The following is a 57,671-nucleotide window of genomic DNA, read 5'->3' as shown; positions in this document are numbered from 1 at the left end:
ATATCCATCGGTTAAGTCGGAAGGCGGTTCAGGTAGCAATGTGGCCGTTAAGGTAAATCTCAAAAACGGAAACTGCGATTTGATTTTGTCATCCGACGCTAATTCTTATCTTTGCAGTTCTGAGGACGCCGAAACAAAATCCACATACAGCATATGCCGTACAAAAGAGGGCAGTCCGGTGTTGGTATTTATGGGTAACGGTACATACTACAAGTGCGGAGCAATGGAAATCAGGGCATCTGTACCGGGTGATGTGCTTGTATATACCGAAAACGGAAAGTGGAAATGTACCTCATCGTCCGATGCCGTAATAACTGTAGGTGGTGTAAGCCATGAAGTCAAGGCCGGCGAAGGTGAAGTGATACTGAAATAAAAAATATTATATTATGATAAAGTCATACATAGCTATATTGTTCATGTTTTTGTGCTCCAATTTTATTGGAGCACAAAGTGTTTCAGAGTATACCTTCCGCCCGATAGGCGTATCTAAAGGTCTGCCCGACAATTATGTAAAAACAGTTTTCGGTCTGCCTGACGGAAGACTCGGCGTACGCACAACGATATTGCTCAGTCTGTATGACGGTAATAATTTCAAGAATTTTTCTCTTCTCGGCGGTGAAGTATATTCTCTTGAATACATCTGCCAGATACCTACACAATATATCGACAGGTCCGACAGGCTGTGGATAAAGGACCGCGACCATTTGCAGGTATTCGACCTCAATACCGAGAAATTCATTTCTCCTGCAGAAGTTTTCCGGTCATTGGGAGTCAATGATAAGGTATCCGATTTTTTTGTCGATTCTGAAGGAATAATCTGGATAGTTACCTCCGACAAGTCGCTTTATTGCCTGTATCCTGGAAATGAGTCAGTTACAAATATCTATAGTGAAGACACCTTTGTGGAAAACAACGGCCGGCTTTTCGTTCTTGACACATATTCCGGCTTTACGTGGATGGTACACGAAAACGGAGTACTGAGATGCTATGACAGTAATCTCAAGAAGTTCATCCGTCAGGAAAAGTTTCTCGAAGGAAGAATAGGCAACAAGGATAACGTAAGAATCAAACTCCTTGAAAACGGTGATTTCTGGCTGTTGTACAGTCACGGCCTGGCATATTATAACAGTTCCGTGAAAGAATGGACAGATATAAATTTAGGTGTACTTGGAAATTATCAGGAACTTGTAGCCATTGATACAGACAAGTCCGGAAATGCATGGGTAGGAAGTGTCCGTAAAGGATTGTTTATAGTAAACAGATTTACACATGATATTCAGCCATGCTCCGTTTTATCATATTCAGATACAAATACTTCTGACAATGTACACAGTGTTTATATAGATAAGACAACCAATATAATATGGATTGGGTTGTTCAACAGAGGATTGGCCTATCTGCATCCGTCAATGGGAAATTTTCGTGTGTATAATAGCAAGTCTGTGTCAGGAGGTTGGGTAAATTCCGACATTCATTGTATGGCTGAAATGGATAACTCGTCATTATTGCTTGGAACTGATAATGGTCTTTGTATATATAATCTTAAGTCTAACAATGTAAATTATCCATATCCGCAGACTTCTGGTATATTATGCAAGTCTATTGTCAGGGATAAAATGGATAATATATGGCTTGGAACTTATCAGAACGGCATTTTCCGAATAGATGGAAATTCTACTTCAAACATTAAGCATATTACTTTGCCTGAACATAAAGGATATGAAACAAACGGTATAAGATATCTGGCAGTAGATTCTGTTAATAATATATGGGCGAGTTTTTATGGGGGAGTAGGTAAACTTGCCGCGGATTTTTCCGATGTTGATATACTCTCGGAACGTTATCCTGAACTTAAAAAGTATCGTTTGGCTAATACTATGCTGGTAAGCCGTTCCGGTAAATTGGTTGTAGGTACAGATAACGGACTTTATTTCTATGACATAAAGAAAGATGAAATTATAATTCCCCAATATAAGGATATAAATTCTTCCGGGGTTACATTGGAAAATAACAAGTATAATTGTATGCTTGAAGACAGTCGCGAGATGTTGTGGCTTGGTACCCAATATGGCTTGATTATTCTTGACCGTGCAGGAAATATGCATTATCTTGGTGAAGACCATGGGTTGGAAAATGCCACTATTCAGAGTATTCAGGAGGACAATAATCATGATATATGGATTTCAACCATTAGTTCTATATATAAAATAGTAGTAAATAAGAAGGAAGATAGTTCTGTTGATTTCAGAATAGTATGTCTTGAATGGAGCAATAGGAAAGAGTATTCTGATTTATATGAGTTCTGTTCATTGAAGTTACATAGTGGGGAACTTATCTTTGGAAGAATAGATGGTTTCTGTCGTTTTGCCCCTGAAAATATCGTTCTTACTTCATGCAAGGCATTACCGTTTTTTACTTCTTTCAAATTATTCAACAAGATTATTTCAAGTGGAGAAATTTTTAATGACAGGATTCTTTTCAATGAGATTGTTAATAAAAACCGTAAAGTTACACTTGATTATGATGAGAACTTTGTAACTATAGAATTCTCCAGCCTGAATTTTCTCCATCCGTCTCAGACTCATTTCAGATATCGTTTGGATGGAGCTGACAAAGAATGGACGCAGATTGTTTCCGGAAACAGCAATGGTAGTGTAACTTATAACAACCTGCATCCCGGAAAGTATGTCTTCAGATTACAGTCTGCCGGTAATGATTATGTCTGGAGTCCTGAGTCTCTTTTTTATATTACGATACGTCCTCCACTTTGGGAAACATGGCCGGCGTTCATATTATACTTCATAGTCTTTGCCATGGCAGTTTGGGGCGTTTTAAAATATTTGCGTAAGAAGAATATTCGCCGTATAGCCCGTATGCAGGAAGAGGAAAGCATCCGCCAGAAAGAAGAACTTAATCAGATGAAGTTCCGTTTCTTTACAAATATAAGTCACGAACTTCGTACACCGCTGACATTGATTATGACTCCTTTGGAGGTATTGATGAAGAAAGATAATGATGAAAAGACTATGCGACAGCTTAGCGTCATACACAAGAATGCCACAGACCTCTATAATCTGGTAAATCAACTTCTGGATTTTAGAAAATCAGAAATGAGAATGGAGAAACTTCATCTTTCTTCAGGTAATATCCGCGATTTTATAGATTCCATATATACATGTTTCTTACCTTTTGCAGAAGAGAAACATCTTAAATTTACTATTGAGAATCTTCCAGCAGCAAAGCATATTTATTTTGACCATGACAAGATGCATAAGATTCTCAATAATTTACTTTCAAATGCTTTTAAATTTACTCACGAGAATGGAAGTGTTTTACTAAAAATAAATGAAATTCTTATAGGCGGTAGAAATATGTTATCAATATCTGTAGAGGATACAGGTGTTGGAATGAGTGAGGAGGATTTACAACATATATTCGAACGCTTCTATCAGGCTTCAAACAATGCCGAGGGTATTGTAGGTAGCGGTATAGGACTTCATCTTGTAAAAGAATATGTACGCATGCACCATGGAGAAATAGAAGTTGAAAGCAAACAGAACGAAGGAACGATATTCCGTCTGCTTATCCCGATGGATTTAAAACCGTCAGGTGAGAGTGCACATGAGAATAATGAAACCACCGGTGATGCACCTGAGGAACATACTCAGTTACAGGAAGATACCAAACAGAAAATTCTTGTGGTGGAAGACAATAACGATATGCGTGCTTTCCTTGCCGAACAGTTGGAAGAACAATATACGGTATTCACGGCAGCCGATGGTGAGGAAGGATATACACTTGCGCAGGAGCATAACCCGGACCTTATAGTCAGCGATATAATGATGCCTAAGGTAGACGGAATAGAACTTTGCCGCATGATTAAGACCAATGTACAGACATCGCATATACCTGTCATACTGCTGTCTGCACGTACTGCCGATAATGTAAAAATCAGCGGTTATGAGGTTGGCGCGGATTCTTATATCTCCAAACCTTTCAACTTTGATCTTTTGCTTGTCAGAATAAAGAAACTGATAGAACAGCAGGAAGACAGACGCAAGGAGTTCAAGAAGAATATATCTGTCAATCCGAGTGCGATAACCATAACCTCGCTCGACGAACAGTTGGTGAAGAAAGCCCTTGAACTGATAGAAAAGAATATGGACAATACGTCATACAGCGTCGAAAGTCTCAGCAGCGACATGGGTATGAGCAGAATGAATCTGTACAGAAAAATCCAGTCAATAACTGGTCAGACACCTACAGAATTTATACGTTCCATACGACTTAAACGTGCTGCACAGATACTATCTGCTGACAACAAACTGTCCATGGCCGAGGTGGCAGACATGGTAGGTTTCAGTTCTTCAAGTTACTTTACAAAGTGCTTTAAGGAGCAGTTCGGGGTTTTGCCTACGCAGTATGCGTCTGAGCATTAGAACTCTTGTTACATATGTTATAATAAAGAAAAGCCGTTCAAAATATGCCTTGAAGTATATTCTGAGCGGTTTTCTTTATTATGTTACCATATTTACATCATTTGTTACATAGTTAATGAATTGAAATAAAGGTAAACCATACCTTTGTAATCGAAAAACATATTTTATGGAAAATACAAATTTCATATCTAAAAACAAAATCAGCAAACTGGTTGCCGAAACATATGTACATGATAAGGATTTGATTCTTTATTATGTATTCAGGCGTATCAATAATTATGATGATGCATTGGATATTACGCAAGATGTTTTTCTAAGGATGATGGAATACGGCAAGACTTTGTGCGAAGAAACAGTTAGAAGTTTTATGTTTACCGTAACACGTAACTTGATTATAGATTATCTCAGACACTTTCAAAAAAAACAGGAAATTGATATTTATATGTTTGAAAATACAAGTGAATACGATGACAGTGCCGATGTTAAGGTTATACATGACGATTTGGAAAATCTTGAGAGAATGAAAGTCCTGTCGTTACCAGAGCAGAGAAAGGTTATCTACATGAAAAACCGATATGAAGAGAAAACCTCGGAAGAAATATCAAAGGAACTATGTCTGTCAAAAAGGACTGTTGAAGGTCATTTACTATTAGCCCGTAAACAAGTGAGAGAATATATAAAACAGTGTATATAATTAAAATTGAATCGCATGAAAAATGAATTTATGAACTTTTCATCTAAGAGGATGCTTATATCAATGGCTTTAGCTTCTGCTTTAGCTGCAGGGGTAAGTAATCCTTTGTTTGCAGATGTTGACGGTATTCAAGTTACAATGCAAACTGTAAAAGTAACTGGAACTGTATTGGGACCTGATGGCTTTCCTATTATCGGTGCTAGTGTTTTGGAAAAAGGTACTTCTAATGGAGTGATAACTGACATTGATGGTAATTATACTATCAATGTTTCTTCAAAAAATTCAGTAATCGTAATTTCGTATATTGGATATAAGGTTGTTGAACTTAAGGCTTCTGATAAGAATCTATCTATGATAACAATGGCAGAAGATAGTGAACTTCTGGATGAAGTCGTTGTTGTAGGTTATGGTACTCAAAAGAAAGCAACTTTGACAGGATCCATTGAACAAGTAAATGGAAAGGCTTTGGAAAGTAGAGCTGTTACTAATGTCGGATTGGCTTTGCAGGGACAAACTCCTGGTCTGACTGTAACACGTACGTCTCCACGCCCTGGAAATGAGGATCTTAGTTTTCAAATTCGTGGTGCTACATCAGTTAATGGTGGATCGCCTCTAATTGTGATTGATGGTGTTCCGGCTATCAATGGACAATCATTTCAAAATATGAACTCTGATGATATAGAAAGTATATCAGTGCTGAAAGATGGTGCCGCTTCTATTTATGGAGCAAAGGCCGCAAATGGTGTAATATTGGTTACTACCAAAAAAGGTAAAGGTAAACTTAAGGTCGATTATAACTTCAATATGCGTTTCAATACTTTGGGTATAACTGGTTATTCATCAACAATGGAAGAATATGCCCAAATGTGGCTGGCAGCAAATGATGAAGAAGAGGTTGAAAACTGGTGGGCTTGGGTATCAAGAGATAATATGGAAAAAATGGCTCAGGGTATTGAAGGTATTTATCCAACACAGTATTATGGTGACATCTTTATCGGTAATGCCAATCGTATAGATGAAATGTTTGCTACAAGATTTTCTTATCAGCATAATTTAAGTTTGGCAGGTTCTACAGAAAAATCTGACTACCGTATTTCTTTGGCCTATGCAGATAATCAAGGAAACTTAGCTACTGCTTATGATGGTCAGAAGCAATTGAATCTTAGAATGAACTATGGAAACCAATTGACCAAATGGTTGAAATTAGAAACTGCTGCAAGTTTGGTACAGACAAATACAGAGGGACCTTCAGTTGGCCTCGATGCTTCTCTTTATGCGCAGGAAATGCCTTTGTTTCCGGCAAAGAATCCATATGGCCAATGGTATGCCGATTATGGAACAATTGGTGACAGACAGCCTGTAGCTGCTACAGCAGATGGTGGTAGAGATAATAAAAAATCTTTAACAAGCCGTATTGACGTAAAAGCAATAGTAGATATATGGAGAGGAATAAGTTTTGAGGGTATGGCCTCATTCCAAAATGAGGAATTCAGAAGAGAAAGATATGTAACTCCTGTTCAGACATATGATTGGTTTGGTAATCCAGCTGAGCAAGTGGTATCTGTAACAAAACCTACTTTGAGTACTACTGATCCTTCTAATTTGGCTCATAATAATCCGGGATATTTGACTGTTGCGGAGAATTATTTTTATCAATATTACTCAGCTTTACTTAAATATAATAATAAGTTCGGAGAACACAACGTATCTGCCTTATTGGGTATTAATGCAGAGAAAAATCAGGTAAAAAAGGTAGCAGCAGGAAGACTGAATTTCACTGATGACGGTGTTTATGACTTGAATGTTGCTGATAGTGAACTGCTTGGTAATAGTGGAGGTAAATATCATAATGGAACGTATTCTTATATAGCCAAACTAAATTATGATTATAAAGAAAAATACCTTTTGGAGTTAATGGGAAGAAGAGATGGTAACTTGAAATTTGCCAAAGATTATCGGTTCCAAAATTATGGCTCTTTTTCTTTAGGATGGGTTTTTACACAAGAAAATTTTATAAAGCCTATATCTTCATTTATTGGTCTTGATTTTGGTAAAGTACGTTTAAGCTATGGTGCATCCGGAAATGATGTGGGTTTAGGAAATTATGACTATGTATCAACAATAAATCAAGGTACAGCAATTCTTGGATATCCAGCTGCTTCCGTAATATCTACATCTCTTAATAATTCAGGACTTATAAGTTTGACAAGAACATGGGAAAGAGTAGAACAAAAAAATATTGGAGTGGACTTGAATTTTCTGAATAATCGTTTAGTCTTTAATTGGGACTATTTTATTAAAGAAAATAAAGGAATGCTTTCTTCTGTATCATATCCATCAGTATTGGGTGGTTCAGCGCCAAAAACCAATAGCGGACATCTACGTGTAAGAGGATGGGAAGTTTCGTTAACCTGGAGAGATAGAGTAAAAGACTTTAATTACTTTATATCCGCGAACTTGAGTGATTCAAGAAGTAAACTTATGGATCTTGAAGGAGCAGATACATTCAAAGCCGGAAAAAACAATTTGAATGGTTATCCATTAAATTCTTGGTTCTTGTATAAAACAGATGGCTATTTTGCAAATCAGGAAGAAGTAGATGCTTATTATGCAAAATATGCCAATAAAGGTGGGGATATGGCAAAACTTGCTTATGGTAGTCAAACGGAACTCAGACCTGGTGATATTAAAAGAGTTGATATGAGTGGAGATAAATGTATCTCAGCAGAAGGTGGTGCTTCCAGTGACTTAATTTATATGGGTGATGCAAATGTTCATTATACTTTTGGTATAACACTTGGTGGTGATTGGAAAGGTATAGATTTCAATGCTTTGTTCCAGGGTGTTGGTAAGCAATTGATTATGCGTCAAGGATGGATGGCTTATCCATTTTCTGCTACTTATACTAACCAGAATCCAAGCTTTTTGGGTAAAACATGGACAGAGGATAATCCGAATGCAGAATATCCACGTTTGACGGTATATTCGGACAGAGCTGCATGGAACTATCTTAATAATGATTTTATGCTACAGAATAACAGATATATCCGTTTGAAATCTCTTGTAGTAGGATATACATTACCGCGTCAATGGACAATAAAAGCAAAACTTGAAAAAGTAAGATTGTATTTCTCTGGAAATGATTTGTGGGAAGCAACACAAATAAAAGATGGCTTTGATCCTGAAATGGGAGAGATGTCTCAGAACTCAGGTTATCCGTTCTCCAGAACTTGGTCATTTGGTATAAATGTAACTTTATAAACAATAAATAAGAATGTTATGAAAAATAAATATATTTCTTTAGCAATTGGATGTGTCATGGGATTGGGGTTGTCAGGATGTTCGGATTTATTTCTGGATCTTGATCCTCAGGATCAGCGCACTGATGTTATTTACTTTCAGAAAGCTTCAGACTTTAAAGATTACTCGGCTTCTTTTTATAGTCAACTTTTAGGATGGCGTACACCTTATGGAAGTTATTCCATATATAACTATATGGACTCATCTTCCGATTTATCTTCTAACTTTTTGGCTTCTTCTGATTTAGGTAGAGGAACAATTGTTGTACCTACCAATGATGATAGATGGGATAAGTGTTATAATTACATACGCACTGTAAATATTTTATTGAAAAAAGCAGAAACATATCCTGGAGAACAATCTGAAATAGCTCAATATGTCTCTGAGGCGTATTTTTTTAGAGCATATAATTATTTTATGCTTTTAAAAACGTTCGGTGGAATTCCTATTGTAAAAACTGTTCTTGATACAGACTCTCCAGAGTTAATGAACCCCAGGGCAAGTAGATATGATGTTATTGATTTAATATTGTCTGATCTGAGTGAGTCTATTAAGAATCTTCCCTTGGAACAGAATATACCGAGCTCGGATAAAGGAAGAGTAAGTGTTATGGCGGCAAAGGCATTTAAAGCGCGTGTATTGCTCTATGAAGCTACTTGGAGAAAATACAATGGAACTTCTACAGATTTTAAGGGGTCTGAAGGTCCCGAAAAAGATCAGATAAATGAATTTCTGGATGAGGCTATAACTTTATGTCAGGATGTAATCTATAATGGTGGATATCAAATATGGAACTATAATAGTAATACAAAAATACCTAATCAAAGTAGTTACTTCTTGTTTAATCTTGAAGATGAAGGTAGCAATCCTGCTGGTTTAACTAAAGCATCAAATAATGAATTTATTCTTTATGGAGTTTATGATTATGTTTTAAGACAGGGTGGAACAAATCTAAGCCATACGGTAGCTTCAATGATTCCAAGTCGTAAATTGATAGATATGTTCTTATGCCAGGACGGTTTGCCTATAGAATATTCTGAACAGTTTGAAGGTTATCATAAGACTGGAGATGAATATAAGAATAGAGATTTCCGTTTAATGAATTACACGAACCAAGGGGTGATTCCGGAAGAAGGTTCAGTTGTTTTGGATAGGGGACTTGCAGGATATAATTGTTCTAAATTCTATTCTCATAATTATCCTGCTTATAGAAAAGAAAAAGAAGAATCAGCAAATTATCCTGTATTGCGTTTGGCTGAAGTGTTCCTGAATTATGCTGAGGCTTGTTATGAAAGGAACGGTGAGGTGACAAATGAGCAACTTTCCGGAATTAATCAGTTGAGGGCAAGAGGTGGTGTTGAACCTCTTACCAATGAGTTTATAGAGGAATGTAAGGCTAATGGATATGCTATGGATATGCTTTCTGAAATTCGTAGAGAAAGAGCTATTGAGTTGTTTATGGAAGGTTTCAGATTTGATGATTTGAAAAGATGGGGTATTGCGGAACAGGAGTTAAATCAATCAAGGTTAGGTATGGTTGTAGGTGGAGATGGATATGAAACAGAGTTTAAATCGGCTGACGGAATAGTTAATACTTCCATGTATAAGACTGGAACATTCCCTTGGGGAGAAGAAAAGGTACAGACTGGTGATGGCGAGTTGTCTTGCGTGGTAATTAGTAGCAAATCTAACCATTCTTTTGCAAAGAAACATTATCTTTGGCCAATTCCTCAAAAACAGAGAGATTTGAATCCTAACTTAGTTCAGAATCCTGGATATTAATATTTATATATTTAGAAAAGGTATGAAAAGTATATTTAATAAAATAGAGAGTCTATGTGTCTTTTTTATTATCATCTTATTTGTTTCAGGATGTGAAAAAGATGCTAATATAAAACAATATGTTTATCCTGTTCCTGTAGTTGAGAAGATATCTCCTGAAGCAGGATATGTAACATCTCAAGTAATAATATATGGTAAAAACTTTGGCGACAGAACGGAAGCTGTTTCTGTATATTTTGGTGGCATAGAAGCAGAGAATGTACAATCATGTAAAGATAACTGTATCGTTGTACAGGTTCCGGAAAAAGCGATGTCTGGCGACGTTGAATTAAAGGTATGGACAAATACTGTGACTGCCGGCAAATACGAGGTTTGGGAATCTCCTATTGTTTCCGAATATATTACAACTACTGGAACCATTGTTGTAAACCCTTATGATGAAATTACTATTAAAGGTGATAAATTCGGTCAATCAATAGATGATGTTTATGTAACGTTTGGTGGAATAAATGGGGAAGTAACATCATGGACGGAAACGGAGGTAAAAGTTAATGCTCCAGCTGATTTCCCAACAGGCGCACTCGTACTTAATGTAAATGGACTTGATATAGAAGTAGGTCCTGTATTAAATCCAACAAAGAAAGGGGACGTTACGATAGCATATTTGAAAAATTATGAACAACCGTTTAAGATTGATCCTGATATGACTGATGCCCAAAAAGGTATTTCACCTTCAACCTTGTTACCGGCAGATTGGACTGTTACAGATGCTGCAAGGTCTGTATTAAATAATGGTGCAACAGATAAGGTTGCAGGACTAAACAACGATAATCTTATTTTACAAGCTGGTTGGGGATGGGACTCTTTTACTAATGGTAAAATGTATCAAACAACTACTCTGCCGCAGGGAAAATATAAACTGACTGTATCATTTAAGGAGTATGGTATAAATAGTAGTTCTAAGTTATATCTTGCAATCTTTAAAGGCAATGAGCTTCCTGATATAGATAATATTGACAATTGTCTGGCTTATCATGATTTTGGTTCAAGTGAAAATAAGACTCCTACAGATATTAGTATTGAGTTTGAAATAACGGAAGAACAAACTGAAGTAGCTTTAGGATTTGTTGCAACATTTAATCCTAATAGTTGGTTCAGAGCAACAGGGCTTAAACTTGAGTTAAAATAATAAATAGAGAATATAATTATGAGAAAAATATTATTAATACCGTGTTTTATGTTGGCACTGTTTAGTGCTTGCAATGATAATGAACAGGAAATAGTAGAATTACAGAATCCGGACTCAAGTGCAACTGTAACTTCTATTCTTCCCCAGCGTGGTGTTGTTGGCACTTTAGTAACAATAAATGGTACCAACTTTGGAGCTTCAAAAGAACTTGTCAAAGTTTACTTCACAGGTATAGAAAATGAAGTAACATTAATAAAGTGTGAAGATAAAGAGCTTCAAGTACAAGTTCCGGAAGGAACTCAGACAGGACCTTTAACTGTTAAAGTAATGGAACAGACCATTGTAACAGATATGGAATTTCAAGTTATTCCAGACCCTGAAATAACAGCTATATCTATACAGCAGGGATACGCTGGTGATGAATTGAAAGTTACAGGAAATTATTTTGGTACAACGATAGAGGATGTTAAGCTTTATTCTATAATAGATGATGAAGAAGTAGAGTTTGAGATTACTGCATGTACTGAAACAGAGATTACAGCTAAAATTCCTGCCGTAACTGTATTTGGAGAGTATCAGATAAATCTGTCAATTCTTGGTAGAAGTGCCTCAAATGTATTGAACTTTGAATTTCTGGAACAGGCCGCTATTACTTCTATTAAATCGAATAATGTTTTGAGTGAGCAATTTGCTTTCGAGGGAGATGAAATAACAATTTCAGGTACTGGATTTGGTGATTCAACTAAAGATGTTGAAGTTCTTTTGGGAACAGTAGAAGCTACTGTAACTAATTGCACAAATACGGAGATAAAAGCAACAGTCCCTGCAGGATTTACAGGTGGTAAGGTTTCTGTTACACGTAATGGACGTACAGCAGAATCTACTACAGAATTACAGATTTTGACTGCTAATACAGATATTTCTGAATATGTATTGAAGAATTATAAGCAACCTTTTAATGTTGATAATGACTTTATAACAACTGTAGGTTCTCAAAATATTGATAAATGGTCTACTCCTGCAGATTGGATTATTACTGATAATGTTAAATCATTGATATATAGCGATAGCTTCAATTATGGAGGTCTTGCATTTGATAATACTGAGAATTCATTTTTATGTATGCAGTATTCAACATCGTGGGGTGGACCGAGTACTCAAATACAAGAAGGAAAAATGTATCAAGTAGTGAGTCTTCCTAAAGGAAAGTATAAGTTCGTAGTTAATTTTAAAGAAGCCTATTTAAGTAAGAGTAATAGATTATATATTGTTGGCTCTGTAGGCGATGAGATTAATATTAATGACGAAATAAAAGTAGAACTGGGAAATAACGAGTATAAAAGCGCATTTACTGAAGAAATAGAGTTGACAAATAATGGGACTTCTAATTGTGCGTTTGGATTTGTTGGAAATCTAACTGTTAGTAATGCAAATTTTAAGGTTAATTCAGTGTCTATTATTTATTTAGGTAATGATTAAAAAATAATATATTATGATATTAAAAGAATATTTTTACTTATTAAGTTGTTTATTAATTACTACAGCTTGTGGGGATGATATAGACCCTATAGAACGTGACTGGGTTACAGAGGAGGAACAGGAAGAAGAAATCAAACATACCATAGAGATAAAAGACGAAAGTGTAGCTTTTGTTCATCCAGGTGCTTTACATAGTCAGGAGGATATTGATCGTGCAAAGACAAATGTCGCTTCTCAAACATCACCATGGATAGATGGTTGGAATGCATTGATGAGCAACAATCATTTTACAGCTCCATATGATGGTACTTTTCAAGGTATAACGGTTACTCCTAATGCAACAAAGAAACTTATTCGTGGAGGAAATACAGTTTGGGAACCAGAATCGGATAACTATAATAATGCAGGAAATCAGGCTCATGCAGCATATCATTATGCTTTGGCTTGGAAGATTACCGGTGATGAAGGATATGCTAATGCGGCTATTAATATTCTTAATGCATGGGCGCAAAAATGTGAGTCTTTAAGTGGAGACTCGAATGTTTCTTTAGCTGCTGGATTATATGGTTATCAATTTGCCAATGCTGGTGAACTTATGCGTGATTATCAAGGATGGAATAGAGAAGACTTTGCAGCATACCAGAAATGGATGGTAGATGTGTTTTATTCTATGAATTTGGATTATCTTACAAGACATCACGATGCGGATGTTATGAATTATTGGGCAAACTGGGATTTGTGTAATTTGGCTGCTATATTGTCTATAGGTATATTGGCAGACAGACGCGATATTTATAACGTGGCAATCGAATATTTACTTGAAGGTGAAGGAAACGGATGTCTTAAAAATACAATAGTACATGTATTTGATGGTGAGAATGAAGGACTTGCACAGATTCAAGAATCTGGTCGTGACCAAGGTCATGCAACTCTTGTAATAGGTTTGCTTGGGATAATAGCGCAGATTACATGGAATCAAGGAGATGATTTCTTTGGTTACAATGATAATGTTATATTAAAAGCTGCTGAATATTCTGCAAAATATAATATTGCAGGTCTTGATGTCCCGTTTGTAGAATATTATAACCGTGTACATGGATGGCATACTGAAATCTCAGCAGACGCACGTGGAACACAAAGACCTATGTGGGAAGTTTTATATGGGCATTATGCTAAAGTAAAAAATGTTGAGCCCAAATGGACACAATATACTTTAATGGGTGTAAACCAAATGAGACCAGAAAAAGGAACTCAGACAGGTGAAACAGGTGGAGCATTAGATTTGCTTGGGTGCGGTACATTGATGTATGCAAGATGATTAATAATAACCCGTTGGCAGAGTTAAATATGTACTGATTTAATTCCGTCAGCGGGTAATTTAATATTAATATAATGAAGAATAGATTTATTGTAATGGTAAGCTTACTGCTTGCCATTACATTTACAATTAATGCGCAACTTTATACTTATCTGGAAGGTCTTAGAACAGGAATTCCTCATAATGATGACTTTACCGTAAGAGTAAGGACCAAAGGGGGAGAATGGAGGGAAACATTCGAGTATAAAGTACAAGTGGATATGGACAGGGTGCAGGATGCGTCTATGGTACAGTTCGACATGGACGAACCTGTGGAGGTAATGGTGAAGAAGAACAACGGGATTATCCAGACTGTGGATATCAGACCAAAATCGAAAGGTGTTGAGTATAAACAGGTGGAAAACTGTATTCTGTTTACTCTTGACAAACCGCAGTATCTTTCTGTGGAATTCAATGGTGACCGTCTGCACAATCTACATCTGTTTGCAAATCCTGTAGAGAAAGAAGTTTATACAGAAAGCAAGGAAGGGGTGATGTATTTCGGTCCGGGAACTCACAGACCAAAAGATCTTCCTAACAATCAGATAAGTATTCCAAGCAATACTACAGTGTATCTTGCTCCGGGAGCTGTTGTTGAGGCTAAACTTCTGGTAGACCATGCTGAAAACGTAAGAATTATAGGTCGTGGTATTATCTATAAAGGTATTAGAGGTATCGAGGTTACAGACTCTAAGAATGTTTATATCGATGGTATTACTGTTATCAACCCTGACCATTATTCAATATTCGGAGGTGGTTCCAAGGATATTACAGTAAGAAATTTCAAGGCTTTCAGCTGTCGTGGATGGTCGGACGGTATAGATATGATGAGTTGCCAGAATATTGATGTCGAGAATATCTTTATGCGTAATAGTGACGACTGTATGGCTTTCTATAATCACCGCTGGGACTGGTGGGGTGGTACAAACAATGTGAATGTGCGTCGTGCTGTGCTTTGGGCTGATGTCGCTCATCCTATAAACATTGGTGGTCATGGTGACCCGGAAGCTGAGATAGGTGAGAATATAGAAAACCTTTCATTCAAGGATATCGACATATTGGAACACGATGAGGATGATTATCCTTATCAGGGATGTATGGCTGTGGTTTGCGGCGACAAAAATCTGGCAAGGAACATCTTGTTTGAGGATATACGCATAGAAAGCATTCAGGAGGGTATGATGTTCAATATCCGTGTAAACTATAATCCTAAATACGACAAGGCTCCCGGACGAGGAATAGACGGACTTACTTTCAGAAACATCAGATTCAACGGCATAGGTGAGAACCGTCCTGTCATTTACGGATTCGATAAAGACAGAATGGCAAGGAATATCACTTTTGAGGATATATGGATTAACGGAAAGAAACTCAAAGGACTTGATTATTTCCTGATGAATGAGTTTGTGGAGAATGTTGTTGTAAAATGATTGTATTGTTACAAGTTAGTCATAGATTGATACATATTTTATATACACAACCAACATACGAGTATAATTTTGCTGCATAAATTTTAAAAGTTATACTTATGAAAAAGATATATGCAATTTTTGTTATTATAATATTAGGATTTCCTATAGTGTCGGCGGCTTCTTCATTGAAGACTTATAATGCTCCTGAAGGTGCAACTCTGAATGATAAATTTAAAGTATTTGTAAAACTTACAGATAAAAAAGACTGGACACAAATTCCATCGTATATGATATATGTGGACGAAGTGGTTGATGCAAAACATCATGTAAGAAACTCGTCCATGGCAACATTTGATTTTGAAGGTAGTGTAGAAGTAAAGATTGTATGCAGGGCGGAGAATATTAATAAGGTAAAGGTTCGTCCTTTGTCTTATTCAATATCTCACTCTATTGTGAACGACAGTACACTAATGTTCATGTTAGATAAACCCGCAAATCTTTCTGTAGAGGTGAACGATGATATTTTCGGAAATCTGCATCTGTTTACCAATCCTATAGATAAGTATAACATTACTGAAAGTTCCAGGGATGTGGTTTATTTCGGCCCGGGAGTTCATGAGTTCAAGGATGGCGTATATAGAATAGAATCAGGAAAGACAGTCTATATCTCAGGTGGAGCGGTGATGAAAGGTCAGATGCTCATAGAAAATGCGCACGATGTCAAACTGATAGGTAGGGGAATAATCGACCCTAAAGTGAAAATGGGTATCAGAATAGCAAATTCCAGAAATGTTTATGTGGAAGGATTGTTTGCTACCCAATGTGCTACGGGAGGTTCAGAGAATGTTACAATCAGGAATGTAAAGGTTATAAGCTATTATGGCTGGGGTGACGGAATGAATGTGTTTTCGAGCAGGAACGTTACTTTCGACGGGGTATTCTGTCGTAACTCGGACGACTGTACTACGGTTTATGGAACTCGTTTGGGCTTTGAGGGTCCAAGCAGTAATGTTACAATGAAAAATTCAACTCTTTGGGCTGATGTGGCTCATCCTATATTCATAGGTATTCATGGCAATCCGGACAAACCGGAAGTGTTGGAGAATCTGAATTATATCAATATAGACATACTTGACCATAAGGAAAAACAGATTAACTATCAGGGATGTATGGCTATAAACGCTGGCGATGATAATCTGATACGAAACGTACGTTTCGAGGATATAAGGATTGAGAATTTCAGACAGGGGCAGTTGCTTAATCTGCGTATCTTTTATAATAAGAAGTATTGTAAATCGCCGGGTAGGGGAATAGAGAACGTTCTCTTCAGGAATATCTCATATAACGGGGATAATGCAGAGCTTTCTATCATTGAAGGATATAACGAGGAACGTGGAATAAAGAATATAAGGTTTGAGAATCTGAAAATCAACGGGGAATTTATATATGACGAAATGCCGGGAAAACCGAAGTGGTATCATACGGGCGATATGGGAGGCATATATATTGGTCCTCATGTGGAAGAAGTGAGTTTTGTAAAATTAGATAAGTAGTAATAATTATATAAACAACATATAAACTTGCTACAAATCTCGGAAACATATTTTCAAGATTTAGGTTCATTGGCTGGTATTGCAATAGGACAATTTTTTACTATTTAAACAGTACTCAAATAGAATCTGTTTAAGGGAATAATGAATTTCAACGGAGTTAAATCTGAATAAATGAACATCAATTGAACAATAAATAAACGCCATTTAGAATTAATGCGAAACTTAAATACTTACTTTTTACCATGATATCCATGATAAAAGCGTAAAAAACATTAACTTTACGCCGAAATTTCAATTTAATAAAAATGGCCATTATCATTAAGAAAGTTAGGACGAAGAAAGATTTTCATACTTTCATTCGTCTCAATTATGAATTATACAAAAACAACCCTTATTCCGTACCCGATTTGTACGACGACATGGTGAACACCCTTAGCAAGGATAAAAATGCCGCTTTCGAGTTTTGTGAAGCTGAGTATTTTTTAGCCTTCAAGGATGATAAACCTGTGGGACGTGTGGCTGCCATTATCAATAACCGTGCCAACGAAACATGGAACAAGAAAGAGGTGCGTTTCGGATGGATAGACTTTATTGACGACGCAGAGGTGTCGGAAGCTCTTATCAATGAAGTTGAGAAATGGGGAAAAGAAAGAGGTATGGAATATGTGGTAGGTCCGTTAGGATTTACTGATATGGACCCGGAGGGTATGCTGGTTGAAGGTTTTGACCAGTTGGGTACTATGGCGACAATCTATAATTATCCGTACTATCCTGAACACATAGAGAAGCTTGGTTTTGAAAAGGAAGCCGACTGGGTAGAGTTTAAGCTTAAAGTGCCTGAGAAACTGCCTGAGAAGTTTGTTCGTATATCGGAAATAATTCTTCAGAAATATAATCTCAAGATTAAGAAACTTACACGTAAGGAGCTGAATGAGAAGAATTACGGACAGAGGATATTCGACCTTATCAATGAAGCATATGCTCCTCTGTACGGCTTTTCTAAGATGACACAAGGGCAGATAGACCAGTGCATAAAGATGTATCTTCCGGTTATAGACTTGCGTATGGTGTCATTGGTGGAAGATGCTGAAGGAGAATTGGTTGCGGTAGGTATATCAATGCCGTCGCTGTCTGAGGCTCTGCAGAAAGCTAAAGGAAAGATGTTTCCATTCGGATGGTATCACATTTTAAAGGCATTGTTTATCAAGAAACCTAAGATACTTGATTTGTTGCTTGTAGGTGTGAAACAGGAGTACCAGAGTAAGGGAGTTAATGCGTTGCTGTTCTACGACCTTGTGCCGGTTTATAAAGAAATGGGATTTGAATATGGAGAAAGTAATCCTGAACTGGAAGAAAACAGGAAGGTGCAGTCGCAATGGAGTGCTTTCGAGTCTGAACAGCATAAGCGCCGTCGTGCTTATAAGAGAAAGATATGTTAAGTTTTTAAGTTTTAAGTTTTTTAGTTGGTTGATGATGACATTAACAAATTCACAACCTAAGGTCAACTAAGTTAAACTTATAAACTCATAAACTCACAAACTTATAAACTCAAAATACAATGGATGAACTGAATCAGAATATCAATGCTTCGGAACCTCAAGTGTCGTATACGGAAGAGAATATCCGTCACTTGAGCGATATGGAACATGTGCGTACCCGTCCGGGTATGTACATCGGACGTCTTGGCGACGGTTCGCAGGCAGAGGACGGTATTTACGTGTTGCTCAAGGAAGTGGTGGACAACAGTATTGACGAATTCAAGATGGGGGTAGGGAAGCGTATAGACATTACTCTTGATGATAATCTCAGAGTATCGGTGCGTGACTATGGCCGCGGTATTCCTTTGGGAAGTCTTGTAGATGCAGTGTCCATGCTGAATACCGGTGGTAAATATGACACCAAGGCTTTCAAGAAAAGTGTCGGACTTAACGGTGTCGGTGTAAAGGCTGTCAATGCCCTCAGTGTGAAGTTTATAGCACGCAGTGTGCGCGACGGACAGATGCGCGAGGCTGTATTCGAAAGAGGGGAGCTGATAAGTGACACTACTTCTTCCACTGACGAAGAGAACGGCACATTTATATTCTTCGAGCCGGACAATACTCTTTTCCAGAATTATCATTTCCGTCCGGAGTTTATCGAAACAATGCTCCGTAACTATACTTATCTTAATACGGGGCTGTCAATATATTACAACGGACGACGTATAGTGAGCCGTAACGGATTGGAGGATCTGCTGAACGACAATATGACATCACAAGGCATATATCCGATAGTACATCTTACGGGTGAGGACATTGAAATAGCATTCACTCACAGCCCTCAGTATGGCGAGGAGTATTATTCGTTCGTCAACGGACAGCACACCACACAGGGAGGTACGCATCAGAGTGCATTCAAGGAACACATTGCACGTACCATAAAGGAGTTCTATGGCAAGAATCTTGAGTTTCAGGACATACGTAACGGCCTGGTGGCAGCCATTGCCATAAACGTGATAGAACCTACATTCGAGAGTCAGACTAAGATTAAGCTTGGCTCATTTACTATGGCTCCTGAAAAAGATTCTGACGGCAATTCTTATCCGCTTTCCGGGGTGAGTGTGAATAAATTTGTTGGCGATTTCATAAAGGAGAATGTAGATAACTATCTCCACAAGCATCCTGATGTAGCAGAAATATTATTGCAGAAGATTCAGGAATCCGAGAAAGAGAGAAAAGCCATTGCCGGAGTAACAAAGATTGCGCGTGAAAGGGCGAAGAAAGCTAATCTTCATAACCGTAAGCTGCGTGATTGCCGTATCCACCTTAATGATGTGAAGTCTGCAAGGAAGGACGAGGATAAAGACCCGCGTCTGGAAAGTGCTATATTCATTACCGAGGGTGACTCTGCGAGTGGTTCAATAACAAAGAGCCGCGATGTGAATACTCAGGCTGTATTCAGCTTGCGAGGTAAACCGCTCAACTCTTTCGGACTTACCAAGAAGGTGGTTTATGAGAACGAGGAATTTAATCTGCTTCAGGCAGCCCTCAATATCGAGGACGGTCTGGACGGACTTAGATATAATAAGGTGATTGTGGCTACCGATGCCGATGTGGACGGTATGCACATACGCCTGCTGATGATAACTTTCTTCCTGCAGTTCTTCCCTGATTTGATAAAGAAAGGCCACGTGTATATACTCCAGACTCCTTTGTTCCGTGTAAGAAACAGAAAGAAAGGATCTTATGTGACACGTTACTGTTACACAGACGAGGAAAGACTGGCCGCAATTGAGGAACTTGAACCTAATCCGGAAATAACACGATTTAAAGGTCTTGGAGAAATATCTCCGGATGAGTTCCGCAACTTTATTGGCGAGGATATGCGTCTGGAACAGGTTACTCTGAGAAAGACTGATGCGGTGAAGGAACTTCTGGAATTCTATATGGGAAAGAATACCATGGAAAGACAGAACTTCATCATTGAGAATCTGGTGGTAGAGGAAGATGTTAATTTATAAATGAAATGAAAAAAGCAATATTCCCCGGTACCTTCGACCCGTTTACTATCGGACATTTCTCGGTAGTGAAACGTGCTCTTACTTTTATGGACGAGGTAGTGATAGGTATCGGTATAAATGATAGCAAGCGCACATGGTTTCCTACGGAGAAACGTGTGGAGATGATAAGCAGACTCTATGCGGACGAGCCGAGAATAAAGGTCGCTGCATATTCCGGACTGACAATAGACTTTGCACGTGAATGTGGAGCGCAGTTTATAGTGCGAGGCATACGCACCGTACGCGATTTTGAGTACGAAGAAACCATTGCCGACATAAACCGTAAGATGGCAGGTATAGAAACAATACTGTTGTTTACAGAGCCTGAACTGACATCGGTAAGTTCTACTATCGTACGCGAATTACTCCAGTTCGGGAAGGATGTTACTCCTTTCCTGCCTGAAGGAATGAAACTGTGATTCCCCTCTATTGTTAAGGGGCTGCATACGTTTGAAAAACGCTTCGTCATTTTAATCAAAATGAACCGTCGTTTGAACTAAAATGACGAAGCGTTTTTTTTGATACTTTTTAGGGCCTGATTCAGGTATCTGTTTTTTCGCTTTCGGATGAGGATATTTAGCCTCATTGTCTAAAATATTAAGATATGAAACTGAAACTGTTTTTTACGTTATCCTTGTTTTTGACTTCTGCCCTCATGGTTGAGGCTCAGAACAAATTATTGAACTCTCCTGCCAGAAAACTGCAGTTGGCAGAGTTCGCCATAGCCAATCTTTATGTTGATGATGTGGATGAAGACAAACTTGTGGAAGATGCAATAATCAAGATGCTTGAAGAGCTTGATCCGCATTCCACATATTCTGACCCTGAGGAGGTTAAGAAACTGAATGAACCTCTTGTGGGTAATTTCGACGGTATCGGAGTGCAGTTCAATATGGCTACCGATACTCTTTTCGTAATCCAGCCTGTGTCAGGCGGACCGTCTGAAAAGGTAGGAATCCTGGCCGGCGACCGTATCATAGAGGTAAATGACACAGTGATAGCCGGAGTAAAGATGAGTACTGAGGAGATAATGCGCCGTCTTCGCGGACCGAAAGGTACAAAAGTCAATCTGAAAGTTATGCGTCGCGGTGTGTCTGAACTTTTGCCGTTTACTGTCAAGCGCGATAAGATACCGGTATACAGCCTTGACGCTTCTTATATGATGACCAAAACTACCGGATATATCCGTATAAGCCGTTTTGCCGCTACTACGGCTGAAGAGTTTGAAGATGCACTTCACAAGCTGCAGAAGAAAGGTATGCGAAATCTTATACTCGACCTTCAGGGAAATGGAGGAGGCTATCTGAATGCTGCCATCGAAATAGCAAACCATATATTGGAAAAAGGCGAACTTATAGTCTATACGGAAGGAAAGCGTAACCCACGTACAGAGTTCAAAGCTCGTGGAAACGGAGATTTCCGCAAAGGTAAACTCGTTGTTCTGGTAGATGAATTCTCTGCTTCGGCAAGTGAAATCGTGACAGGAGCAATCCAGGACTGGGACAGAGGTATCGTTGTGGGCAGACGTACATTCGGGAAAGGACTTGTACAGAGGCCTATCGACCTTCCTGACGGTTCTATGATACGTCTGACCGTTGCACGTTATTATACTCCTTCGGGCAGATGCATACAGAAACCATACGAAAGTATAGAACAGTATAACAGAGATCTTATAGAGAGGTATAACCGAGGCGAGATGCAGAGTGCCGACAGTATTCATTTCCCGGACTCTCTGAAGACCAAGACATTGAAGAAAGGACGAATAGTATATGGTGGCGGAGGTATCATGCCTGACTATTTTGTGCCTATCGATACTACTTATTATACAGACTATTATCTTGCATTGAGAGATAAGGGGGCAATAGTTCAGCAGAATCTGAAACTTATAGACGCTCATCGCAGCGAATGGAAGGAGAAATACAAGACATTCGACCGTTTCAACAAGCGTTTTGAAGTTACGGACAAGATGCTGGACGAGCTGATAGCTCTTGGCAAGACTTTAGGGGTAGAATATAAGGAAGACGAGTATAAAACAGCCCTTCCGCTTATCAGAACACAACTGAAAGCACTCATTGCCCGCGACCTTTGGGATATGAACGAGTATTTCCAGGTTATAAATTCGATGAATGAAACAGTTCTGAAAGGACTGGAGCTGATTGAAGATTAGTTTTTATCTATTAAAGAATTATTTCCTTAATTGTTTGTAATAATGATGGAAATAGCCTAACTTTGCCAAGTCAAAGAACCGTAAATAAGAACTATTTTAGTTTTAATAATTAAATAATTTAAAATCAATCAGTTATGTGGTTAAGTAATTCATCTATTGGAAGGAAAGTGGTGATGAGCGTTACAGGTATCGCCCTTGTCCTGTTTCTGACATTTCACATGGCGATGAACCTTGTTGCATTGTTCTCAGGTGAGGCATACAACATGATTTGCGAATTCCTGGGTGCTAACTGGTACGCATTGGTTGCAACAGTAGGTTTGGCTGCCTTGTTTGTAATTCACATTATCTACGCTTTCTGGTTGACTATCCAGAACCGTGCTGCACGCGGTAGCGAACGCTATGCTGTAACAGCAAAACCAAAGAACGTAGAATGGGCTTCACAGAACATGCTTGTTCTTGGTATCATCGTTATCTTGGGATTGGCTCTTCACTTTGTCAATTTCTGGTACAAAATGCAGTTTGCTGAAATAATCGGCGACCCGATGTTGGGCGGTCTTCACGCAACAGACGGTTACGGTTACATCATGCAGACATTCTCTAATCCGGTATTCTTCGTGTTGTACCTCGTTTGGTTGGCATCTCTCTGGTTCCACCTTACTCACGGATTCTGGAGCTCTATGCAGTCATTGGGTTGGAACAACAAGACTTGGATCAACCGTTGGAAATGCATCTCTAACATCTATTCAACAATCATCGTGTTGGGATTTGCTCTTGTAGCAGTAGTATTCTTCCTGAAAAACATGATGTGTTGCGGTGCTTGCTAATTGAAAAGTGTAACTGATTAAATTAAAAACATTATGACTAAAGTTTTAGATTCTAAGATTCCTGAAGGCCCAATAGCTGAGAAATGGACTAACTATAAAGCTCACCAGAAATTGGTGAACCCGGCTAACAAACGCCGCTTGGATATCATCGTTGTAGGTACAGGTTTGGCAGGTGCTTCTGCTGCCGCTTCACTTGGTGAAATGGGATTCCGTGTATTCAACTTCTGTATCCAGGACTCTCCACGCCGTGCACACTCTATCGCTGCACAGGGTGGTATCAACGCTGCTAAGAACTATCAGAACGACGGTGACTCTGTATATCGTCTTTTCTACGATACAGTTAAAGGTGGTGACTATCGTGCTCGTGAAGCTAACGTTTACCGTCTTGCCGAAGTTTCTAACAATATTATCGACCAGTGCGTGGCACAGGGTGTTCCTTTCGCTCGTGAATACGGTGGTACACTTGCCAACCGTTCTTTCGGTGGCGCTCAGGTGTCACGTACTTTCTATGCTAAAGGTCAGACAGGTCAGCAGTTGCTTCTCGGTGCATACTCTGCATTGAGCCGTCAGGTAGGTGTAGGTACTGTTAAATTGTACACTCGCTATGAAATGCTTGACGTGGTTTTGGTTGATGGCCGTGCTCGCGGTATCATCGCCAAGAACCTTGTAACCGGTAAACTTGAACGTTTCGCTGCTCACGCAGTAGTTATCGCTACCGGTGGTTACGGTAACACTTACTTCCTTTCTACTAATGCTATGGCATGTAACGTAACAGCTGCTATGTCTTGCTACCGTAAGGGAGCTATGTTTGCTAACCCTGCTTACGTTCAGATTCACCCAACTTGTATTCCTGTACACGGTGACAAGCAGTCTAAGCTTACATTGATGTCAGAATCACTCCGTAACGACGGTCGTATCTGGGTTCCTAAGAAACTTGAAGACGCTAAAGCACTTCAGGCTGGAACTAAGAAGGGTAGCGATATCCCTGAAGAAGACCGTGACTACTATTTGGAACGCCGTTATCCTGCATTCGGTAACTTGGTTCCACGTGACGTTGCTTCACGTGCTGCGAAAGAACGTTGCGATGCTGGCTTCGGTGTAAACAACACAGGTCTTGCCGTGTTCCTTGACTTCTCTGAAAGTATCGAACGTCTTGGTCTTGACGTAGTTCTTCAGCGTTACGGTAACCTCTTCGATATGTACGAAGAAATTACTGACGTTAATCCGGGTGAACTTGCTAAAGAAATCAACGGACGCAAGTACTACAACCCGATGATGATATATCCTGCTATCCACTATACAATGGGTGGTATCTGGGTTGACTATGAACTTCAGACTACTGTTAAGGGTCTGTTCGCAATCGGTGAATGTAACTTCTCTGACCACGGTGCAAACCGTCTTGGTGCATCTGCATTGATGCAGGGTCTTGCTGACGGTTACTTCGTATTGCCATACACTATCCAGAACTACTTGTCAGACCAGATTACTGTTCCTCGCTTCTCTACAGACCTTCCTGAATTCGTTGAAGCAGAAAAATCTGTACAGGCTAAGATTGACCATTTGATGAACATCAAAGGTAAGAAGTCTGTAGATTCAATCCACAAGGAATTGGGTCGCGTAATGTGGGACTTCGTAGGTATGGGACGTACAAAAGAAGGTTTGACTAAAGGTCTTGAACGCTTGAAAGAAATCCGCAAGGAATTCGAAACAGAACTGTTTATCCCTGGAACAAAAGAAGGTATGAACATCGAGCTTGACAAGGCATTCCGTCTTGACGACTTCATCACAATGGGTCAGCTTATCGCTTACGATGCTTTGAACCGTGAAGAATCTTGTGGTGGTCACTTCCGTGAAGAGCACCAGACTGAAGAAGGTGAAGCAAAACGTGATGATGAGAACTTCTTCTATGTAGCTTGCTGGGAATACCAGGGAAGCGACGACAAGGCTCCTGTACTTTATAAGGAACCATTGGTTTACGAAGCAATCAAAGTACAGACTCGTAACTACAAGAGCTAATTGAGCTAATCTGAGACGAAGTAAAACAATTTAAAGAAAAGAAGTAAAATGGATAAAAATATATCATTTACGCTGAAAGTATGGCGTCAGAACGGACCTAAGGATAAAGGTCATTTCGATACATTCCAGATGAAAGACATTCCGGGTGATACTTCATTCCTCGAAATGCTCGATATCTTGAATGAAATGTTGATTGAAGAAGGTAAAGAACCTATAGTATTCGACCACGACTGCCGTGAAGGTATCTGCGGTATGTGCTCATTGTACATCAACGGACATCCGCACGGACCTGCAACAGGTGCTACTACTTGCCAGATTTATATGCGTCGTTTCAAAGACGGTGACACTATCACAGTTGAACCATGGCGTTCTGCAGGTTTCCCTGTAATCAAAGACTTGATGGTTGACCGTTCTGCATACGACAAGATTATGCAGGCTGGTGGTTTCGTAAGCGTATCTACAGGAGCTCCTCAGGATGCAAACGCAATCCTTATCCCTAAGACTATCGCTGACGAAGCTATGGATGCTGCTACATGTATCGGTTGTGGTGCTTGTGTAGCTGCATGTAAGAACGGTTCTGCAATGCTTTTCGTTTCTGCGAAAGTCAGCCAGTTGAACCTTCTTCCTCAGGGTAAGCCGGAAGCTTTGCGTCGTGCTAAAGCTATGTTGTCTAAGATGGACGAACTTGGTTTCGGTAACTGTACAAACACTCGTGCTTGTGAGGCTGAATGTCCTAAGTGCGTTTCTATCAGCAACATTGCTCGTCTGAACCGCGACTTCATCAAGGCTAAGTTGAAAGACTGATAATATAGAAACTCTATATTTTATAAAACTCCGGCATCATTCCGATGTCGGAGTTTTTTTGTACAAATATCAATGAAAAGTCTTTAAATGATGGCTTTTTGTGTGAAATATATATAAATGGATGTGATTTTTGTCTGAAAATTTTGCATGCCTCGCATGTAAGCCGTATATTTACACCGTGATTTTTTTCATAGTATTAGATTTAAGGTTAACAAGGTACGGGGACAAGGCGTTGTCCCCTTTTTTTATTTCCTGAAAAATTCCTGTACTGCTATTTTGTAATAGTCCTAATGTTAAAACGATGTTTAAAAAGTTAATCAAAGTTAACGGGGGGGGGTAAAATTAATATTCATTATATTTGAAACGTGAACTTTCATGTTGACATAAGTTGGACTTTGATTTTAGTGATATTATGGGGATTATTGTTTCGTTAATATTTTTTTTTATATCCAATATTTGTGCATTTAATAATATATTAAGGTTGCAAGTAATAGATTTACCTCAAGGATTATTACATAAGGCAAGCAGTTACGCCTCTTGTTCAATGTTTAGATATGGTAAAGCGCATGAGTATGCTTTTCAGCTTTTAAGTAAACCAAAGGAAATTTATGAGCCTCATAGATGGAATCTTGATAGCCAACATGTACTATTTGAAAACCGGACTTCTGATTTACTTCAATATAAACTTGAACTCGAAAAAATAGAGAACGACTTGCAGAAAAATTATCAATTAATGATATTATTTGCTGTAGTATCATTATTCTTTCTCATTATGTTCATATGGGTGTTTTATTACATCAAACGGTTAAATACAAAGATTAAGAGATTTTCGACACTTTTTGGGGAACTTAATGAAACGAAAGAACATTCAGAAGAGAATTTTATAAAGAATCTTGATGAAATGCCTCAGGAGTATAAACTCTTTGTCCAATTTGACAAGAAGGTTCGCGATGAACGTCTGTATTTGAATTATCAGATGCAGAGAGATGATTTTGCGCGACTTATGGGCGTTGATAGAAATCGTTTTGCTACAATAATAAAAGAGTATACAGGTGGTGGAAATCTGAACTCTTATCTTAATGATATGCGTCTGGAGTATTCTATATTCCTATTTAAAAATCATCCTGAGATGTCAATACAGGAAGTAGGAGAGGCGAGTGCATTGCCTAGTTCTACTACGTTTTACAGATTGTTTAAGGAAAAATATGATATCAGTCCTAAGGTGTTTAAGGAACAAATGAGATAATTCCCTTCCCATAGTGTGTAATTTATATTCCTAAAAAATCATGCCTTAATGATTTAATTTATTTAAGATGGTGTTTTGTAGCTTGACAAACTGGTAATAGTAAGTGACAAATCGGTAAATTATTCTGTGGGGTTATAGTGAGTATGTTTAATATCTTTACATATTAGTTACAATATGGGGTCGGATGAGATATTTATAAGTTTTTGTGTAAATGTAAAGATGGTAAAAAACATTGTTATTATGAGAATCCTTTTTCGATGTTTGCTTGTTTTGCTATTGGTATTGCCTTTCCACACAGAGGCGGTTTCTGCCAATTTGTTTCAGAATATTGGCTCATCTGAGGATACTGTTATAATATTTCGTTTTATTCCTAAAGACCTTATGTTTTATGATTCAAAGAAGTTAGGCTTTAGAGAATCGCTTTCCCGTGCTCTTGAATTGATTAATAGTCATAAAGATGATATCATTGCAGGTAAGGCTGTTGTGGTAATTCATGGTTATTGTACATCCTTTCCCACTTATAAGGCGAACAGGGCCGCTGCGAAGAATCGAAGTAATCAGGTAAAATCATATTTTATTACTAATTACTGGATGAAAGAACTGTATTACAAGACTCGTAATCATGTAGATACATATAATGGCAATAAAGAAATAGTGGCAGTGGTAGGTATAGAATATCTTCCGGGATTTGAACCGGTAAGAAAGAGGGAGGAACCAAAGTTCGAACCTTTGACTTCTCAGGTTTCTATTCCGGTTTCTTCTGCAATATCTGAGCCTGTATTCATAGAGAAATTTCAGCCGGGAACAGTTACTCCGGTAGAGGAACCAACGTCTCATGGATTACACTTGCCTTTCATCTTTAAGTCAAATCTTCTATATGATGCAATGCTGGCTCCATCATTGGAAATAGAGTATCTGATTAATGACCATTGGTCTGTTGGAGTGGAGACATCTATAGCATGGTGGCACAACAATAACAAGCATTGGTATTACCAGATGGCAACACTGATACCTGAATTGAGATATAGGTTCGATGCACGTAAGGATGGGCATTATCACAGTGTCGGATTTTTTGGAGGTGCCGGTTGGTATGATCTTGAGTATAAGAAGACAGGGTTTCTGGGAGAACTTTGGATGGCCGGTCTGAGTTATTCCTATACTTTTCCTATCAGAAAATATCTTGGCTTTGAAGCCGGTGCCGGTGTAGGATTCATGAGTGCAAAATATGAAGAATATTTGCCTATGGACGGACATTACGCATATCAGCGTACAAGTCGTACAAACTTCTTGGGACCGTTACGACTGAAATTTGCCTTTTTGTTTGATTTTGGAAAATGGTTTGAAACAAAGAAAGGAGGTGAAAGATGAAGCACTATATCATAATGATATTAGGCTTATTGCTAATGTTTATATTCCAGGGTTGCCGTAAGGAATTATGCTATAATCATGACGAACATTCTATGACAGTTAAACTGTATGCTTCAGCCGAATGGGAACAGGAATGGGAACGTACATATGGATATGACTGGAAGGAACTGTGGACAGCAGATTATCGTTACGAGTATGATGATTTACGTCCGAAAGTGGCAAACGGTATCAGGGTAATAGCTTATGGTGATGATGGTTATTATAGTGAATCAAATCTGCCGCCTGAGGGAGGGCGATTGCCGATACGGGAAGGCAGACATTCGGTTATGCTATATAATAATGATACTGAGTATATTGTATTCAATAATACCGCAGAGTCTTCTATGACCACAGCTACTACACGCTCTGTATCGCGTGCTACACTGAAAGAATTGCATAAAGACGAACGTACAATGAATCAGCCGGACCAACTTTATGGCTGCTATATAGACGAATGTATCGGTGAAAAGACATTGGAGAAGATTGAGATGCCGGTTACTATGCATCCTCTTACATACACATACCTTATACGATACGAGTTTGCTCATGGATTAAAATATGTAGCCCTGGCACGTGGAGCCTTGGCAGGTATGGCAGAGAAGGTTTACCTGAACGACGGTCATACCGATGGCAATGCGGCTACGATACTTTTTGATTGCGAACTTACGGATTTCGGAGCAGATGCATGTATGCAGAGTTTCGGAGTTCCGAACTATCCGGGCGACCATTATACACGAGCAGATGGAAATCCGGCATATTATACTCTTAACCTTGAGGTGCGACTGATGAATGGAAAGATTCTGACTTACGATTTTGATGTTACGGAGCAGGTAAATGCACAACCTCGTGGAGGAGTGATAACAGTGGATGGCATTGAAGTGAGTGATGAGGACGGTATGGAAGGAGCCGGTGCTTTTAATCCGGATGTCGATGGATGGGGCGATTTTATAGATATACCTCTTCCTATTAATTGAGATGAGATTTTATTATTATATTTTAAATTTTAAAACAAACTATTTATGAAGAAAAATTTGATTTTGATGGGTGTTGCGATAGCTGCATTGTCAAGTTGTACTCAGAGTGAAGTGTTGGATGTGCCTGAAAGCAAGGCTGTCAGGTTTAGCTCTTTTGTGGATAAACCTACAAGAACTGTTACAGAAGTTACCGGTCTTACTAACTTCTATGTGTTTGGTAATTTCGGAACAGATGGGAACTATGGTAATACAGCTTATAATAATGAGTCTAACGCACAGACTTACTATTGGGCAGCTGCCGAAAACAAATACAGGTTCGGTGCTTATGCAAACGGTGAAAATGGTAAATTGACATCTAATCAGGTTTCATTCTCTCCTGCAGCAGGAACTAACGGTACACTTACTTTTACAAATTATGCTCCACAGGATAATGCCGGAAAGGACTTGGTTGCCGCAATACCAACTACTTATAAAGTAACAGGTAACGAGAATGCAGATACAAAGATTAATCTAAATTTCAAGCACCTGTTAAGCCAGGTTAAGTTTACATTCAAAACTACAGATGCGGATACTTATACATTGAGAATACATGATATTAAGATTGATAATAATGCTATAAGCAAGACTAATTGTACTTTTGATGGAACAACCATTACTTGGGCTACTGATGGAGCAGAAAAGCAAGGCTATACCTACAATGAAATAGCAGATATTGCAGTTGCGACAGCCTTGGATGGTGAAGATGCTCCATACCAAGGTTCATCTGTAGAAATGGTTATTCCTCAGCCTAATACTAATAATATTAAAGTTACATTCAGTGCTACAGTTTCCGGTGGTGGCTTTGCAGAACTGAAAACCGGTAATTTTGAAGCAAACTTGGATTATGCTAAAGGTGATGTTTCAGCAACAACAGACAACACCTGGACTCCAGGATACCGCTATAACTATATAGCTACAATCAATGCAGACCAGATAGATCCAAGTCTTGAAACAAAGAAGATAAACTTCACAGCAACAGTTGAAGAGTGGAAAAATGCTAATGACACAGACAGAGGAAAATTGGGTAAGATTGGTGAGTAATTTGTTCTTCTTAGAATAAAAAACATTATAGGTTATAAGGGGTTGAATGTTCCCCTTATAGCCACTATAGATATTAACACAAAATAATAGAATGGCAATGAAAATCAGGTTATACATAATTACCGGTATGATAGGTTGCATGACCTTGCTTTCCTGTTCTACCACCACTACTGACGCTCCTGACGCTGCAGAAAGATTGATAGAGTTCGGAACATCGGTAAGCCGTGAAATTGTAGAGACCACCAAAGATATGAACTCGTTTCTTGTCTGGGGTGGATACGACGGAGAGAAAAGCAATACATTTGCGGAAGTACAGGTAAGTAAAAATCCGGCAAATGTGTGGGCCTATGAAGGTACAAGATACTGGGCATCCGAAAAAAAGTACGACTTTTATGCATTCTATCCGGCTGATATAAAACCGAAATTTAACAGCACAGACGGCTGTTTCTCCTTGTATAACTATACTTTGGGTAATGCCGACCGGGATTTGATGGCAGCAGCTGCTATAGGTTTGAACTCCGATACAGAGGCAACGAAGCCCGTACCTTTCCTTTTTCGTCACTTGCTCACTCAGGTGGATTTTGTGGTAAATGCCGACCCTGAAACTGTTAATCTCGTAGGAGAGGTTAAAATCACATCTGCAAGGTTTTACGGAATACATACAACTGCAAACTATGATGGAAGCAGCTTTAACGCAGACGATACAAGCCTTAATGGAGTATGGACTCCTGTAGGTGAGGCGGTAACACAGGATAATACACCGTTTCAAGTTACGGATTATGCACTTGTCACAACCGGTAAATCTCTGTTTAATGCTCCTTTACTCCTTTTCCCTATGCTTAAGGATGAATCTGTCTTTATGGACCTGAAATATACTATAGGCTCCGACCCTACTGTCTACAGCAAGCCATTCAATCTGTCTGTCATGACGCCGGGAGGATGGCTGTCCGGCAAGAGTTATAGATACAGGATAACTATAATAGACAATGACCATATACTGTTTGAAAAGCCAACAGTCAATCAGTGGAATACCGGTATTGGTGGTATTGTTATTGTGGAATAATAAAAATGAATGCTATGATAAAGAGGTTTGGATATTTACTTTTGGTATTATTTACTGCCGCATCATGTCGGGATATTTCTGACCTGCCGGAATATGATTTCGATGATGCTGAATATATCAACTTTGCATCACCGGAGATAACGCTTGAGACAAGAGCTGATGAAGTATCTTTGCCCGAAGGTGTAAGAAAAGGAAGTATATTGCTTTCTTCTATAAGCCCCAATTCTTCATTTGGCGTTATAGGATATTGTAGGGCGAAGATCCCGGGCTCAGAGAATATAGACAATAACTCAGGAACATCGCCATGGAGTGCAAAATCGCAGAATGTATTTCCTGAGATATTTCTAAATCAGGAGGTGACGTACGATGGCAGTGTATGCCGATATCAGTATTCAGAAACAGAAGAACCGCGTAAATGGCTGTCTGAGTCTGAGACAGGCCCTGATGTCAGTGGATTTAAATATACTTTTTTCAGCTATTATCCGAAAGATAAATTTACTGTGGAGAAACCTCGGACATTGAGTGACAAAGGTGCACCGGTTATAAAATACAGTATGCCGTTTACTTCTGATAATACATCTACAGTTTTATCGCAGTCGGACATACCGGATGTTATGCTTGATGCCAAGTATAACTTGATGAGTTACGATGGGAAGATAAGCTTCAATTACTCCCATGTACTTACAGCACTGAGTTTTACTGTAAACAATTATAGCAGCATACTTAAAGATGGAGGTGTTGTAGCTGGTAAGAATCTGATAGTAAAAAGAATCCGTTTGGAGGGAGAGTTCTGGAAATCTGTAAGAGTAGATTTCTTTTCTTCCGTAGTAGGACTTGAGTTTACGGATACATATAAAGGTACATACATTATATATGACAATCCTTCAGGAATGACAATCCCACACGATGATGTTAATTTCAAACCTGCTTTTGCAGACCAGTATATACTTCTTGTATCCGGCAAACATGTAGAAGGAGGAATGAGCTATTTAGGAAATGTTGAGGTCGTTATAGATTATGAATTTGGAGGAAAGTCTAATACATATAGAGCAGGAAGACCCGGGACATTTGTACCTGTTCCGGGCACGATGTATCAGGCACAACTCAATTTTGTCGGCGACGCCTTTGTCCTGCAATTCGTAAATGCGAATGGTGAAGCGTGGGAAGAAGGTTCGGATAGTGATATAACTTTTGAATAAACCATAGAAGCATTATAATTATGAAAACTGTCAGATGTATTTATATATTATTCTTGTTGTCGGTCATGGCCTCCTGCTATAAAGACGATTTTGGCATTACACCCGAAATTGACGGAGAAGGAATGTCATTGACTTTCCAGAGCGATAAACTATTACCTTACCAGGTTACTTCCAGAGCCTCAGACCCAAAGCTTGAAGCAGAGAAACGTATTAACAATCTTCATGTATTCTTTTTTGATGAGAAAGGCGAATATCTGAGAGGTAAATATCTTACCGGATATAATACAGAGAATGTTACAGGAGGGTATTATTCACCGTCACAGGGAGTTTCTATATTGAAGATAGACCATTCTCCCGAGGCTTTCAATAATCCTTTGTATGCCGCGAAGGCGAGGGTTATAGCTTTGGCTAATGTATACGATGGTTTCTTTGAGACTTTGGATGAGAGCTTTTGTCCCAAGAATATCAAAAATCTTACGGACTTGATATCCAAACCGTATAAACCAAAAGAACTGACACTTGACATACCTCCGTCAGGGATGCCTATGTATGGTGATACCATTCTGAATCTTACAAGAACAGACATAAACTCATTTATAATACCGATGCGCGCGCTTATGGCTCGTGTAGACCTTAAATTCTCTATTGATTCTGAACATACAGATGAGTCAAAACAGCTTCCATGTCTTCAGATGGCAGAGTGGACGGTGTGTAACAGGCCTTTGTCTGTTCCGTTTGTAGAGCCAAGTGGAAATTCGGCATCATTGGGCGATGACAAGGATGATAAGATGGTAAAGAATTCAAGTGTAATCTATAATAGAAACGGAGAATTGAATCTGTCGTTCTATATGTTTGAAAATAAAAGAGGCATAGTGGACGACACTAACTTCAAGTATCCCTCAGGTGGTGACTTTACGGATGATGACAAACAAAAGTACAAACCCCAACTCTGCGACTCACTTACAGATGGTGGGAAAGATGCCACATACGTCAAACTTCATTGTTATTATTCTACTTATAATGAAACAGGAAGTGGTAGCTCTACTTACGATGTTACATATAAATTGTATTTAGGAAAGAACCATACAAATGATTTTAATATCGAGCGTAATAAACAGTATAAAAATAATGTAACAATAAAGGGGATAACGGCTACAGATAATAATGGTGAATATAATGTTACGCTTGACACAAGGGTGCATATAGAAGACTCCAATCCGTTTTATGTGTCAATACTTCGTGAACGTAATCACGATGCGCATTTCTGTGTCACTCCTATGGATATATACATGTTTGATGACACTGGAGAGAATGATAATGTGAAGATGAAAGTGAGTGTAGAGAATCCTTCTGTAAATAAATGGTTAAGACTTGAAAAGGTTACTGCACAACAGATGCAAGCTGGTGCTGCTCCTAATGACAAATGTTATGCCTCAGGAGATGAATTCCGCTCCGGAAACGGGAAACGTTTATACTTTACTACTACATTGATGAATGAACTGCCGAGTGAGGTAACTCTTGCAACAAGTCGTGACAGGGTTTATATTTATATAGATGAGAACTTGGTTCTCTCACGACGTGACGCCAATTTGATTCTGGAATATACAGGGAAAGATGGTAAAACCGTGACAAGTAATCTGGCTATAGGGCAGTTACCGCTGATAAAAATAAATGATGGTAATGGAGATATTATATATATGGAGCAGATTGAGGAATATCTTAATCATTATGACCCTCTTGATGATTTTGATGATCAACAATTATATTCAGGGTTACCTTGGGGAACTGATGAACATTTTGAAACATTACATTGGAAAGCGTATGGTATATATAATGCTATTTGTGATCCTGAATTGATTCGATATAATGGGTATGAATATTCTGGATATATGATTCAGACAATGGGACAAGATGTCCTTAAACTTTATGAGATACCTCTATCTGCATTACAGTATTGTCATAATAGAAATAAAAGAAAGGAAGATGGAACAGTTCCATATCTGGCAGAAAAACAATGGTATGAAACATGGTGGCATATAACAGAAAATAAGACTAAGTGGTTTTTGCCTGGAATAACCGAAATGGAAAAAGCTTTGACTCAACAATATAATGTTTTCCCGGAATTTCAGAATAATTTTTATTGGAGTTGTTCAGTATCTGAAAGGGAAGGTCAAACAAGCGGTCAGGATGAAACTCGTGCACGTGCTACCAAGATTCTTCCCAATGGAAGTTATATTGAAAGTGGAGGACAAAAGCCTGAATATCCGGCAAGTGGTAGAGCAAAACGTACAGAGAAATTGCGAATTCGAGCATTTAGAATTGATTTGAGTCCTGCAGATTACTGATATTTGAACACTGTTTAAACACCATTTAAATACTGTTTAAACCTCCTCCTGACAGAACTTGTTTTTTATGTTCGGAGGAGGTTTATTGTATTTCAAAGAATGAATTAATGATACAGACTGATGTTTTAGATACTGCAAGGTTGGAAGGTCTTATGGAAGGACCTATGTTAGAGCATACACAAGGCCGTGAGGAAGAACGCAGAGAATTAGCCCGAAAATTCAAAAACTCAGGAGTACCAGTAGATATTATAGCAATGAATACAGGCCTTGGCGAAGAGGAAATAGCTGCATTGTGATAATAGGATTGGTATAGATTTCTCTATACCAATTTATACATTCCACCCGCTAAAGCACGTACTATTCCTTTCATCTCCATTTCAAAGAGTATTCCGGTTATTTTGTTTATAGGAATATTTGTGTTGACTACAAGTGTGTTTATTTGTAGCCCGTCAGGATTCTTTTCCAATTGTGACATTACGAGTTCTTCGTCTGGTGTAAGGTTGGGAAACAACTGTCGCTGTATGCCTTCGCGTGGGGTAGATGCCGGAGTATAATCCCAGTTCATTGCTTTTACCAATTCTTCTGCACTTTGCAGGAGTATGGCTCTGTTATTGCGGATTAGTGTATTGCAACCTATAGAGAATTCATCTCCTATGCGTCCTGGGAATGCAAAGCAGTCGCGGTTATAGCTTTCTGCTATATCGGCTGTAATCAGTGCTCCTCCTTTGGCTGCCGATTCCACTACTATGGTAGCATCACTCATTCCTGCAATTATCCTGTTACGTTTAATGAAGTTTTGTCTGTCAGGGTTGGTCCCACTTGGATATTCAGTTATCAGCCCGCCGTGGGTGAGCATTTCTGCTGCTGTACGTCTGTGTACGGCAGGGTAGATTCTGTCAAGACCGTGTGCCAGTACGCCAACTGTATCCATACCGTATTGAAGTGCAGCCCTATGAGCGTTGATGTCTATGCCGTAAGCCAGTCCGCTTACAATAAGTACATCCGGTAAAATCTCGTGCAATTCGTTTATAAAACGCATGCAGATATCCTTGCCATATTCTGTAGCATGACGTGTACCTACCATATTTATTATATGCAGACTGTTCAGGTCGGCAGAACCGCGATAGAATAGCAATAACGGCGCATCATCGCATTCGCGCAGACGGGACGGATAGTCTTCATCGTTCAGTGTCAGACATCTTATACTGTTTTTCTCTGCAAAACGTATTTCTGCTTCACACAGGCGCAGCACATCGCAATTGACTATTGCGTCAATAACTTTCTGTGAAACATCCGGTACAATATCTTTGAGATTTTTTACTTCGCGGAATATTCTTGTAGCCGAGCCTGCGGCCTCCATCAGACGGTGTGCACCTATCAGACCGAGTCCCGGCAGACGGGTAAGAGCCATTGTGTAAAGCAGTTCTTCGTTCATGGTATGGTTATTCGCTGAAATACGGTAAGAAGATAGTATTGAATGTTTCGCTGTCCCCCAATCTGCCGTTTATCACGCATACTGTTTCCACTGTAGCTTTGATTACCGGTTTCATATCAGGCAGGCGGAAGATGTCCTGATAGAACACGTATTTTATACCTTCCTTCTTTATATAAAGTTTAGAGATGAATTCGTCGCCACTCTTCAGCGGTGTCTTGAAAGCCATGTTCAGTCTTGCCACTACCGGGTCTATGCCTTCGTCGTGGAGGCGTGCGAAACTTACCCCAAGAGATGAAAGGAATTCGTGGCGTGTATGCTCTATATAGTGCTGGTAGTTAGCGTTGTTCACTATGCCTTGCAGGTCGCATTCATAGTCGCGTACCTTCATTTGCAGTTCGAAGATGTATTCCATTTTTAGTCTTTTAGTATTGATTAGCTACAAACTTACGGAAAAATCCTGTTATATCTATCGTTGCAAGGAATATTCTTCATATTTTTGCATCTATGGAGAATGAACTTAAGATTTTTGCTGCTCCGTTACAGGGCTTTACGGAGGCTGCATGGCGTGTGGCACATAATGAAGTGTTCGGTGGGGTGGATGCATATTTCACTCCTTTTATCAGATATGAGAAAGGCGGGCTGCGCAATAAAGACAGGCGCGAGGTACTGCCTGAGAATAACTGTGACATAAGGTTAATACCTCAGATAATGGCTTCAGAACCGGATGAGATGAAGGCTTTGACAGATTTCATCATTTCTTTAGGTTATAAGGATATTGACCTTAATATGGGTTGTCCTTTTCCTCTGATAGCGAACAGAGGGAAGGGGAGCGGTATATTGCAATATCCTGAGAAAGTGTCTGCACTTATGGGCTGCATTAATGAATATTCTGCCAATGGAGTAAGTTTCAGTGTAAAGATGAGGCTGGGGCAGATTTCTGCCGATGAATGGAAAGAGATACTACCGGCTTTAAATGCTTCTGAGGTGAAGATGATTACTCTTCATCCGCGTATCGGAAAGCAGCAGTATAAAGGCGAGGTAGATATGGAGGCTTTTGCTGAGTTCTATAGTGAATGTCGTAAACCGTTGGTATATAATGGCGACCTGTGTAGTGTGGCGGATATAAACAGGGTAGTTGAAAAGTTCCCTGATTTATATGGCGTGATGATAGGGCGCGGGCTGCTTGCCAATGGAGCTTTAGCTGCCGAATATAAATCAGGTTCTGGATTTACTCAGGAAGAACTGTATGCAAAGGTGCGCTGTATGCATTCCATGATGTACGAACGCTATTCCGAGGTTATCGAAGGTGGCGATGCACAGCTTCTTCTGAAGATGAAATCCATGTGGGAATACTGGCTTCCCGAACTTGACAAGAAGAAAAGGAAAGCCATCCACAAGGCAAATAAGCTGTCAGTCTATCTGAACGAGGTAGAGGGAGTCAGGTAGTTTTCTTCAAATACTCAAACCCGATGCGGCAGTACAGGCACTTTTTCGGGTCACAGTAATTTTTCTTCAACTGTATCAGAGCCTGACTGTCGCCAGCATGTGCAGCTTCCAGTCCGCATTCCTTCCACATTCGTGTGATGAAATTGTTTTCCGGTTTCAGCGTTTCAAGCATCTCTGAGGCACGAACCGTAAGGCGGTTTATTCCTCTGTGCTTTCCGTAGGCATATAGGAACGGTATCACTGTATTGATAATCAACAGATTGATGGTTGATGTGCTTAGCCTCTTCTTCACAGGAGTTGATACTTCTCCGAAACTGTAGTGCGTAATCCAGTATTCAGATGTATCGGTTTCAAGCATCGGTCTAAGCTGTTCTATAGTTTCAGCTTCAAGAATCCTTGACAGCAGTCCTTGCGATGTGTGATACAGTTTCGCCAGTTGGGCTATTCTTACGTGAGGAAAGTTTCCCGGGCGCATACGCAGCAGTTTCCATCGGCAGTTGTCCGAAGAGGTAAAACCGAATTTGTGTTTCAGATATGTATATTCTTTAAGAAGTCTGTCGGTATATTCATCGTATGCGGCATCCAATAGCCCCGACTGTCCGAAGAATACAGCTTCTATCTGGAACAGACTGTCACGATGCTTGTCTACCGCCCTCAGAGGAATGGTCTGTGCCCACAGTTCGAAGGCATCACTGTTGGTTCCGAAACCGAAGTTACGTGCCAGAGTTATAAAGAAAACGTCCTCCCAGTTGTTGTTATATTTCTCCATCAACTTTGTTATGCGCTCTGTTTTCTCCTCGAATCGCTCTATCTGGAGTGTGTTCAACCAACTGTGCATCAATAGCTTCGACAGTGACGGAATAAGTTTGTAGCACGCAGGGTAGTGTGCAGTGCGTATCAGCTCGTTATAGCTGTCCACAAGATAAGTTGGGTAGTGTAGTTCCATTTGAGGAATCTTTTCCCCATTGGGTCGGCAAGGTTCGTAGTCGATGTCGGACGCTATGTGCAGAATTACATTGTCGTAATCGGAATTTGTGTCATGATGATGTAACTTCCAGTCGGAAGCCTTAAGGTGTATCTCTATGTTTCCCACCCATAACACACCGCCTATCTTAATCTTGGCATTGAAGAAATCTGGGCCTGCATTCGTGTTCCACAGTCCCGGGTCGATAACTTCCACTTCCATGCCGTCTGTAGTACGTAACGGCTTAAGCGGGAAAAGTTTGTGTTTCCATACATAATGTAAAAGTTGTTCCATGCTAACGAGTGTAAATATTGCCTAAATGTAATGATTTATAATGAAAAGCATTATCTTTGTGGCTAAAATAAATCGAAAAATATGAAGATAGCATTAATTGGATATGGAAAAATGGGCAAAGAGATAGAAAAGATTGCCCTTTCACGCGGACATGAGATTGTTAGTATCATAGATATAAACAATACACAGGATTTCGAGTCGGAAGCGTTCCGCTCGGCTGATGTGGCAATAGAATTTACAGCCCCTTCTGTGGCTTACAACAACTGTTTGTCGGCCTTCAAGAATGGTGTAAAGGTGGTTTCAGGCAGTACTGGATGGATGAGCGAGCATGGCGACGAGATGCGCCGTATGTGTGCCGAAGAAGGAGCCACTCTGTTCTGGTCGTCAAATTTCAGCCTTGGCGTAGCTATTTTCTCTGCCGTAAACAAGTATCTGGCTCGTATAATGAATAATTTCCCGGGATATGATGTGTCAATGGTGGAAACTCACCACATTCACAAACTTGACGCTCCGAGCGGTACTGCCATAACTTTGGCCGAAGGAATTCTGGAGAACCTCGACCGTAAAGACAAATGGGTTATGGGTACACTTACCGCACCGGACGGTACAGTGACAGGTACTACTGAGTGTGCTGCAAATGAAATGCCTGTAAGCGCAATACGTCGCGACGAGATCCCGGGTATCCACACCATAACATACGAATCGGAAGCCGATTCAATCATCATTACCCATGATGCCAAGAACCGCAAGGGATTTGCTCTTGGAGCAGTGCTTGCAGCTGAATATACTGCAGAGCATACAGGATTCTTAGGTATGAATGACCTGTTTAACTTTTAATTGTCTTGTCTGATTTTCAGCTTTTAATTCTTAATTTTTAATTCTTGATTCACAAAATGATACAGGCATCACGTAAACAATGGATAAAGTTTGCCATAGCAATGGTACTTTATTTAGCATTCATCATCTGGCTGAAGAGCTGGCTTGGTATAATTGCCATACCGTTCATCTTCGATGTTTATATAACCAAGAAAATACCTTGGACATGGTGGAAGAAATCTACCAATCCGCTTGTAGTAACCGTTATGAGCTGGGTGGATGCCATCGTATTTGCTCTGGTAGCGGTATATTTCGTCAATCTGTACTTCTTCCAGAACTACGTTATCCCATCGTCTTCGCTTGAGAAATCGTTGCTTGTGGGCGACTATCTGTTCGTAAGTAAGATGAGCTATGGAGCAAGGGTTCCTCAGACTCCGCTTCACATGCCGCTCACTCAGCACACACTTCCGGTATTCAATTGCAAGTCGTATCTGGAATGGCCTAAATGGGATTATAAGCGTGTGGAAGCTCTCGGACACGTACAGCTTAACGATATCGTAGTGTTCAACTTTCCTGCAGGTGACACAGTGGCTACAGCCATGCCGGCAGAGGATATCTACCGCATAAGCTATCAGGCAGGTAAGGAGCTTTCCAAGCCTATCGATATGTCTACACTCACACCGTTGCAGCAGCGCGATGTATATGACTACTATTATTCAGTAGGTCGCAGATATATCAATGAGAATAAGTCAATGTTCGGCGAAGTAGTAAGTCGTCCTGTTGACAGACGTGAGAACTACGTGAAACGTTGTGTAGGTCTTCCGGGACAGACACTCGAAATCAAGAACAAGATTGTATATCTTGACGGCAAGGCAAACAAGGAGCCGGACAACGTGCAGTACAGATATTTCGTGAAGACCACCCGTCAGCTCCCTGACGAATTGTGCAAGGAATTAGGCATAAGCCAGGAAGACCTTATGGCATACTATCCGCAGGAATCGGTATATAACATTCCGCTTACGGAAAAAGCCAAGGCTGCACTGCTTGCACGCAAGGACCTTGTGAAGTCGATAACAGACGTTCCTGGAGATGATGCCGGAGGCTTGTATCCTGTAAACAAACTCACAGGATGGACAACCGACAACTACGGACCTGTATGGATTCCTAAGAAGGGTGAAACCATAGAACTGACAATAGACAATCTTACTATATACGAACGACCGATACATGTTTACGAAGGCAACAAATTAGAAGTGAAGGACGGCAAAATCTATATCAACGGTGAGGAAACAAATAAATATACCTTCCGTATGGATTATTACTGGATGATGGGTGACAACCGTCATAACTCTGCCGACTCACGCTTTTGGGGATTTGTTCCTGAGGACCATATCGTTGGTAAGCCAATCTTCATCTGGCTGTCGCTCGACAAGGACAGAGGATGGTTCGATGGAAAAATACGCTGGAACAGACTGTTTAAATTTGTGGATAATATAAAGTAACCTTTTGAAACCCTGGCTGACATATATCAGAGTCATAGTCATAGTCGTGCTGGCGGTGATTATAGTCAGAACCCTGTTTGTCACATCATGTTTTATACCTTCTTCAGGCATGGAGAACACACTTTACCGAGGAGAAGGAGTCCTGGTGGGCAAATGGAGTTACGGATGGCGTGTGCCTCTGCAGTCGGTTTTCGGCTATAAAAGGTTGCTTCCTGCAGAAGTCAGGCAGGGTGATATCGTGGTATTCAACAATCCCATGCCTGCCGATACGTCATTGTCGGTGGACAGTAGAGAACTGTACATCAGCAGGTGTATAGGAACTCCGGGTGACACTCTGATGCTGAACAGTCAGCTTATGGCCGAAGGGACAGATGTGTTCAGCCCTGATGCGAAAGCTCTTTATTCATATCCGTCAGAAAGAGAAAAAACAATGGACAGAGTGTTACATTCTTTAGGAATAACCGACAATCAGTTAGCCGGATATACTCCTGAGGGCAATTATATCAGAAGTTTCAGCTATTACGAACATTATCTCATAACCCAAAGACTTGACCGGCAGGTGAAACTTGCACCGCTTTATCCCGGAAACAGCCGTAAAGCATATCCTTTTGTGGTTCCGCAGAAAGGGACCCCGGTAAAGATATACCCATGGAATGCAGCCCTTATAGGCAATATGATAGCCTTCCATGAGAAACGCGCCGCATCTTTGAAAGGTGACACGGTGTATGTAGACGGCAAGCCGGTGAAAGAATATACATTCCTGCAGGATTACTACTGGATGGTGTCCAATGATCCTGTAAACATTAACGATTCGCGCCTGTTCGGCTTTGTGCCGGAGAATCATATCATAGGCAAGGCATTGAGAATATGGTATCCTTCGAAGAAGGAACGGTTCATGAAAAAAATTCATTAAACACAGAAGATGGAAAGTAAAGATATTATCCTCGGGTCGGCATATCTGGCTCCGGTTTCATATTTCGCAGCATTGTATTCTTGCAGAAAAGCTTATATTGAAAGATATGACCATTATATGAAGCAGACATACCGCAACAGATGCGTTACAGCCTCGGCTGACGGACCTCTTGCACTGACCATACCTGTGGAGAAATCATCCGAAGGCAAGTGTGCCATGAAGGATATCAGAGTGTCGGGACACGGCAATTGGCGTCACGTCCACCGCAATGCGTTTGTGGCTGCATACAAGCAAAGCCCTTTCTTCGATTATTATGTAGACGAGTTCAATGCCTTTTTTGACAGAAAATATGAGTTCCTTTACGATTTCAATATGGAACTCACTCAGTGGCTGTGCGAGCAGATAGACATTCAACCCGAACTTGTTCCTACAACGGGGTATATGGATACCGGCGAAGGCATTCTCGATTTGCGTGAGGCAATACATCCTAAGAAGTCTGCCGTAGATATGGCTTCATTCTATCGTCCCGTACCATACTATCAGGTATTCGACTCCCGACACGGATTCCAGCCGGATTTAAGTATCGTGGATTTGCTCTTCAATATGGGTCCGGAGAGTCTGTTGGTGCTGAGGGATAGTGTGAAACTATAAATCTGTTCCATAACGCGGTATATAGCAAACCAGTACATCAACCGCTTCCTTAGTGAGGGCAGGCTGGAGAATATCGGATATAAGAGCCATCCGGTGTATGTGGCTGTGCCGGGGAATTTCGGGGTATGGTTTATTACGGTGAGGCTTAGTACAAAAATCCCATCATCCATAAAGGGATTTTATTGCCATGTGGGGTTTCTATGTCATCCGCAAGAACGTAAGAATCAGGAATGTCTGCAATCTGTGAGTAGGATTTGTTTTCTCCTCCCACCTCAAACGTCCATTTTCCGTCAATTCTAAAATCACCTTGTGCTTTTCCATATTCTATTGTGTGGGCATGACTTAACTGATTTACTGTGAAGCATTCTCTGACAGTTCCAATCTTTACAGGTACTGTTGCGAGAGCGTAAAGCAGATTTGGTGAGTCAAGAAATATCTTGTCCGGTTTTTGCATTTTCTTTACTGAAGTAATGTCACTGTATAACAGTTTTATGATTTTTGCATCGTTAAGATGGTTCAAGTAATCAAGTACGGTGTTTCTTTGCAAACCGGTAATAGATGACAATTTCGATATGTCGACTTCGTAAGGCACATTTTGAGCTAACACATTAAGTAATGCCTTTATTTTTCTGGTATTAGCTGTGTTTATGTTTCTGAGTTGCGGGAGTTCTACGTCTATTACATAATTTATAGTTTGTTCTATTAAAGTATAGTAGTCGATTGGATTAGTCAGATAGAATGGGTAATAGCCGTATTTCAAGTATTCATGGAAATATTGAATAGGGCGGCATTTGCTGTTTACTTCCATGGCAAGGAATATAGGGTTTTGCAATATATTTTCCAACGTGTAAACAGGAATGTCTATGCTTTTGTAAAATTGCAGAAACTCTCTGAATGATAATCCAGGCATGTCGTAACCCCGGCACCGGCGAGATAAATCAGCATCTCCATTTAGAAGACTTAGCATGGAAGAACAGCTCAAAACTATCTTCATGTCCGGATAGATTTCAGTAATTTCTTTTATTTCTCTGCTCCAGTTTTCATATTTATGGACTTCATCCAAAGCTAAAAACTTACCTCCACGCTTATAAAATCTTTCGGCTGTTTCTATTATTGTATGTTGGCTGAAGTATACCCAATCCAAAGAACAGTATAACGCTTCTTCGCTACCGGGCACAAAGTGCTGTTTAATGTATTGTCGCAGTAGGGTGGATTTGCCCACTCCTCTGGCTCCTCTTATGCATAGCATCGGAGCAGACCAGTTGATTTGTTGCATGAAGCTTCTGGTGATATTCATGCTTGTAGCGCGTAACATTGCGTTTTGTTTTTCAAAAAGTGTATCCATGACTATGATTATTAATATATATTGCTTTTTGCAGAAAGCAATTTTAGTGAGAAAATGCTTTTTGCAGAAAGCAAATGTATGCATTTTTTGTTTAATATAAAAAGCTTTTCTACTATAATTTTAGATTTCTATTAAAAAAATGTATTGGAATAAAACGCTTTCTGCAGAAAGCATTTCCGCCCGAATATGTAAAAAACACTAACACTTTTCATTATAAAGGAATATAATGTTACTTTTGCAAGTAATTTTCATACAGAGGATAATAATCTGTTTATTTGTAAATTAATTGTTAAGAGTATGAATAACAACATTCCACCGATAACGAAAAATCTGCTTATCATCAATGTACTGTGCTTTTTCGGCGCGATAGTGGCAGAAAAATATGGTATAGATGCCGACAAGATTCTGAGTCTGCACTTCTTTATGGCATCCGATTTCAATATGGGGCAGTTAGTGACATATATGTTCATGCACGCAGGATTTTCCCATATTTTCTTCAATATGTTTGCCCTGTGGATGTTCGGACGTGTGCTTGAGCAGGTTTGGGGACCGAAGAGATTTCTCATATATTATATGGTGTGTGGTATCGGTGCCGGACTTATCCAGGAGTTGGTGCAGTTTATCCAATACGAAACTACATTGGTGAATTACGATGGTGTACAGACATCCCTCGGAGTTATCCCTATGGAGGAATATCTCAACATGATGCGTACGGTCGGAGCTTCGGGTGCCGTATATGGTATCTTGTTGGCATTCGGTATGCTTTTCCCGAACAGCCAGATGTTCGTATTCCCTCTTCCTTTCCCGATAAAGGCGAAGGTCTTCGTTATATTCTATGCTTTGGTGGAACTGTTCATGGGAATGTCTGCCAACGACAATGTTGCGCATTTCGCACATCTCGGAGGTATGCTTTTCGGCTTGATTCTTATTTTATACTGGAGGAAGAAAAATGGCAGCGGACAGATTTACTACTGATTTGAAGTATAACTTCTTCGGTCGTGATATAGTAGGACGACTGATACTGATAAACTGTGTGGTTTTCGTCTTTGTGGAGTTGGTGGGTGTCTTTCTGATGCTTTTCAATGTCCCTTATAATCCTGTCGCGTCATATCTCAGTCTTCCGGCCTCATTGAAAGAGTTTATATATCAGCCATGGTCGGTCGTAACGTATATGTTTATGCATGGCGGCATATTTCATATACTGTTCAATATGTTATGGCTGTACTGGTTCGGACGGTTGTTTCTGAACTTCTATTCGTCGAAACACTTGCGCGGACTGTATGTCCTGGGAGGATTATGCGGCGGACTGCTTTATATGATTTCGTACAATGTTTTTCCGTATTTTGAATACAGCAGAGAAGTAGCGACACTTGTCGGGGCATCTGCATCGGTGCTTGCCATAGTTGTGGCTACGGCGGTCAGGGAGCCTGAGTTTCCGGTGCAGTTTATGTTTATAGGTACTGTCCGACTGAAATATGTGGCATTGTTTATGGTGCTCTTTGATTTGCTTTTCATGACTTCCAGCAATGCCGGAGGGCATATTGCTCATCTTGGTGGCGCAGCGGCCGGTTTCTGGTTTTCTACTGGACTGGCAAAAGGTAATGATGTAACAAAGTGGATTAATGCTGTTATCGATTTCTTTGCCGGAGGATTCAAACTGCCGAAACGTAAACCGAAAATGAAGGTACATTATGGCGAACGACAGCAGCAATATGATTATAATGCTCGTAAGAAGGCTGATGAGGACGAGATAAACCGTATCCTTGAGAAACTGAGAAAGTCCGGTTACGGAAGTCTGTCGGAGGATGAGAAAAAGAAACTTTTTGATGCCAGCAGAAGATGAAATTCATTAGGAATACATTCAAGTTCTTTTTTCTGATTATCAATATCATTGTAGGTGTATGTTTTCTGATATGTGCCTACAGTCCTATGATTTCGCCTGTGCAACATCCTTTGTGGGCGTGTGCAGGGCTTTTCATTCCGATATTCATAATCCTGAACATGTGTTTTGTGGTGTTCTGGGCTTTTATGAAATGGAAAATGATGATTGTTCCTGTGGCTTTCTTCCTGTTGGGATGGAATTCGCTCATGTCCTATTCTCCGATTAATCTTTCTACAGAAGCTTCGGGAGGCGATACATTGGAGTTGCTGACTTATAATGTGATGCAGATGCAGCACCGGAAAGCGGCCGACGGAAGGCGGGTAAATCCCGTGTTGGATTATATCAGAGAGTCCGGTGCGGATATAGTGTGTCTTCAGGAATATCCTGCACATAATGCAAAGATAAAGAACGCTTTACAGAAGGTTTATCCGTACGTGAGAGTTCATACAGTGAACGGAAATTCCATGGCATGCTATTCCAAATATCCTGTTAAACTTATCGAGAATATAGATATAGAAAGTAAGTATAACGGCAGTGTAGCTTTCTCTGTCAAGTATAAGGAATATGATATCCCGGTGATAGTCAATCATTTGGAGTCGAACAAACTTGATGCTCACGACAAGGAAGTATATACGGATATGCTTAAGGCTCCGGATGAAAATAAGGTGAAAAGCGGTAGTAAGCATCTATTTAAGAAACTGGCTGATGCAATGGCTATACGCGGACCGCAGGCGGATGTTATCTCGGAATATATCGAGCAGAACTATTCTCCTTATATGATAGTGTGCGGCGATTTTAATGATACTCCTGTGTCGTATGTCCACAACAGGATTTCGGAGAAACTGCAGGATGCATATATTGAGGCCGGAAACGGACCGGGAATAACTTATAACAGAAACTTTCTGTATTTCAGAATAGACCACATTATGGTGGGCGATGCCTACAGAGTGCCGGATTGCCGGGTGGATGATTCGATAGATGCTTCCGACCATTATCCGCTGAGATGCAGACTGGAATTAAAAAGATAATCCAAAAACTCAAAACATATGAAACAAGTAATGATGGCTTTGGCTTTAGGCGGCATGGTGTGTGCATGCGGTCAGAAACAGGCGGATACGGTAAATCCGTTTATGACAGAGTTCCAGACACCGTACGGAACTCCGGACTTTAACAATATCAAGTTGGAACACTATGAACCGGCTTTCCTGAAAGGTATCGAACAGCAGAATGCCGAGATTAAGGCTATAGTGGAAAATCCGGCTAAACCTACTTTCGAGAATACTATCGTTGCACTTGACAACAGCGGCGAGATTCTGTCAAGAGTGGCAGGTGTGTTCTATGCTCTTACTGAGGCTGATACCAACGACGGACTTATGGCCTTGGAGGAGAAGATGGCTCCGGTGTTGTCGGCTCATAATGACAATATCTATCTGAACATCGATTTGTATCAGCGTGTGGCTGCTGTTCACGAACAGGAGGCTAACGGAGAAATTCAGCTTACTACCGAACAGCACTATCTGCTTGACAAGTATTATAAGAGATTTGTATCATCTGGAGCCTCTCTGGATGCAGAAAGCCAGGAAAAGCTTCGCGAGATAAACAGTAAACTGTCTACTCTTTCGATAGAGTTCGGCAATCATGTATTGGCTGAAAATAATGCTTTCCGGCTGGTTATCGACAATGAGGCTGACCTTGCAGGTCTTCCTGAGTCTGTAATAGCTGGTGCAGCTACAGAGGCAAAGGCTAACGGTATGGAAGGCAAGTGGCTTTTCACTCTTCAGGCTTCAAGCAGAACTCCGTTCCTGCAGTACGCCCAGAACCGTGAACTGAGAAAGAAGATGTATCAGGCATATACCAATATGGGTAACAATGGTGATGCCAACGACAACAAAGAGGTGTTGAAGCAGATTCTTACTCTTCGTCTGGAAAAGGCTAAACTGATGGGATTCGACAACTATGCACAGTACGTTCTTCAGAACAATATGGCCAAGACTCCTGAAAACGTGATGAACTTCCTGAACGAGCTTTGGAAATATTCTATCAAGAATGCCAAGACTGAAGCTGCCGAGTTGCAGAAGATTATGGACAAGGAAGGTAAAGGAGAGAAACTTGAGGCATGGGACTGGTGGTATTATGCAGAAAAACTTCGTCAGGAGAAATATAATCTGAATGAGGATGAAATTAAACCGTATTTCAGCCTTGAAGACGTAAGAAGCGGATTGTTCTATGTTGTAAACAAACTGTATGGAATCACTCTCACAAAGGTTGACTCTATCTCTGTATATAATAAGGATGTAGAAACTTACATCGTGAACGATGCAGACGGTTCATACCTCGGTGTGTTCTATTCAGACTATATGCCACGCTCAAGCAAGAGAAGCGGTGCATGGATGAGCAACTTCCGCGAACAGAAAGAGGGTGTACGTCCTATTATATATAATGTAGGCAGCTTTACAAAACCTGTAGGCGATGTTCCTTCACTGCTTTCTATCGACGAGGCTCGCACTATGTTCCACGAGTTCGGACATGCGCTCCACGGAATGCTTTCACAGTGTAAGTACTATGGCGTTTCGGGTACATCTGTAGCGCGTGATTTCGTAGAACTTCCATCTCAGATAATGGAACACTGGACGATGGCTCCTGAAGTAATGAAAGTTTACGCTAAACACTATCAGACAAGAGAAACTATATCTGACGAACTTATTGCCAAGATTGAAAATCAGGCTTTGTTCAACAGTGGATTTATGACAACTGAGCTTCTTGCAGCAGCAATTCTTGATATGGAATTGCATCTGCTGACCTCTACTGAGGGACTCGATGTTATGGCATACGAAAAGCAGGTTATGGATAAACTTGGATTGATTACTCAGATTGCACCACGCTATCGTGCCACTTACTTCAACCACATCATCGGCGGATATGCAGCTGGATACTATGCTTATCTGTGGGCAGAAAGACTTGATGCAGATGCTTTCAGTGCGTTCGAGGAAAAAGGCCTGTTCGATGAGGCGACCGCTACTGCCTTCCGCAAGAATATTCTTGAGAAGGGTGGTTCGGATGATCCTATGAAACTTTACGTGGCTTTCCGCGGACAGGAACCAAGTATTGAACCGATGCTGAAAAACAGAGGATTAAAGTAATACGAATTTGATAATATTTGATATTAAGGTCGCAAAATAACGTTTTTGCGACCTTTTTTGTTCATATTTAGCAAAATATCAGCATTCTTTCAGCTATAAACAGAAAAAAAAGCTATATTTGCAACCTTGAAAAAACGTATTTAATCAAAAAAGTAAAATAAAATAAATTAAACTATCATGCAAAACAAAGGATTTGTAAAAGTCTTTGCGGTATTATTGACCCTTGCATGTGCCTTTTATCTTTCGTTCTCGTTCGTGACTCGTCATCACATGAAGCTTGCAGAACAGGACCCGAAGGGTGCGGCACACTACCTTGATTCTATGCAGAATAAAAAGGTATGGTTGGGAGTTTACTCGCTGAAAGACTGCCGTGAGATGGAGATTGGTTTGGGTCTTGACCTGAAGGGTGGTATGAACGTCATTCTTGAAGTGTCTGTTCCTGACGTAGTAAAAACACTTGCTGACAACAAGCCGGACGAGGCTTTCAATGCTGCTGTGGCTGAAGCTGCAAAACAGCAGATTACAAGTCAGGAAGATTTTATCACATTGTTCGTAAGAGAGTATAAGAAACAGGCTCCTGAAGGCAAGTTGGCTGAAATCTTCGCTACTCAGCAGTTGAAGGACAAGGTTAACACTCGTAGCACTGACGCTGAAGTAGAAGCTGTTCTTCGTGAAGAGGTTAAGGCTGCTGTAGAAAACTCATATAATGTATTGCGTACACGTATCGACCGTTTCGGTGTGGTTCAGCCAAACATTCAGACTCTTGAAGGAAAGATGGGCCGTATTATGGTCGAACTTCCTGGTATCAAAGAACCTGAACGTGTGAGAAAACTTCTCCAGGGTTCTGCAAACCTTGAGTTCTGGGAAACATACGAAGCTTCTGAAATCGTTCCTGTTCTTGCATCAGCAGACAGCCGTGCACGCGATATCCTTTCTGTTTCTGAATCAACAGACTCAGTAGAGGTTAAGGCTGAAGCAGCTGCACCTGCTGTATCTGCAAAGGATAGTCTTACTGCTGCATTGAAGGGTGAAACAGTTGAAGCTAAGGTAGACATGGAACAGTTGAAGAAGGAACATCCTTTGTTGTCTGTTCTTCAGTTGAACCAGAGTGGTGTAGGCTGTATCGTAGGTTATGCTGACTATAACGATACTATCCAGATTAATAAAGTATTGAACATGAAGGAAGTGAAGAACATCCTTCCACGTGATTTGAAACTGATGTGGGGTGTTAAGGCTTCGGATATGGACAAGACAGGCCGTATCTTCGAACTTTATGCCATCAAATCTACTCAGCGCAACGGACGTGCTCCACTTGAAGGTGACGTTATCGTAAATGCACGCGATGAATTCGACCAGTTCAACAAGCCATGTGTAAGCATGTCTATGAACACTGAAGGTTCTCGTCGTTGGGCAGTTCTTACAAAACAGAACATCGGTCGTGAAATAGCTATCGTACTTGACGGATACGTTTACAGTGCTCCACGTGTAAACGGTGAAATCACCGGTGGTAACTCACAGATTACAGGTAACTTTACTCCTGAAGTAACAAAAGACTTGGCAAACGTATTGAAGTCTGGTAAGATGCCTGCTCCTGCACGTATCGTTCAGGAAGACATCGTAGGTCCTTCTCTTGGTCAGGAATCTATCAACCAGGGTGTTATGTCATTCATTGTTGCCTTGATTGTTCTTATGGTTTACATGTGTGCAATGTACGGCTTCATCCCGGGTATGATTGCCAACCTTGCATTGTTCGTAAACTTCTTCTTCACACTTGGTATCCTTACTTCGTTCCACGCTGCACTTACTATGTCAGGTATTGCCGGTATGGTATTGTCACTCGGTATGGCTGTGGATGCTAACGTGCTTATCTATGAACGTACTAAAGAAGAGCTTCGCGCAGGTAAGGGTACTCGTCAGGCATTGTCTGAAGGTTACTCAAATGCGTTCTCGGCTATCTTCGACTCTAACTTGACTTCTATCATCACAGGTTTCATCCTGTTCAACTTCGGTACAGGTCCTATCCGTGGTTTCGCCACTACATTGATTATCGGTATCTTCTGCTCGTTCTTTACAGCAGTGTTCCTGACTCGTATTGTTTACGAACACTATATGAACAAAGACAAGTGGTTGAACCTTACATTCACTACAGGTATTTCTAAGAACCTGATGCAGAATGTACGCTATAACTTTATGGGTGCAACTAAGAAGTCGTTCACATTCTGGGGAATCGCTATAGCAGTATGTATCGTTTCATTCTTTGTTCGTGGTCTTGCACAGAGTATCGACTTTACAGGTGGACGTAACTTCGTAGTTCAGTTCGAACAGGTAGTTCAGCCTGAAACAGTCCGTAACCTTCTTCAGCCAAAAGTTGGCGATGCAAACGTACAGGCTATCGCTCTCGGTACAGACGGTAAGACTATCCGTGTGACTACCAACTACCGTATCGAAGAAGATTCTCCAACTATCGATGCTGAAATCGAAGCATTCCTTTATGAATCTTTGAAAGAAGGTAACTTGCTTGGTGAAGGTACAACACTTGAAATCTTCATCGACCGCGATAACCGTGCCGGAGGTTCTATCATCAGTTCTCAGAAGGTAGGTCCAAGTGTGGCTGACGATATCAAGACTTCAGCTATCTGGTCTGTAGCATTGGCTCTTATAGCAATCGGTCTGTATATCCTTATCCGATTCAACAATATCGCATTCAGTATCGGTGCTACTGTTGCTTTGGCAATAGATACATTGCTGATTATCGGTGCTTATTCATTGTTCTACGGAATCATGCCGTTCTCACTTGAAATTGACCAGACATTCATCGGAGCTATCCTGACAGCTATCGGTTACTCTATCAACGATAAGGTGGTTATCTTCGACCGTGTACGTGAGTTCTTCGGACTCTATCCGCAGCGCAACCGTATGCAGTTGTTCAATGATTCACTGAATACAACACTTGCCCGTACAATCAATACTTCACTCAGTACACTTATCGTATTGTTGAGTATTCTGATTCTTGGTGGCGACAGTATCCGCAGCTTCGCATTTGCTATGATTCTCGGTGTTGTAATAGGTACACTTTCTTCATTGTTCGTAGCTTCTCCTGTTGCTTATCTTACTATGGGTAACAAGATGCCTGAAGGTGAAAAGAAAGCTTAAGCATAAATTGATATAAAATAAAAAATCCCGACCGCTTAGTAACGGCCGGGATTTTTTGTTTTTGGTATAATTTATTTCTTAACTAAAACAACCAACAACTAATAACCAACAACTAATAACTAACAACTAACAACTATCTTCCAAACTTCTCTTTCAGCTTCGCAAGCATGTCTCTTGTCATCTCATCCAGGTCATACTCAGGTTTCCATCCCCATTCTTCGCGTGCGCAAGTGTCATCGAGTGAGTTAGGCCATGAATCAGCGATTGCCTGTCTTAATGGGTCAACCTTGTAATTCATCCGGAAGTCAGGTTCGTATTCTTTAATCTTATTGAATATGATTTCCGGATCAAAGCTCATTGAGGCTATATTGAACGAATTGCGGTGGATGAACTTGCTTGGGTCGGCTTCCATTATCTCTATGGCAGCACGGAGAGCATCCGGCATATACATCATATCCATAAAGGTACCTTTGGCTATGGGACATTCGAAAGTCTCGCCTTTAGCGGCAGAATAATAGATGTCAACAGCATAGTCTGTAGTGCCGCCTCCGGGAGGAGTGACGTACGAAATCAGTCCCGGAAATCTTACCGAACGTGTATCTACACCGAATCTTGTGAAGTAATAATCGCTTAGAAGTTCTCCTGAAACCTTTGTTACTCCATACATGGTTCTCGGATTGCGGATAGTGTCCTGTGGAGTTTTGTCCTTTGGAGTATTATTGCCGAAAACACCGATTGAGCTTGGAGTAAATACTGCACTATTCATTTCTCTTGCCACTTCCAGCACATTGAACAGACCTCCCATTCCGATTTTCCATGCAAGCTGAGGCTTGGCTTCTGCAACGGCAGACAAGAGAGCTGCAAGATTATAGATTGTGTCAATCTTGTATTTTGAAACAGTGTCCGCTATCTGTTGTGCGTTTGTGATGTCTACAATCTCGCACGGACCTGACTCTCTGATTGTTTCATTTGGTTTTGCGCCGGGAATATAACCTGCAACAATATTGCCATTATATATTCCTCTTAATTTCATGGTAAGTTCCGAACCAATCTGGCCCGTGGAACCGATAATAAGGATATTTTTCATAAATAAATCTTTGTATGGTTAATCATCACATGATACAAAGATATTTATAGTTTAAATAATTATGAAAAAAATATGCGTAATAAATACTGAATTTCGAAAAAAAAATCAGAACTTTGGCCTGATACAATTTACATTGTACCTTAATTGGAACTTTTTATCTGAGAAACATTATTTATTAACCTCATAAAAGAATATCTATGTACGGAAAATTTCAGAACTATCTGGCAGAAGAACTTTCCAATATCGAAGCAGCCGGATTATACAAAAAAGAGAGAATCATTACTACTCCACAGCGTGCGGATATCAAAGTAAATGCAGGAGAAGATGTGTTGAACTTCTGTGCCAACAACTATTTGGGACTGTCTGACAATAAACGCCTGATTGAAGCTGCCAAAGCCGCTATGGACACTCATGGCTACGGAATGTCGTCAGTACGTTTTATCTGCGGAACACAGGACTTGCACAAACAGCTTGAGGCTGCCATCTCAGATTATTTCAAGACTGAAGATACAATACTGTATGCTGCATGTTTCGATGCCAACGGAGGATTGTTCGAACCTCTTCTTACTGAAGAAGATGCTATCATATCTGATGCACTGAATCATGCGTCAATCATCGACGGAGTACGTTTGTGTAAAGCTAAACGCTATAGATATGCCAATGCCGATATGGCTGATTTGGAACGCTGTCTGCAGGAAGCACAGGCTCAGAGATTCCGTATTATTGCTACTGACGGTGTGTTCTCTATGGACGGTAATGTAGCTCCTATGGATAAGATATGCGACCTTGCCGAGAAATACGATGCCTTGGTAATGGTGGACGAATCACACTCTGCCGGAGTTGTAGGCCCTACCGGCCACGGTGTAGCCGAGCAGTTTGGTGTTTACGGCCGTGTGGATATCTTCACAGGAACACTTGGTAAGGCCTTCGGTGGTGCCATGGGTGGTTTCACTACAGGTAGAAAAGAAATTATAGATATGCTCCGCCAGCGTTCGCGTCCGTATCTGTTCTCCAATTCGGTTGCTCCGGCCATTATCGGTGCCAGCCTTGAAATGTTCAAGATGCTTAAGGAGAGCGACAGCCTACATGATAAACTGATGGAGAACGTAAACTATTTCCGCGACAATATGCTTGCCGCAGGATTCGATATCAAACCTACTCAGAGTGCCATCTGTGCAGTAATGCTGTATGATGCAAAACTTTCTCAGGACTTTGCTGCCCGTATGCAGGAAGAAGGAATATACGTTACAGGATTCTACTATCCGGTAGTTCCGAAAGGACAGGCCCGCATACGTGTACAGTTGTCGGCCGGACACGAACGTGCACATCTTGACAAGGCTATAGCAGCCTTTATAAAAGTAGGAAAGGAATTGGGTGTAATTAAATAAGACTGCATATAAAAAGAAGCACAGAGTAATGCATTTCGCAATGTATTATTTGTGCTTCTTTTTTATGCATTATATAATGCATTCATTGATTGGACTTTCTTTTGTACCCCCGAGGGGAATCGAACCCCTATCTAAAGTTTAGGAAACTTCTATTCTATCCGTTGAACTACAAGGGCGGTTAATACCGAGCTTTTGCAAATGTTTTGCAAATGCATTGCAAAAATACATCTTTTTGGTGATTATGCAATAATTTATGTGAAAAAAAACGTATGATTATACGTTTTGTAGAAAAATATTGCAGTTTTATTGTTTTTTTGAAAGAAGTTTTCCATTTTTGTAGACAATAATATTTTTGAAAATTTTAAATTGCAGCATTATGGCAGAAGAAATGACAGTCAAGGAGATTGATGAAGTGGTAGTACGCTTCTCAGGAGACTCTGGCGACGGTATGCAGTTGGCCGGAAATATGTTTTCCAATATATCAGCTACTGAGGGAAATGACATCAGTACTTTCCCTGATTATCCTGCAGATATACGTGCTCCGCAAGGTTCGCTTACCGGAGTGTCAGGATTCCAGGTGCACATCGGTTCCGGAAAGGTTTATACTCCGGGTGATAAATGCGATGTGCTGGTAGCTATGAATCCGGCTGCTCTGAAGACACAATATAAGTTTTGCAAACCACAGTCTGTAATTATTATAGATACAGATTCGTTTACAAAGCGCGATTTGGAGAAGGCTCAGTTCCAGTTGGAAAACCCTTTCTCTGAACTTGGAATAAAGAACGAGGTGGTAGAGGCATCCATCACAACCATGTGTAAGGAATGTCTGAAAGACAGCGGACTGGACAACAAGTCTATCCTCCGTACAAAGAATATGTTTGCGTTAGGCTTGGTATGCTGGCTCTTCCAGCGTGATGTAAAGATAGGAGAGAAAATCCTGCGCGAGAAGTTTGCCAAGAAACCTGAAATAGCTGAGGCCAATGTGCGGGTGCTTTATGCCGGTTATCAGTTCGGTGCAAATACCCATGCATCTGTTTCAATGAGTTACAGAGTCCCGTCAAAGAACCAGAAAGCCCACGGACGCTATATGGATATAAATGGTAATAAGGCTACATCCTACGGACTTATTGCAGCAGCAGAAAAAGCAGGATTGCAGCTCTACCTCGGTTCGTATCCTATTACTCCGGCTACAGACATACTTCATGAACTGTCAAAACACAAATCGCTTGGAGTAAAGACCGTTCAGTGTGAGGATGAGATTGCAGGATGTGCTTCGGCTGTGGGAGCTGCATTTGCAGGAGCATTGGCTGTAACTTCCACTTCAGGTCCGGGTGTCTGTCTTAAGAGTGAGGCTATGAACCTTGCTGTAATTGCAGAGTTGCCTTTGGTCGTTGTGAACGTACAGCGCGGAGGCCCTTCTACAGGTCTTCCTACCAAATCAGAACAGACAGACCTTCTTCAGGCACTCTACGGACGTAACGGTGAAAGCCCTATGCCGGTGATAGCAGCATCATCACCTACAGACTGTTTCGATGCGGCATATACAGCCTGCAAGATAGCTTTGGAGCACATGACTCCTGTCGTACTTCTTACAGATGCATATATTGCCAACGGTTCTGCAGCATGGAAATTGCCTGATTTGAACGAATATCCATCCATCAATCCTCCATATGTGACTCCTGATATGGCTTCATACTGGACTCCGTTCCTCCGCAATTATGAGACAGGTGTACGCTATTGGGCAAAGCCGGGCACTGAAGGATTCATGCACCGTATCGGTGGGTTGG

The 57,671-nt window shown here is 40.3% G+C and carries 42 protein-coding genes and 1 tRNA gene (2 of these 43 cut by a window edge); 37 read left to right on the top strand and 6 right to left on the bottom strand.

From position 1 onward, the window contains the following. The 25 genes from QZ379_RS00410 to QZ379_RS00290 all read left to right on the top strand — a co-directional run. Positions 1 to 373: the 3' end of a heparinase II/III family protein gene (locus QZ379_RS00410; protein WP_291556845.1), read on the top strand. 2,339 nt of this gene lie to the left of the window's left edge; only the last 373 of its 2,712 coding nucleotides appear in the window; the start codon falls outside the window, past its left edge; it ends in the stop codon at positions 371 to 373. 13 nt (positions 374 to 386) lie between these two features. Next, positions 387 to 4,439, top strand: a complete 4,053-nt coding sequence (locus tag QZ379_RS00405) for a hybrid sensor histidine kinase/response regulator transcription factor (protein WP_291556842.1) — start codon at positions 387 to 389, stop codon at positions 4,437 to 4,439. A 166-nt stretch (positions 4,440 to 4,605) separates the two neighbouring features. After that, positions 4,606 to 5,133: a sigma-70 family RNA polymerase sigma factor gene (locus QZ379_RS00400; RefSeq protein ID WP_291556838.1), complete on the top strand. Its 528-nt coding sequence runs from the start codon at positions 4,606 to 4,608 to the stop codon at positions 5,131 to 5,133. A gap of 51 nt (positions 5,134 to 5,184) precedes the next feature. Beyond that, a complete protein-coding gene (locus QZ379_RS00395) occupies positions 5,185 to 8,394 on the top strand; it encodes a TonB-dependent receptor (protein WP_291556961.1) in 3,210 nt (1,069 codons plus the stop codon). Between the two features lie 18 nt (positions 8,395 to 8,412). Then, entirely contained in the window at positions 8,413 to 10,215 is a 1,803-nt protein-coding gene (locus QZ379_RS00390; protein ID WP_291556835.1) for a RagB/SusD family nutrient uptake outer membrane protein, read from the top strand. 22 nt (positions 10,216 to 10,237) lie between these two features. Next, positions 10,238 to 11,404 carry a DUF5013 domain-containing protein gene (locus tag QZ379_RS00385; protein WP_291556832.1) on the top strand — a complete coding sequence of 389 codons (1,167 nt, stop codon included), beginning with the start codon at positions 10,238 to 10,240 and terminating at the stop codon, positions 11,402 to 11,404. A gap of 18 nt (positions 11,405 to 11,422) precedes the next feature. Continuing rightward, the gene (locus QZ379_RS00380) at positions 11,423 to 12,883 is read left to right on the top strand and encodes an IPT/TIG domain-containing protein (protein ID WP_291556829.1); all 1,461 of its coding nucleotides are present in this window, start codon (positions 11,423 to 11,425) and stop codon (positions 12,881 to 12,883) included. Positions 12,884 to 12,896: 13 nt separating this feature from the next. Next, entirely contained in the window at positions 12,897 to 14,201 is a 1,305-nt protein-coding gene (locus QZ379_RS00375; protein WP_291556825.1) for an alginate lyase family protein, read from the top strand. 74 nt (positions 14,202 to 14,275) lie between these two features. Continuing rightward, the gene (locus QZ379_RS00370) at positions 14,276 to 15,670 is read left to right on the top strand and encodes a glycosyl hydrolase family 28 protein (protein ID WP_291556822.1); all 1,395 of its coding nucleotides are present in this window, start codon (positions 14,276 to 14,278) and stop codon (positions 15,668 to 15,670) included. Between the two features lie 98 nt (positions 15,671 to 15,768). Next, positions 15,769 to 17,205 carry a glycosyl hydrolase family 28 protein gene (locus QZ379_RS00365; RefSeq protein ID WP_291556820.1) on the top strand — a complete coding sequence of 479 codons (1,437 nt, stop codon included), beginning with the start codon at positions 15,769 to 15,771 and terminating at the stop codon, positions 17,203 to 17,205. A 305-nt stretch (positions 17,206 to 17,510) separates the two neighbouring features. Continuing rightward, complete coding sequence (locus QZ379_RS00360) at positions 17,511 to 18,644, top strand: N-acetyltransferase (RefSeq protein ID WP_291556817.1); 1,134 nt, start codon at positions 17,511 to 17,513, stop codon at positions 18,642 to 18,644. Positions 18,645 to 18,763: 119 nt separating this feature from the next. Then, positions 18,764 to 20,704: a DNA topoisomerase IV subunit B gene (locus QZ379_RS00355; RefSeq protein WP_291556814.1), complete on the top strand. Its 1,941-nt coding sequence runs from the start codon at positions 18,764 to 18,766 to the stop codon at positions 20,702 to 20,704. Between the two features lie 5 nt (positions 20,705 to 20,709). Beyond that, positions 20,710 to 21,162, top strand: a complete 453-nt coding sequence (coaD, locus tag QZ379_RS00350; protein WP_291556812.1) for a pantetheine-phosphate adenylyltransferase — start codon at positions 20,710 to 20,712, stop codon at positions 21,160 to 21,162. A gap of 185 nt (positions 21,163 to 21,347) precedes the next feature. Further along, positions 21,348 to 22,910, top strand: coding sequence for a S41 family peptidase (locus tag QZ379_RS00345; RefSeq protein ID WP_291556809.1), 1,563 nt, complete (start codon positions 21,348 to 21,350; stop codon positions 22,908 to 22,910). Positions 22,911 to 23,044: 134 nt separating this feature from the next. Next, positions 23,045 to 23,734 carry a succinate dehydrogenase/fumarate reductase cytochrome b subunit gene (locus tag QZ379_RS00340; RefSeq protein ID WP_291556806.1) on the top strand — a complete coding sequence of 230 codons (690 nt, stop codon included), beginning with the start codon at positions 23,045 to 23,047 and terminating at the stop codon, positions 23,732 to 23,734. Positions 23,735 to 23,767: 33 nt separating this feature from the next. Beyond that, positions 23,768 to 25,750 carry a fumarate reductase/succinate dehydrogenase flavoprotein subunit gene (locus QZ379_RS00335; RefSeq protein WP_291556803.1) on the top strand — a complete coding sequence of 661 codons (1,983 nt, stop codon included), beginning with the start codon at positions 23,768 to 23,770 and terminating at the stop codon, positions 25,748 to 25,750. Positions 25,751 to 25,798: 48 nt separating this feature from the next. Further along, positions 25,799 to 26,554 (top strand): succinate dehydrogenase/fumarate reductase iron-sulfur subunit, encoded by a 756-nt coding sequence (locus QZ379_RS00330; protein ID WP_291556800.1) that lies wholly within the window; start codon positions 25,799 to 25,801, stop codon positions 26,552 to 26,554. Between the two features lie 388 nt (positions 26,555 to 26,942). Then, entirely contained in the window at positions 26,943 to 27,800 is an 858-nt protein-coding gene (locus tag QZ379_RS00325; RefSeq protein WP_291556797.1) for a hypothetical protein, read from the top strand. Between the two features lie 240 nt (positions 27,801 to 28,040). After that, positions 28,041 to 29,168 (top strand): DUF3575 domain-containing protein, encoded by a 1,128-nt coding sequence (locus tag QZ379_RS00320; RefSeq protein WP_291556794.1) that lies wholly within the window; start codon positions 28,041 to 28,043, stop codon positions 29,166 to 29,168. Then, complete coding sequence (locus QZ379_RS00315; protein ID WP_291556791.1) at positions 29,165 to 30,181, top strand: DUF5119 domain-containing protein; 1,017 nt, start codon at positions 29,165 to 29,167, stop codon at positions 30,179 to 30,181. The genes QZ379_RS00320 and QZ379_RS00315 overlap by 4 nt, the downstream gene beginning before the upstream one ends. Positions 30,182 to 30,226: 45 nt before the next feature. Then, positions 30,227 to 31,261, top strand: a complete 1,035-nt coding sequence (locus tag QZ379_RS00310) for a fimbrillin family protein (protein WP_291556788.1) — start codon at positions 30,227 to 30,229, stop codon at positions 31,259 to 31,261. Between the two features lie 97 nt (positions 31,262 to 31,358). Beyond that, positions 31,359 to 32,324 carry a fimbrillin family protein gene (locus QZ379_RS00305; protein WP_291556785.1) on the top strand — a complete coding sequence of 322 codons (966 nt, stop codon included), beginning with the start codon at positions 31,359 to 31,361 and terminating at the stop codon, positions 32,322 to 32,324. Between the two features lie 14 nt (positions 32,325 to 32,338). After that, entirely contained in the window at positions 32,339 to 33,523 is a 1,185-nt protein-coding gene (locus tag QZ379_RS00300) for a hypothetical protein (RefSeq protein WP_291556781.1), read from the top strand. Between the two features lie 65 nt (positions 33,524 to 33,588). Further along, positions 33,589 to 35,868 carry a DUF4906 domain-containing protein gene (locus tag QZ379_RS00295; protein ID WP_291556779.1) on the top strand — a complete coding sequence of 760 codons (2,280 nt, stop codon included), beginning with the start codon at positions 33,589 to 33,591 and terminating at the stop codon, positions 35,866 to 35,868. A gap of 107 nt (positions 35,869 to 35,975) precedes the next feature. Continuing rightward, a complete protein-coding gene (locus QZ379_RS00290) occupies positions 35,976 to 36,164 on the top strand; it encodes a hypothetical protein (RefSeq protein ID WP_291556776.1) in 189 nt (62 codons plus the stop codon). A gap of 23 nt (positions 36,165 to 36,187) precedes the next feature. On the opposite strand, the gene dprA is transcribed toward QZ379_RS00290, so the two are convergent. Continuing rightward, entirely contained in the window at positions 36,188 to 37,303 is a 1,116-nt protein-coding gene (dprA, locus tag QZ379_RS00285; protein WP_291556773.1) for a DNA-processing protein DprA, read from the bottom strand. Positions 37,304 to 37,310: 7 nt separating this feature from the next. Then, entirely contained in the window at positions 37,311 to 37,715 is a 405-nt protein-coding gene (locus QZ379_RS00280) for a thioesterase family protein (RefSeq protein WP_291556771.1), read from the bottom strand. A 92-nt stretch (positions 37,716 to 37,807) separates the two neighbouring features. Between QZ379_RS00280 and QZ379_RS00275 the strand changes: the two genes are divergently transcribed. Beyond that, the gene (locus QZ379_RS00275; protein WP_291556768.1) at positions 37,808 to 38,749 is read left to right on the top strand and encodes a tRNA-dihydrouridine synthase family protein; all 942 of its coding nucleotides are present in this window, start codon (positions 37,808 to 37,810) and stop codon (positions 38,747 to 38,749) included. On the opposite strand, the gene QZ379_RS00270 is transcribed toward QZ379_RS00275, so the two are convergent. Continuing rightward, on the bottom strand, positions 38,742 to 40,007 hold the full coding sequence (locus QZ379_RS00270; RefSeq protein ID WP_291556766.1) for a DUF2851 family protein: 1,266 nt from the start codon (positions 40,005 to 40,007) through the stop codon (positions 38,742 to 38,744). The genes QZ379_RS00275 and QZ379_RS00270 overlap by 8 nt on opposite strands. Positions 40,008 to 40,088: 81 nt before the next feature. Between QZ379_RS00270 and dapB the strand changes: the two genes are divergently transcribed. From dapB to QZ379_RS00250, 4 genes are read left to right on the top strand one after another with little or no spacing between them, the layout of a single operon-like run. Continuing rightward, positions 40,089 to 40,844, top strand: a complete 756-nt coding sequence (dapB, locus tag QZ379_RS00265; protein WP_291556763.1) for a 4-hydroxy-tetrahydrodipicolinate reductase — start codon at positions 40,089 to 40,091, stop codon at positions 40,842 to 40,844. A gap of 56 nt (positions 40,845 to 40,900) precedes the next feature. Continuing rightward, positions 40,901 to 42,325, top strand: a complete 1,425-nt coding sequence (gene lepB / locus QZ379_RS00260; RefSeq protein ID WP_291556760.1) for a signal peptidase I — start codon at positions 40,901 to 40,903, stop codon at positions 42,323 to 42,325. Between the two features lie 4 nt (positions 42,326 to 42,329). Next, positions 42,330 to 43,238: a signal peptidase I gene (lepB, locus tag QZ379_RS00255; protein ID WP_291556757.1), complete on the top strand. Its 909-nt coding sequence runs from the start codon at positions 42,330 to 42,332 to the stop codon at positions 43,236 to 43,238. Between the two features lie 9 nt (positions 43,239 to 43,247). Continuing rightward, entirely contained in the window at positions 43,248 to 43,889 is a 642-nt protein-coding gene (locus QZ379_RS00250; RefSeq protein WP_291556754.1) for a WbqC family protein, read from the top strand. Between the two features lie 145 nt (positions 43,890 to 44,034). Here QZ379_RS00250 and QZ379_RS00245 read toward each other — a convergent pair whose 3' ends face one another. Beyond that, positions 44,035 to 45,234: an AAA family ATPase gene (locus QZ379_RS00245; RefSeq protein WP_291556751.1), complete on the bottom strand. Its 1,200-nt coding sequence runs from the start codon at positions 45,232 to 45,234 to the stop codon at positions 44,035 to 44,037. A 297-nt stretch (positions 45,235 to 45,531) separates the two neighbouring features. On the opposite strand from QZ379_RS00245, the gene QZ379_RS00240 reads away from it, so the two are divergent. The 5 genes from QZ379_RS00240 (at position 45,532) to secDF (ending at position 53,409) form a co-directional block, all read left to right on the top strand. Next, positions 45,532 to 46,209, top strand: coding sequence for a rhomboid family intramembrane serine protease (locus QZ379_RS00240; protein ID WP_291556748.1), 678 nt, complete (start codon positions 45,532 to 45,534; stop codon positions 46,207 to 46,209). Beyond that, positions 46,184 to 47,077: a rhomboid family intramembrane serine protease gene (locus QZ379_RS00235; protein ID WP_291556745.1), complete on the top strand. Its 894-nt coding sequence runs from the start codon at positions 46,184 to 46,186 to the stop codon at positions 47,075 to 47,077. Before QZ379_RS00240 ends, QZ379_RS00235 begins: the two co-directional genes overlap by 26 nt. Next, positions 47,074 to 48,144 (top strand): endonuclease/exonuclease/phosphatase family protein, encoded by a 1,071-nt coding sequence (locus tag QZ379_RS00230; protein ID WP_291556743.1) that lies wholly within the window; start codon positions 47,074 to 47,076, stop codon positions 48,142 to 48,144. Before QZ379_RS00235 ends, QZ379_RS00230 begins: the two co-directional genes overlap by 4 nt. 18 nt (positions 48,145 to 48,162) lie before the next feature. Further along, positions 48,163 to 50,256: a M3 family metallopeptidase gene (locus QZ379_RS00225; protein ID WP_291556740.1), complete on the top strand. Its 2,094-nt coding sequence runs from the start codon at positions 48,163 to 48,165 to the stop codon at positions 50,254 to 50,256. Positions 50,257 to 50,433: 177 nt separating this feature from the next. Continuing rightward, a complete protein-coding gene (gene secDF, locus QZ379_RS00220) occupies positions 50,434 to 53,409 on the top strand; it encodes a protein translocase subunit SecDF (protein ID WP_291556737.1) in 2,976 nt (991 codons plus the stop codon). 133 nt (positions 53,410 to 53,542) lie between these two features. Here the strand turns inward: secDF and QZ379_RS00215 are convergent, their stop codons facing one another. Next, positions 53,543 to 54,496 carry an NAD-dependent epimerase/dehydratase family protein gene (locus tag QZ379_RS00215; protein WP_291556734.1) on the bottom strand — a complete coding sequence of 318 codons (954 nt, stop codon included), beginning with the start codon at positions 54,494 to 54,496 and terminating at the stop codon, positions 53,543 to 53,545. Positions 54,497 to 54,693: 197 nt separating this feature from the next. Here QZ379_RS00215 and kbl point away from each other — a divergent pair, with 197 nt between their 5' ends. Then, positions 54,694 to 55,884, top strand: coding sequence for a glycine C-acetyltransferase (kbl, locus tag QZ379_RS00210; protein ID WP_291556731.1), 1,191 nt, complete (start codon positions 54,694 to 54,696; stop codon positions 55,882 to 55,884). 104 nt (positions 55,885 to 55,988) lie between these two features. Here kbl and QZ379_RS00205 read toward each other — a convergent pair. Next, a tRNA-Arg gene (locus QZ379_RS00205) sits at positions 55,989 to 56,060 on the bottom strand. 200 nt (positions 56,061 to 56,260) lie between these two features. On the opposite strand from QZ379_RS00205, the gene QZ379_RS00200 reads away from it, so the two are divergent. Further along, positions 56,261 to 57,671 carry the 5' portion of a 2-oxoacid:acceptor oxidoreductase subunit alpha gene (locus QZ379_RS00200; RefSeq protein WP_291556728.1) on the top strand. It continues 443 nt past the right edge of the window, so 1,411 of the gene's 1,854 nt are visible here — the first part of the coding sequence; the start codon lies at positions 56,261 to 56,263; the stop codon falls past the right edge of the window.

The organism is Bacteroides sp., assembly GCF_019417265.1.
In the GTDB taxonomy this organism is placed as follows: domain Bacteria; phylum Bacteroidota; class Bacteroidia; order Bacteroidales; family Bacteroidaceae; genus Phocaeicola.
This window is presented reverse-complemented; position numbering and strand designations above follow the sequence as displayed.

Coding starts and splice junctions, on each gene's coding strand:
- QZ379_RS00375 (WP_291556825.1), top strand. CDS start 12,897: ATGATATTAAAAGAATATTTTTACTTATTAAGTTGTTTATTAATTACT.
- QZ379_RS00335 (WP_291556803.1), top strand. CDS start 23,768: ATGACTAAAGTTTTAGATTCTAAGATTCCTGAAGGCCCAATAGCTGAG.
- lepB (WP_291556760.1), top strand. CDS start 40,901: ATGATACAGGCATCACGTAAACAATGGATAAAGTTTGCCATAGCAATG.
- QZ379_RS00230 (WP_291556743.1), top strand. CDS start 47,074: ATGAAATTCATTAGGAATACATTCAAGTTCTTTTTTCTGATTATCAAT.
- QZ379_RS00215 (WP_291556734.1), bottom strand. CDS start 54,496: ATGAAAAATATCCTTATTATCGGTTCCACGGGCCAGATTGGTTCGGAA.
- QZ379_RS00240 (WP_291556748.1), top strand. CDS start 45,532: ATGAATAACAACATTCCACCGATAACGAAAAATCTGCTTATCATCAAT.
- QZ379_RS00330 (WP_291556800.1), top strand. CDS start 25,799: ATGGATAAAAATATATCATTTACGCTGAAAGTATGGCGTCAGAACGGA.
- QZ379_RS00395 (WP_291556961.1), top strand. CDS start 5,185: ATGCTTATATCAATGGCTTTAGCTTCTGCTTTAGCTGCAGGGGTAAGT.
- QZ379_RS00245 (WP_291556751.1), bottom strand. CDS start 45,234: ATGGATACACTTTTTGAAAAACAAAACGCAATGTTACGCGCTACAAGC.
- QZ379_RS00405 (WP_291556842.1), top strand. CDS start 387: ATGATAAAGTCATACATAGCTATATTGTTCATGTTTTTGTGCTCCAAT.
- QZ379_RS00360 (WP_291556817.1), top strand. CDS start 17,511: ATGGCCATTATCATTAAGAAAGTTAGGACGAAGAAAGATTTTCATACT.
- QZ379_RS00305 (WP_291556785.1), top strand. CDS start 31,359: ATGAAAATCAGGTTATACATAATTACCGGTATGATAGGTTGCATGACC.
- dapB (WP_291556763.1), top strand. CDS start 40,089: ATGAAGATAGCATTAATTGGATATGGAAAAATGGGCAAAGAGATAGAA.
- secDF (WP_291556737.1), top strand. CDS start 50,434: ATGCAAAACAAAGGATTTGTAAAAGTCTTTGCGGTATTATTGACCCTT.
- QZ379_RS00365 (WP_291556820.1), top strand. CDS start 15,769: ATGAAAAAGATATATGCAATTTTTGTTATTATAATATTAGGATTTCCT.
- QZ379_RS00385 (WP_291556832.1), top strand. CDS start 10,238: ATGAAAAGTATATTTAATAAAATAGAGAGTCTATGTGTCTTTTTTATT.
- kbl (WP_291556731.1), top strand. CDS start 54,694: ATGTACGGAAAATTTCAGAACTATCTGGCAGAAGAACTTTCCAATATC.
- QZ379_RS00295 (WP_291556779.1), top strand. CDS start 33,589: ATGGCCTCCTGCTATAAAGACGATTTTGGCATTACACCCGAAATTGAC.
- QZ379_RS00345 (WP_291556809.1), top strand. CDS start 21,348: ATGAAACTGAAACTGTTTTTTACGTTATCCTTGTTTTTGACTTCTGCC.
- QZ379_RS00275 (WP_291556768.1), top strand. CDS start 37,808: ATGGAGAATGAACTTAAGATTTTTGCTGCTCCGTTACAGGGCTTTACG.
- QZ379_RS00400 (WP_291556838.1), top strand. CDS start 4,606: ATGGAAAATACAAATTTCATATCTAAAAACAAAATCAGCAAACTGGTT.
- QZ379_RS00370 (WP_291556822.1), top strand. CDS start 14,276: ATGAAGAATAGATTTATTGTAATGGTAAGCTTACTGCTTGCCATTACA.
- QZ379_RS00300 (WP_291556781.1), top strand. CDS start 32,339: ATGATAAAGAGGTTTGGATATTTACTTTTGGTATTATTTACTGCCGCA.
- QZ379_RS00225 (WP_291556740.1), top strand. CDS start 48,163: ATGAAACAAGTAATGATGGCTTTGGCTTTAGGCGGCATGGTGTGTGCA.
- QZ379_RS00390 (WP_291556835.1), top strand. CDS start 8,413: ATGAAAAATAAATATATTTCTTTAGCAATTGGATGTGTCATGGGATTG.
- QZ379_RS00355 (WP_291556814.1), top strand. CDS start 18,764: ATGGATGAACTGAATCAGAATATCAATGCTTCGGAACCTCAAGTGTCG.
- QZ379_RS00310 (WP_291556788.1), top strand. CDS start 30,227: ATGAAGAAAAATTTGATTTTGATGGGTGTTGCGATAGCTGCATTGTCA.
- dprA (WP_291556773.1), bottom strand. CDS start 37,303: ATGAACGAAGAACTGCTTTACACAATGGCTCTTACCCGTCTGCCGGGA.
- QZ379_RS00235 (WP_291556745.1), top strand. CDS start 46,184: ATGGCAGCGGACAGATTTACTACTGATTTGAAGTATAACTTCTTCGGT.
- QZ379_RS00380 (WP_291556829.1), top strand. CDS start 11,423: ATGAGAAAAATATTATTAATACCGTGTTTTATGTTGGCACTGTTTAGT.
- QZ379_RS00290 (WP_291556776.1), top strand. CDS start 35,976: ATGATACAGACTGATGTTTTAGATACTGCAAGGTTGGAAGGTCTTATG.
- coaD (WP_291556812.1), top strand. CDS start 20,710: ATGAAAAAAGCAATATTCCCCGGTACCTTCGACCCGTTTACTATCGGA.
- QZ379_RS00315 (WP_291556791.1), top strand. CDS start 29,165: ATGAAGCACTATATCATAATGATATTAGGCTTATTGCTAATGTTTATA.
- QZ379_RS00280 (WP_291556771.1), bottom strand. CDS start 37,715: ATGGAATACATCTTCGAACTGCAAATGAAGGTACGCGACTATGAATGC.
- QZ379_RS00270 (WP_291556766.1), bottom strand. CDS start 40,007: ATGGAACAACTTTTACATTATGTATGGAAACACAAACTTTTCCCGCTT.
- QZ379_RS00340 (WP_291556806.1), top strand. CDS start 23,045: ATGTGGTTAAGTAATTCATCTATTGGAAGGAAAGTGGTGATGAGCGTT.
- QZ379_RS00250 (WP_291556754.1), top strand. CDS start 43,248: ATGGAAAGTAAAGATATTATCCTCGGGTCGGCATATCTGGCTCCGGTT.
- QZ379_RS00320 (WP_291556794.1), top strand. CDS start 28,041: ATGAGAATCCTTTTTCGATGTTTGCTTGTTTTGCTATTGGTATTGCCT.